At 46.1% G+C, this 57,671-nt stretch carries 46 protein-coding genes, 1 tRNA gene and 2 riboswitches (2 of these 49 running past the window's edge); of the genes, 14 read left to right on the plus strand and 33 right to left on the minus strand.

Features of this window, described 5'->3' with window-relative positions:
* From hemB to T3H97_RS19845, 16 genes are all read right to left on the minus strand, one after another.
* A protein-coding gene (gene hemB, locus T3H97_RS19770; RefSeq protein WP_028541574.1) for a porphobilinogen synthase crosses the window boundary here: on the minus strand, positions 1-860 show its 5' portion. It extends 139 nt beyond the left edge of the window; only the first 860 of its 999 coding nucleotides appear in the window; its start codon is at positions 858-860; the stop codon falls past the left edge of the window.
* A 47-nt stretch (positions 861-907) separates the two neighbouring features.
* On the minus strand, positions 908-2,464 hold the full coding sequence (gene cobA / locus T3H97_RS19775) for a uroporphyrinogen-III C-methyltransferase (protein ID WP_103050161.1): 1,557 nt from the start codon (positions 2,462-2,464) through the stop codon (positions 908-910).
* Between the two features lie 4 nt (positions 2,465-2,468).
* Positions 2,469-3,395 (minus strand): hydroxymethylbilane synthase, encoded by a 927-nt coding sequence (gene hemC, locus T3H97_RS19780; protein WP_328800639.1) that lies wholly within the window; start codon positions 3,393-3,395, stop codon positions 2,469-2,471.
* A gap of 1 nt (position 3,396) precedes the next feature.
* Entirely contained in the window at positions 3,397-4,044 is a 648-nt protein-coding gene (locus T3H97_RS19785) for a precorrin-2 dehydrogenase/sirohydrochlorin ferrochelatase family protein (protein WP_165179223.1), read from the minus strand.
* An 8-nt stretch (positions 4,045-4,052) separates the two neighbouring features.
* The gene (gene ccsA / locus T3H97_RS19790) at positions 4,053-4,880 is read right to left on the minus strand and encodes a cytochrome c biogenesis protein CcsA (protein ID WP_061828817.1); all 828 of its coding nucleotides are present in this window, start codon (positions 4,878-4,880) and stop codon (positions 4,053-4,055) included.
* A 16-nt stretch (positions 4,881-4,896) separates the two neighbouring features.
* Positions 4,897-6,291 carry a glutamyl-tRNA reductase gene (hemA, locus tag T3H97_RS19795; protein ID WP_013311616.1) on the minus strand — a complete coding sequence of 465 codons (1,395 nt, stop codon included), beginning with the start codon at positions 6,289-6,291 and terminating at the stop codon, positions 4,897-4,899.
* A gap of 249 nt (positions 6,292-6,540) precedes the next feature.
* Positions 6,541-6,939 carry an adenosylmethionine decarboxylase gene (speD, locus tag T3H97_RS19800; RefSeq protein WP_190299615.1) on the minus strand — a complete coding sequence of 133 codons (399 nt, stop codon included), beginning with the start codon at positions 6,937-6,939 and terminating at the stop codon, positions 6,541-6,543.
* Positions 6,940-7,206: 267 nt separating this feature from the next.
* On the minus strand, positions 7,207-7,794 hold the full coding sequence (locus T3H97_RS19805; protein ID WP_328800640.1) for a non-ribosomal peptide synthetase module: 588 nt from the start codon (positions 7,792-7,794) through the stop codon (positions 7,207-7,209).
* Positions 7,795-8,083: 289 nt separating this feature from the next.
* Entirely contained in the window at positions 8,084-8,698 is a 615-nt protein-coding gene (gene yihA, locus T3H97_RS19810; protein ID WP_328800641.1) for a ribosome biogenesis GTP-binding protein YihA/YsxC, read from the minus strand.
* Positions 8,699-8,716: 18 nt separating this feature from the next.
* Complete coding sequence (gene lon / locus T3H97_RS19815) at positions 8,717-11,053, minus strand: endopeptidase La (RefSeq protein ID WP_134903684.1); 2,337 nt, start codon at positions 11,051-11,053, stop codon at positions 8,717-8,719.
* A 110-nt stretch (positions 11,054-11,163) separates the two neighbouring features.
* Positions 11,164-12,891: an ATP-dependent protease LonB gene (lonB, locus tag T3H97_RS19820; protein ID WP_328800642.1), complete on the minus strand. Its 1,728-nt coding sequence runs from the start codon at positions 12,889-12,891 to the stop codon at positions 11,164-11,166.
* Positions 12,892-13,108: 217 nt separating this feature from the next.
* Positions 13,109-14,227 carry a flavodoxin-dependent (E)-4-hydroxy-3-methylbut-2-enyl-diphosphate synthase gene (ispG, locus tag T3H97_RS19825; RefSeq protein WP_025718670.1) on the minus strand — a complete coding sequence of 373 codons (1,119 nt, stop codon included), beginning with the start codon at positions 14,225-14,227 and terminating at the stop codon, positions 13,109-13,111.
* Positions 14,228-14,337: 110 nt separating this feature from the next.
* Positions 14,338-15,594 carry an ATP-dependent protease ATP-binding subunit ClpX gene (gene clpX, locus T3H97_RS19830; RefSeq protein ID WP_023989972.1) on the minus strand — a complete coding sequence of 419 codons (1,257 nt, stop codon included), beginning with the start codon at positions 15,592-15,594 and terminating at the stop codon, positions 14,338-14,340.
* Positions 15,595-15,606: 12 nt separating this feature from the next.
* Positions 15,607-16,197, minus strand: a complete 591-nt coding sequence (clpP, locus tag T3H97_RS19835) for an ATP-dependent Clp endopeptidase proteolytic subunit ClpP (RefSeq protein WP_016324659.1) — start codon at positions 16,195-16,197, stop codon at positions 15,607-15,609.
* Between the two features lie 411 nt (positions 16,198-16,608).
* The gene (gene tig, locus T3H97_RS19840) at positions 16,609-17,922 is read right to left on the minus strand and encodes a trigger factor (RefSeq protein WP_028541569.1); all 1,314 of its coding nucleotides are present in this window, start codon (positions 17,920-17,922) and stop codon (positions 16,609-16,611) included.
* A gap of 143 nt (positions 17,923-18,065) precedes the next feature.
* On the minus strand, positions 18,066-18,974 hold the full coding sequence (locus T3H97_RS19845; RefSeq protein ID WP_013311626.1) for a hypothetical protein: 909 nt from the start codon (positions 18,972-18,974) through the stop codon (positions 18,066-18,068).
* Between the two features lie 257 nt (positions 18,975-19,231).
* Between T3H97_RS19845 and T3H97_RS19850 the strand changes: the two genes are divergently transcribed.
* The 3 genes from T3H97_RS19850 (at position 19,232) to T3H97_RS19860 (ending at position 21,477) form a co-directional block, all read left to right on the plus strand.
* Positions 19,232-19,305 (plus strand) — tRNA-Arg (locus T3H97_RS19850).
* Positions 19,306-19,616: 311 nt separating this feature from the next.
* A complete protein-coding gene (locus tag T3H97_RS19855; RefSeq protein WP_328800643.1) occupies positions 19,617-20,696 on the plus strand; it encodes a hypothetical protein in 1,080 nt (359 codons plus the stop codon).
* 16 nt (positions 20,697-20,712) lie between these two features.
* Positions 20,713-21,477 (plus strand): exodeoxyribonuclease III, encoded by a 765-nt coding sequence (locus T3H97_RS19860; protein ID WP_328800644.1) that lies wholly within the window; start codon positions 20,713-20,715, stop codon positions 21,475-21,477.
* 88 nt (positions 21,478-21,565) lie between these two features.
* Here the strand turns inward: T3H97_RS19860 and T3H97_RS19865 are convergent, their stop codons facing one another.
* The 5 genes from T3H97_RS19865 to T3H97_RS19885 form a co-directional block, all read right to left on the minus strand.
* Complete coding sequence (locus T3H97_RS19865; protein WP_328800645.1) at positions 21,566-24,799, minus strand: cellobiose phosphorylase; 3,234 nt, start codon at positions 24,797-24,799, stop codon at positions 21,566-21,568.
* An 18-nt stretch (positions 24,800-24,817) separates the two neighbouring features.
* Positions 24,818-26,164 carry a GH1 family beta-glucosidase gene (locus tag T3H97_RS19870; RefSeq protein ID WP_328800646.1) on the minus strand — a complete coding sequence of 449 codons (1,347 nt, stop codon included), beginning with the start codon at positions 26,162-26,164 and terminating at the stop codon, positions 24,818-24,820.
* Between the two features lie 23 nt (positions 26,165-26,187).
* Positions 26,188-27,006 (minus strand): carbohydrate ABC transporter permease, encoded by an 819-nt coding sequence (locus tag T3H97_RS19875; protein ID WP_103050151.1) that lies wholly within the window; start codon positions 27,004-27,006, stop codon positions 26,188-26,190.
* A complete protein-coding gene (locus T3H97_RS19880) occupies positions 27,006-27,899 on the minus strand; it encodes a carbohydrate ABC transporter permease (RefSeq protein WP_103050150.1) in 894 nt (297 codons plus the stop codon). The genes T3H97_RS19875 and T3H97_RS19880 overlap by 1 nt, the downstream gene beginning before the upstream one ends.
* A 73-nt stretch (positions 27,900-27,972) precedes the next feature.
* Positions 27,973-29,301, minus strand: a complete 1,329-nt coding sequence (locus tag T3H97_RS19885) for an ABC transporter substrate-binding protein (RefSeq protein WP_103050149.1) — start codon at positions 29,299-29,301, stop codon at positions 27,973-27,975.
* A 284-nt stretch (positions 29,302-29,585) separates the two neighbouring features.
* Between T3H97_RS19885 and T3H97_RS19890 the strand changes: the two genes are divergently transcribed.
* The gene (locus tag T3H97_RS19890) at positions 29,586-30,626 is read left to right on the plus strand and encodes a LacI family DNA-binding transcriptional regulator (RefSeq protein WP_328800647.1); all 1,041 of its coding nucleotides are present in this window, start codon (positions 29,586-29,588) and stop codon (positions 30,624-30,626) included.
* Between the two features lie 84 nt (positions 30,627-30,710).
* Here the strand turns inward: T3H97_RS19890 and glpK are convergent, their stop codons facing one another.
* Entirely contained in the window at positions 30,711-32,204 is a 1,494-nt protein-coding gene (gene glpK, locus T3H97_RS19895; protein WP_328800648.1) for a glycerol kinase GlpK, read from the minus strand.
* A gap of 32 nt (positions 32,205-32,236) precedes the next feature.
* Positions 32,237-33,061 (minus strand): MIP/aquaporin family protein, encoded by an 825-nt coding sequence (locus tag T3H97_RS19900; RefSeq protein ID WP_328800649.1) that lies wholly within the window; start codon positions 33,059-33,061, stop codon positions 32,237-32,239.
* 317 nt (positions 33,062-33,378) lie between these two features.
* Here T3H97_RS19900 and T3H97_RS19905 point away from each other — a divergent pair, with 317 nt between their 5' ends.
* Positions 33,379-34,857 carry a PTS transporter subunit EIIC gene (locus T3H97_RS19905; RefSeq protein ID WP_328800650.1) on the plus strand — a complete coding sequence of 493 codons (1,479 nt, stop codon included), beginning with the start codon at positions 33,379-33,381 and terminating at the stop codon, positions 34,855-34,857.
* Positions 34,858-35,038: 181 nt separating this feature from the next.
* Here T3H97_RS19905 and T3H97_RS19910 read toward each other — a convergent pair whose 3' ends face one another.
* The 7 genes from T3H97_RS19910 to T3H97_RS19940 all read right to left on the minus strand — a co-directional run bounded on the left by T3H97_RS19910 (position 35,039) and on the right by T3H97_RS19940 (position 42,194).
* Positions 35,039-36,166, minus strand: a complete 1,128-nt coding sequence (locus T3H97_RS19910; protein WP_328800651.1) for an acyltransferase family protein — start codon at positions 36,164-36,166, stop codon at positions 35,039-35,041.
* Between the two features lie 87 nt (positions 36,167-36,253).
* Positions 36,254-36,874, minus strand: coding sequence for a malonate decarboxylase holo-ACP synthase (locus T3H97_RS19915; protein WP_328800652.1), 621 nt, complete (start codon positions 36,872-36,874; stop codon positions 36,254-36,256).
* Complete coding sequence (gene mdcD / locus T3H97_RS19920) at positions 36,868-38,541, minus strand: biotin-independent malonate decarboxylase subunit beta (protein ID WP_328800653.1); 1,674 nt, start codon at positions 38,539-38,541, stop codon at positions 36,868-36,870. Before mdcD ends, T3H97_RS19915 begins: the two co-directional genes overlap by 7 nt.
* Positions 38,531-38,830, minus strand: a complete 300-nt coding sequence (locus tag T3H97_RS19925; protein ID WP_250240129.1) for a malonate decarboxylase subunit delta — start codon at positions 38,828-38,830, stop codon at positions 38,531-38,533. Before T3H97_RS19925 ends, mdcD begins: the two co-directional genes overlap by 11 nt.
* Before the next feature lie 28 nt (positions 38,831-38,858).
* Positions 38,859-39,683, minus strand: a complete 825-nt coding sequence (locus T3H97_RS19930; RefSeq protein WP_328800654.1) for a triphosphoribosyl-dephospho-CoA synthase — start codon at positions 39,681-39,683, stop codon at positions 38,859-38,861.
* 4 nt (positions 39,684-39,687) lie between these two features.
* Complete coding sequence (gene mdcA / locus T3H97_RS19935) at positions 39,688-41,334, minus strand: malonate decarboxylase subunit alpha (RefSeq protein WP_025721461.1); 1,647 nt, start codon at positions 41,332-41,334, stop codon at positions 39,688-39,690.
* Positions 41,331-42,194 carry an ACP S-malonyltransferase gene (locus tag T3H97_RS19940; protein ID WP_328800655.1) on the minus strand — a complete coding sequence of 288 codons (864 nt, stop codon included), beginning with the start codon at positions 42,192-42,194 and terminating at the stop codon, positions 41,331-41,333. Before T3H97_RS19940 ends, mdcA begins: the two co-directional genes overlap by 4 nt.
* 175 nt (positions 42,195-42,369) lie before the next feature.
* On the opposite strand from T3H97_RS19940, the gene T3H97_RS19945 reads away from it, so the two are divergent.
* From T3H97_RS19945 to T3H97_RS19965, 5 genes are all read left to right on the plus strand, one after another.
* On the plus strand, positions 42,370-43,242 hold the full coding sequence (locus T3H97_RS19945; RefSeq protein WP_328800656.1) for a LysR family transcriptional regulator: 873 nt from the start codon (positions 42,370-42,372) through the stop codon (positions 43,240-43,242).
* A 155-nt stretch (positions 43,243-43,397) separates the two neighbouring features.
* A complete protein-coding gene (locus tag T3H97_RS19950; protein WP_328800657.1) occupies positions 43,398-44,681 on the plus strand; it encodes an ABC transporter substrate-binding protein in 1,284 nt (427 codons plus the stop codon).
* 32 nt (positions 44,682-44,713) lie between these two features.
* Positions 44,714-45,589, plus strand: coding sequence for a carbohydrate ABC transporter permease (locus tag T3H97_RS19955; protein WP_250270425.1), 876 nt, complete (start codon positions 44,714-44,716; stop codon positions 45,587-45,589).
* Between the two features lie 22 nt (positions 45,590-45,611).
* Positions 45,612-46,439: a carbohydrate ABC transporter permease gene (locus tag T3H97_RS19960; RefSeq protein WP_250240135.1), complete on the plus strand. Its 828-nt coding sequence runs from the start codon at positions 45,612-45,614 to the stop codon at positions 46,437-46,439.
* Positions 46,440-46,586: 147 nt separating this feature from the next.
* A complete protein-coding gene (locus T3H97_RS19965) occupies positions 46,587-47,759 on the plus strand; it encodes an iron-containing alcohol dehydrogenase (RefSeq protein ID WP_272638869.1) in 1,173 nt (390 codons plus the stop codon).
* Between the two features lie 57 nt (positions 47,760-47,816).
* Here the strand turns inward: T3H97_RS19965 and T3H97_RS19970 are convergent, their stop codons facing one another.
* Complete coding sequence (locus T3H97_RS19970; RefSeq protein ID WP_272638870.1) at positions 47,817-49,235, minus strand: alanine/glycine:cation symporter family protein; 1,419 nt, start codon at positions 49,233-49,235, stop codon at positions 47,817-47,819.
* 159 nt (positions 49,236-49,394) lie between these two features.
* A riboswitch (glycine riboswitch) is annotated at positions 49,395-49,489 on the minus strand.
* 18 nt (positions 49,490-49,507) lie between these two features.
* Positions 49,508-49,584, minus strand: a riboswitch (glycine riboswitch).
* Between the two features lie 167 nt (positions 49,585-49,751).
* On the minus strand, positions 49,752-51,209 hold the full coding sequence (locus T3H97_RS19975) for a glycoside hydrolase family 1 protein (protein WP_328800658.1): 1,458 nt from the start codon (positions 51,207-51,209) through the stop codon (positions 49,752-49,754).
* A 212-nt stretch (positions 51,210-51,421) separates the two neighbouring features.
* Between T3H97_RS19975 and T3H97_RS19980 the strand changes: the two genes are divergently transcribed.
* From T3H97_RS19980 to T3H97_RS19995, 4 genes are all read left to right on the plus strand, one after another.
* A complete protein-coding gene (locus T3H97_RS19980; protein ID WP_250240139.1) occupies positions 51,422-52,393 on the plus strand; it encodes a LacI family DNA-binding transcriptional regulator in 972 nt (323 codons plus the stop codon).
* 233 nt (positions 52,394-52,626) lie between these two features.
* A complete protein-coding gene (licT, locus tag T3H97_RS19985; protein WP_028541551.1) occupies positions 52,627-53,469 on the plus strand; it encodes a BglG family transcription antiterminator LicT in 843 nt (280 codons plus the stop codon).
* Positions 53,470-53,702: 233 nt separating this feature from the next.
* Complete coding sequence (locus tag T3H97_RS19990; protein ID WP_328800659.1) at positions 53,703-55,559, plus strand: beta-glucoside-specific PTS transporter subunit IIABC; 1,857 nt, start codon at positions 53,703-53,705, stop codon at positions 55,557-55,559.
* A 135-nt stretch (positions 55,560-55,694) separates the two neighbouring features.
* Positions 55,695-56,210, plus strand: coding sequence for a thioredoxin family protein (locus T3H97_RS19995; protein ID WP_250240141.1), 516 nt, complete (start codon positions 55,695-55,697; stop codon positions 56,208-56,210).
* Between the two features lie 196 nt (positions 56,211-56,406).
* On the opposite strand, the gene T3H97_RS20000 is transcribed toward T3H97_RS19995, so the two are convergent.
* Positions 56,407-57,671, minus strand: partial view of a sugar phosphate nucleotidyltransferase gene (locus T3H97_RS20000; protein ID WP_328802854.1) — the 3' portion only. 94 nt of this gene lie beyond the right edge of the window; only the last 1,265 of its 1,359 coding nucleotides appear in the window; its start codon lies beyond the right edge, outside the window; its stop codon occupies positions 56,407-56,409.

A 57,671-nucleotide genomic window follows, 5' to 3' on the forward strand; every position in this document is an offset into this window, starting at 1 on the left:
ATGGCATATTCACCACTAACGTTGTAAGCCACCATAGGCAGATCAAATTGATCCTTAATCGTGCGCATCACGTCCAGGTAAGAAAGAGAAGGCTTCACCATCAGCATATCCGCACCCTCCAGCACATCAGACTCCGCTTCTCGCAATGCTTCACGTGCATTGGCAGGGTCCATCTGATAGGATTTGCGGTCACCAAACTGCGGCGCAGAATCTGCGGCTTCCCGGAAAGGACCATAAAAAGCAGACGCATATTTGACGGAATACGACATAATCGGAATATGTGAAAAGCCTTCCAGATCCAGCCCCTGCCGAATCGCTTGTACAAAACCGTCCATCATATTAGATGGCGCGATAATATCCGCACCAGCTCTGGCCTGAGAAACGGCTGTACGTACCAGCACCTCCAGAGATTCATCATTCAATACTTCACCGCATACCTCACCATCATGCTCATGCATGTGTACCATACCGCAGTGTCCATGGTCCGTAAACTCACACAAACAAGTGTCAGCCACAACCAGCAGTTCGGGATAACGAGACTTGATCAAACGAGTAGCTTCCTGAACAATACCATCGTCCACAAAAGCCGAAGTCCCTACACTGTCTTTTGTTTCCGGTATGCCAAACAGGAGCACGGCGGGAATGCCAAGCTCACTAATCTCTTTCAGTTCTTCCTCCAGCCGATCCAGAGAAAAACGGTATACACCTGGCATAGAGCTAATTTCCTGTTTAACCCCAGTGCCAAATGTTACGTAGATCGGTTGGATAAAATCAGCGGGATTCAATACCGTCTCACGCACCATACTGCGAATTGCAGCCGACTGACGCAAACGACGATGTCTAGTAAAAGGAACACTCATGAATACAAACCTCCATTTTTTATACATTCATTAGCAAAAACAAAAAATTATAATGTCATAAGAGTACTTGATCGTTTCCAGTCACATAACGATTGGATCAGACTTTCAATGGTTGCCTTCTCTGACATAAAACTCACAGTCAAACCGGCTTGGGTAGCTGTCTCACCGGTCAAAGGACCTATTACAGCAATCGTAACTCCCTCCAGCAGCGACAACGGATCATGGATCCCCATTTGCCTGAGCGCTTCCAGAAAAAAGGTGACAGTTGAGGAACTCGTAAACGTAATCGCATGAATGGCACGTTCCTCAAGCAGCTTGAGGAGCTCGTCATCCTGTGTGTTGGCTGCCAGCACAGTTTGATACAAATCAGCCTCGGTCACATGAAGCCCCATCTCCCTCAGCTTTTCTGGCAGCCACGGCCGTGCTAGATCACCTCTAGGTAGAAATACGTTCTGCCCTGCCTGCAAATCCTGCTCAAACCCTTCGAGCAAGCCTTCTGCCTGAAAAGGGCCTTCGATCTGTTCTGCCACAATTCCGTGTGTCCGAAGCGCAGCTGCTGTAGCTGGTCCGACTGCGGCAATACGAGCTTTGAACAGCATGCGTACGTCCTTGCCCTGTTCCTTTAAGTGCGTGAAAAAGTATTCAACTCCATTAACACTGGTGAAAAACACCCAATCATATTCAGGTAGTCGCGCAAATGCCTCTTTAATTTCCTGTTTGGTTGACTCGTCCGAAGGGGCGACCGTCTGAATAACTGGAAATTCATAAGGCTCGCCGCCAAGCTCCTCAATCCGGTGAACCAGACTGCTGGCCTGCGCACGCGCGCGAGTAACCAAAATCCGCTTGCCAAACAAAGGCATGTCCTCAGCCCATTTTAACTGTTCACGTTGATTGACCACTTCTCCGACAACGATGACGGCGGGAGGTTGAAAATTCGCAGCCTTCACCTTAGCTTCAATATCCGCCAGCGTACCCACCAGCGTATCCTGCTCGGCGCGGGTCCCCCAACGGATCAAGGCAACCGGAGTATTTGACGGCTTACCGTGTTTTATCAGCTGTTCACTGATATAGCCGATCTTTGCTACACCCATCATAAAGATCAGTGTGCCCGTTGCGTTCGTCACTTTATCCCAATGAATACTTTTGTCGAGTTTATCGGGACTTTCATGACCTGTAATGATAGACAGCGATGAGGCCATATCCCGGTGTGTGACTGGAATGCCCGCATAGGCGGGCACACTGATTGCTGATGTGATGCCGGGTATAATTTCATAGGAAATACCATGTTTACGCAGTAGCCCGGCTTCCTCGCCGACTCGTCCAAATATAGTGGGATCTCCCCCTTTAAGACGAACAACTGTTTTTCCTTCCAAGGCCAAATCCACCAGCAGCTGATTAATTTCCTCTTGCTTCATGGTGTGACGATCTGGCAACTTGCCGACATAGATTTTTTGGGCACCTGGCTTCATCAATCCCAACAGGCGCGGGCTTGCCAGTCTGTCGTACACAATGACATCGCCCAATTGAATGCATTCCCAACCCTTGACCGTAATTAATCTTGCGTCTCCGGGTCCTGCACCTACCAAATATACTTTTCCTGCCATGCTATCATCCCCTCACCTGCGCCAGAATCTGTTCCGCTCCTTTGGCTATCAAACTGGCCGCCACCGCTTCTCCCAGCTTTTGCGGATCATTTCCCTGGAACGTTTCCTTCAAAATAACCTCGCCATCTGGCGAGCCTACCATGCCCGTGAGGCTGATTTCTTGACCAGCCCAGACCGCATGAGCCCCGATCGGCACTTGGCATCCCCCATTTAACACGCCCAGAAAGGTTCGTTCTGCCGCAACGGTAGCCGAGGTATCCCGGTCGTTGTAAAGGTGCAGCAAGGCCAATAGCTCTTCGTCGCTCGCACGACATTCAATACCCAGCGCTCCCTGCCCGACTGCCGGCAAACAGTCTTTCTCCGGTATATAGGACGTAATTCGCTCTTTCCAGCCCATCCGGTGCAAGCCTGCTGCCGCCAAAATGATAGCGTCAAAGCCTTCCGTCTCCAGCTTTTTCAGACGGGAATCAATATTACCACGCACAGGCTCCAATTGTAGATCAGGTCGCATGGACTTGATTTGACTGGCTCTGCGCAGGCTGCTCGTGCCCACCTTTGCCCCTTGAGGCAAATCCTCCAGGCTCTTGGCGCCCAATGTGATCAGGCAATCACGTGGGTCCTCACGGCGCGGCACAGCGCCGTTGACAAGCCCTTCCGGCAATTCGGAAGGCATATCCTTCATACTATGTACTGCCATATCAATCTCACCAGCCAGCATGGCCTGTTCAATTTCTTTGACAAAAAGCCCTTTGCCACCCACTTTGGACAAGGTTACATCCAATATTCGATCACCCTTGGTGAGGATTTTCTTCACAACAAATTGCAAATCCATTCCATGCTCCGCGCACAGCGCGTTCAAATCTTCAATGACATGCCCGGTCTGAGTTAACGCCAGCGCACTCTGTCTGCTGCCTACCACAATTGTTCGCATGTTATTCCTCCTGATTTTGCGCAATCCATAGGTCTATTTCTTTTTCGGTCCAAGCCATAAATTCATGACGCCGTATTTGATCCAAAATTCCGCTACTCGCTAAGCGCCTCAGTAGTTTGGTCCTTTGCTGTGGGGAACTTATTTTACGTTTGATGATCTGTCGCATATCGTGCATGAAATCCAGATATGGCTCGTATTCGCTACCAAACAACGTATTCAAAGCTGATGTAATATCAGTGGTCACAGCAGGGCCAGCTCCTTCTGTGGAAATACTAATCGTCAGTCTTCCTCGTCGAATGATACCCGGCGTTATAAAGTCTCCCTCTTCCGATCGATCCGCCACATTTACCAGTATACCCCTTTGTCTGGCCTCATGCGCAACCTCATAATTCACTTCTCTCTGGTTCGTCGCCGCATATACAAGAAAGGCTCCCTGGAGGTCACCCTCGCGATATACGCGATTTACCCAGTGGAGCTGCTTGTGATCCGCCAGAACCTGTAAATCCGGCGTTATATTCGGGCTAATGACGGTAATGAATGCCCCACTTTCCATCATCCCCTTTACCTTTCGTTCCGCAATCCTACCGCCACCTACAACACAACAGATCTTATTCTTACAATTCAACGAAATCGGGACAAAATGCTGCAAAAGGCTTTTCACTCTCCCGTCCACTGATGAAATACAGACCAGGAATTCAGCAAAAAATTAAGAATCAATAGCGTGTAGCCCACCAATGCCCACTTTGCCATGACAAGCCCTGAACGCTGATTCAATCTTTTGCTCACTAAAAATATAATATACACGCACAAGGCAATCGCTGTCATCAGCACCTTGGTATCTAGCAAGAGACGCCAGCGTTCCTCGGCAATAATAGAAATAACGGCAACTACAATAGAGACCCCTAACAAAGGAGTACCAATCAACAACGCCATATGCGTATACCGGTCCATCATTTCCAGACTCGGCAGGCGTCTGATCGTGTCATTCCATTTCTTTACTTTCAATTTACGATGCAAAAACAGATATAACCCCGAAAATACAGCTGCTACCGTCATTGCTACAAAACCAAGATTAGCCAGCGCAATATGAATCAGGAGCAGCCCATGCACTGTATGCCAATTTCCAAGCGGGTTGTCGAGAGGCTCCATCCATATATTGTTGAGCACTAGCACTGCAAAACTAATAATATTAAGCAACAATACCGCAAATTCGGATCGCTGATAACGTGTCAGAATCAAAGAAATCAGTACCAAAATAACTGAGAACAGAAATAGAAAATCATAGGTCACGAAAATAGGAAGATGCCCTTCATTCCAGGTTCTTATCCCCATATAAGCAAGCTGGAGCACCAGAACGACAACAAGAAGCCCTGTACCTGTCCGTTTAGCATTCGCATTGCGACGAATCCCATCCGAGAATACAAACAGAAGGCTCAGGGCAAAAACATAAATCATTGAATCATATATAAGCATGCCTGAAGCCACTTCTGTTCACCCACCTTTACAGGCTGGCCGGCGCAAACGACGCTGGCAAAGCCTGAGCCTGAACGGTTTTTTCATGAACACCGGCTTCCGGTTTCATTAACGCAGACGCATCGCTTTTATCTACTTTCTGAGCGGCGTCATCCAAACGATCCTCCAGAGCAAAAATATGGCTAAACATGTCTAGGGCCTCATTTCCCTGCTTTTGAACAGCCAGTTCCTTTACCCGATTGATCGGATCATGCATCATCTGATTCAGCATACTTTTCGTCAAGCGGCTAATCACTTTGCGTTGCCGTTCATCCAGCTCGGGAAGCTTATTGAACAAGCTTTCCAACGTATCCTGATGTACAGACTCCGCTTTTTCTTGTAATGCACGAATCACCGGACGCACTCCCATCGTTTTCAACCATTGATAAAACTCGCTAAGCTCATCTTCGATCATATGCTCGATTTTTGTAGCTTCGGTACGGCGCATTTCCAAATTGCTCTCCACGATCCCTTCCAGATCATCAATATCGTACAGGAAAACATTCTGTAATTCACCAATAGCCGGGTCGAGATCACGCGGAACCGCAATATCAATCATAAACAAAGGACGGGACTGTCGACGTTTCATACTTGCTTCAACCCGAGTCCGATCCAGAATATAACCCTGGGCACCTGTCGAGCTAATGACAATATCCACATCCGCCAACCGATTCATGCCTTCCTCCATCGTAACCGGCGTTCCATGGAACTTGGAGGCAAGGTCTTCCGCACGGGACAAGGTTCGGTTTGCTACAATAACCTCGGCTGCTCCGCCGCTGTACAAATGCTTAACGGTAAGCTCGCTCATTTTACCAGCACCGAGAATCAGTACCTTTTTATCGGTAAACATCCCGAAAATCCGTTTGCCCAGCTCAACTGCTGCATAGCTGACAGATACGGCACTTTCTCCAATAGACGTCTCCGAATGGGCACGCTTGCCCAATGTGACGGCCTGCTTAAACAACATATTAAACCACGTTGCCGTAATTTTCTGGGATTGAGCCTGAAGAAAAGCGTTCTTTACCTGTCCCAAAATTTGTGTTTCTCCGATTACCATAGAATCAAGACCACAAGTCACACGGAACAAATGCCGAATCGCCTGCTCGTCCTCATATATATATAAATGTTGTGTAAATTGATCACGCGGAATGCCAAACCATTGCTCCATAAAACTGCGTATAAAATAACCGCACATGTGAAGGCGGTCCACCACAACATATATTTCAGTCCGATTGCAGGTTGCGACAACTACGCCCTCCAACACACTTTTGGTAAGTTTGAGTTGTTCCAGCGCTTTTGGCAAATCTTGTTCTGCAAATGTAAAACGTTCTCTGACTTCCACAGGCGCCGTACGATAATTCAACCCAACAACGACGATGTGCATTGCAAATTCACCTGCCTAAACTGTAATAAGAATATCCTCTGTTATCATAAACTATGTTAATTATATCACAGAAGTCCGAATCTCCTCCGGCTGTTTTATGAATTGTTTATGAAAATTGGATGGCTTTCATGAACATCTAGCACGTTCTGTATGATTTGATTTAGTGTAGACCACTTTTAAAACAAATAACCATGGAAATGTTCCATGGTTATAATATAGGACGCACAAATGGCTCCATAAAAGAACGATTTACACCAACTCAGCCAGCTTGCACTCCGGTGATTCCACCTGAAGTTCTCCCAAGCCGCGAATCAGCTTCTTCGCATATGTTTTTTTCGGTTTTAGAACGGATACCAGGTGATCAATAGCCAGCTGCGGATCGACAGTCTCACCGCAAGTATAACAATCAATAGCGGCAAACCCTCTCTCAGGATACGTATGAATAGAGAGATGACTCTCCGACAACAGTACAAGCACGGTAGCTCCCTGTGGTTCGAATTGCTTGGATTGAACGGACATCACCGTTGCTCCGCAAGCTTCAGCTGCTTCAACTAATTGAGCCTCCAAAAACTGCGCATCATTCAGTAATTCAAACTCAACACCCCAAGTATCTACGGCAACGTGTCTTCCGAAAGTTGAGTACTCCAATTCCATCTTTCGGTTCCCCCTTCCTAGGAATAAAATGTTTGAAAAAATTTCATCCGCTAGGACCTACGTCATTCACTTCCCGAGGGAATAACCTCTCGCAACATTCAATGTCCTGAGTGAATCCTGGTTCCTATATTCATTTTCAACGAGATTAAAAATAACATCTATGTGCAGCAAATGCAATCATTATTTTGGAATAAAAAAGCCCCTTTCGGTAAAGAAAGGGACTACACTGCATAACGATTCATTCCATGTATTCATGCCTTACTAAGCTTCCAGTGCAAATAATTTCGAGCAACTCATTCGAAGCTTGTGGTCAATCTGTTCCAACTCGGAGAAAGTACGCGCCAAATTCCGCTGGTCAAGCAACGAATTAATGAGATGGTATACGTCTGATATTTCATTTTCGACGTTCTGATGCTGGAAAAGCTGTTGCAGTTCCTGCACCGTATTTTTATATTCAAATACCAGCCTGGAGCCTACGGCATTCTTCTCCATAATTTTACGAACCGTACCTTCATTATAAAAATACACCATAGTGAATCCTTGATACATTCGGTAAACGATGCCTTCGCCCTTAAAACGAACAAAAAGTTTGCGCATAAACAGGGTTAGTTGCGGATGAATTAAGCGGCAAGTCAATTCACACACAAATGCTCCCTCTTTGGCTTCAAAAAACAAATGAACTTCCTCACCCGCACTATGTTCCAGAACGATTTCCTGTCTTCCGTTATCTAGAACTTTAATATAGTAATGCACCTGGGAATCATCCACCGCCCGCAAAAATTCGTCCATTTGAGTTTCCGACAAAGTCAAAGTGGTTTTAACATACTCTGTGGCTAACCGCTGAGCCATACCAATCTCCTCAATTCTTTCCTGAACCTATAAGTTTAGCTTTATGCTTTATTATACATCAGACCTACAACGCTTTTCTTGTACATCAAATCATAAATTTCCGCCATACATCGGAAATAAACAGAAAATAATGGGGTTGAGACTGCATTATCCTCCATATACTCACTTTTCTGCTTAAATTCCATGAGTTCCTTTAGTTATTATATATTATTCCCACCAATTTAGTGAGTTTAATATTTTTTGAAGCCCGAATCATGAAAAAGAGACGCCCTCAAGGACGTCCCTAGCCTTACAATTCCCTCTGCTGCTCTTCGTCGTCATTCTCTATATAGCTGGAGATGACAGACCACAGCTCTTCCTTGCCCATACCTTCTTCGGATGAAAAGGGGATAAACAATCCCCCGGGAAGTATTCCGAGTTCCTGCTTGATTACCTTGTAATGCTTTTCTCGCCGCGTTTTAGGGATTTTATCTGCCTTCGTGCCTACAACACATACGGGAAGCCCGTTATGACGCAGCCAATCATACATCATGATATCGTCCTTGGACGGCGGATGGCGCAAATCTACCATTTGAAGCACCAGTTTGAGTGGCTCACGCTCCAGCAAATAAGACTCAATCATCTGCCCCCAAGCCTTACGGGACGTTTTGGATACCTTGGCGTAACCGTAACCGGGAAAATCGACAAAATAGAGATCATCATTAATCCGGTAATAATTGAGTTGCTGGGTTTTACCCGGCGTTGAGCTGGTACGCGCCAAATTTTTACGGTTAATCAACCGGTTAATCAGTGAAGACTTTCCTACATTGGAGCGCCCCGCCAGAGCAATCTCTGGCAAAGCGTCCACAGGAAACTGATCGGGGCCAACCGCACTTATTATAAATTCTGCTTTTGTTACTTTCATTGTGTCCTTAATTCCTCTCTAATGTACCCTTGCCTGCTCAACCAAAGCATGCTTTAGCACCTGATCCATATGGGCAACGGGGACAAATTCAACATCCTGCCGGATACTGTCGGGAATATCCTTCAAATCCCGTTCATTATCTTTGGGAAGCAGAATTTTTTTGTAGCCTGCCCGGTGGGCAGCCAGCGACTTCTCTTTCAAACCACCAATCGGCAATACTCGGCCGCGCAAAGTAATTTCGCCTGTCATAGCTACATCCTTGGATACATGACGGTTGGTCAAAGCTGAAATTAATGCGGTAGCAATAGTAATTCCCGCAGATGGGCCATCCTTCGGAATCGCACCCTCAGGAATATGAATGTGGATATCATTTTTCTCATAAAAGTCCAGTTCAATGCCCAGATCAACTGCTTTCGAACGAGTGTAGCTGAATGCCGCCTGGGCAGACTCCTTCATAACGTCTCCCAGTTTACCCGTAAGAATCAGTTTACCGCTACCAGGTACGACGGTCACTTCAATCATCAGTGTTTCACCACCGACCTCTGTCCATGCCAAGCCTGTAACCGTACCGATCTGATCCTCCAGTTCTGCAACACCGTAACGGAATTTAGCGATACCCAGATAATCCTTCAGATTATCCGGTGTGATTTGAATCGGTCCTTCGCCACCAGATACAACGGACTTCGCCGCCTTGCGGCACAGAGAAGCCATTTGCTGTTCAAGATTCCGCACACCGGATTCACGGGTATATTCACGGATGACACGCAGGAGCGTATCCTCCCCGATGACCAACTGTTCCTCGTTCAAGCCATGCTCTCTCTTCTGCTTGGGCAATAGGTACCGATTGGCGATTTCCAGCTTCTCCAGTTCGGTGTAGCCTGGAATATAGAGTGTCTCCATACGGTCCATTAGCGGACGCGGGATGTTGTGTGCAGCATTGGCTGTCGTTACAAACATCACATTGGACAGATCAAACGGCAACTCGACAAAATGGTCACTGAACGTATTGTTTTGTTCAGGATCAAGCACTTCGAGCAATGCCGCCGACGGATCCCCTCGAAAATCGGAAGCCATTTTATCAATCTCATCCAGCAAAAATACCGGATTAGACGTTCCTGCGGTCTTCATCCCTTGAATGATCCGCCCCGGCATCGCGCCAACATAAGTCCGGCGGTGACCACGGATTTCCGCTTCATCCCGCACACCTCCGAGAGAGATGCGGACAAATTCCCGACCCATGGATTTGGCAATCGAACGGGCCAACGAGGTCTTGCCGACCCCTGGCGGGCCTACGAGACACAGAATCGGTCCCTTAATGGTCTTCACCAGCTTGCGCACAGCCAAATACTCCAATACACGTTCCTTGGGTTTATCGAGTCCGTAGTGGTCGTTATTGAGTACCTCTTCAGCTTTGACGATATCCAGATCATCATCGGTAAACTTGTTCCACGGCAAGCTTAACAACCAATCAACATAATTACGGATGACGCCACCCTCGGCAGAGCTTGCCGGCATTTTTTCCAAACGGTCGATTTCCTTTTCGACCTTCTCCTTCACCGGAACAGGCAGCTCCAGTTCACTTAGCTGGTTGCGCAGTTCTTCAACTTCTCCTGCGCGGCCTTCCTTCTCGCCAAGTTCCTTTTGAATCGCCTTCATTTGTTCACGCAGATAATACTCCTTCTGCGTCTTCTCCATTTGCTTCTTCACACGCTGGTTGATTTTACGTTCCAGCTCCAGTACTTCACGCTCATTATTCAAAATATCCAGAAGCTTCTCCAGACGCTGAGTAACGTCGATCGTCTCCAGTATATCCTGCTTTTCCTTAATTTTGAGCGTAAGATGACTTGTGATCACGTCTGCAAGTCGTCCAGGCTCTTCAATATCGGATACCGCAGCGAGAGTCTCTGGTGTTACCTTTTTGGACAAGTTGATATAATGCTCGAACTGAGTTAATACAGTGCGCATAAGCGCATCCGTCTCAGGCTGTACGTTTTCTGCCTCGTGCAGCTCCTTCGCCATTACCTCGTAATATTCTTCATTGTCCGTATATTGAATAATCTCGGCGCGTTCCAGCCCTTCCACCAATACTCGAATAGTTCCATTAGGAAGCTTGAGCATCTGGCGTACCTTGGCTACCGTGCCGACTCGAAAGATGTCCTCTTGTGTGGGTTCTTCAATATTTACTTCTGATTGAGAACACAGGAGAATCAAATTGTCTTCAACCATCGCTTTTTCCAAAGCCTTGACCGATTTTTCCCGGCCCACATCGAGATGCAGAACCATGCTCGGGTAGACCAGAAGTCCTCTTAAAGGCAGCAAAGGAAAACGACGACCTTTTGTCTTGGTGGGTCCCATCGCTTTCGCACCTCCAGTGATTCTCAGGTTCCGGATTTTACAATCCTCACGTTGTTATCTTTCATATTTTATCAAATGTTTTATGAAAAAACCAATGAAAGGGTCGTTTATCAGCAAGATCCTGTATCTGATATCGTCCCGTTATGCGTTCCATCAGCCTGTAACAAGGAAGATTGGGATGGGCGAAAAGTCTCAATTGGCGCATGCACAGGCAAATCTGACGTCATCTCTTCCCCAAACACATGTCGGAACACTTCGGTAACCGACTGTACGGGGATGACTTTTAAACCCTCAATGCTGTCAAAAATAGCTTGCCAGTTATCCTGCGGAATGATCACTTTTTTGGCTCCCGCCTGAAAAGCGGCTTCAACCTTGGCTAATACACCACCAATCGGTTTGACACGACCATGGATGCTAACTTCGCCAGTCATAGCAATTTCATGATCCACCGGAATTCCCCGCATCGCGGAAGCAATGGCTGTTGCCATCGCAATTCCTGCGGACGGGCCATCTACCGGCGTACCCCCAGGGAAATTGATATGCAAATCGTAATTCGACGGAGATAATCCGAGCGTACGCAAAACGGTTAAAACATTTTCCACAGAACCTTTAGCCATGCTCTTACGGCGTAGCGTGCGGGACCCACCTCCAATTTCTTCCTCATCCACGACCCCCGTAATATTATAAATCCCCTTCCCCTCAGGAACCGGAACTGCTGTAACTTCAATTTCCAGCAGCATCCCCATGTTCGGGCCATATACAGCTAATCCGTTAACGAATCCGATTTGCGGCAAGCCCGGTATTTTTCGGTCAGGACGCGGTTGAATTTGACTGCTGCCCGCTACCCATTCCACGTCGGAAGCATTGAGACGTTCCCTTTTCTCGGTAAGTGCCAAACCAGCAGCCAGCTGGATCATATTGACCGCTTCCCGACCGTTCGTAGCGTAACGCTGTACAACTTCTACCGCCTCAGGACAAGGGCCAAAGCCTAGCTTGTGGACAGCATCCTCTGCAATACGAGCAATCTCCTGTGGCTGCAAGGCACGGAAATAAATCTCCATGCACCGGGAGCGAATCGCAGGTGGCAGTTCATGCGGCGAACGGGTCGTCGCACCTACCAAACGAAAATCGGCTGGCAAACCGTTTTGGAAAATATCGTGGATATAAGCAGGAGTGTTCGAATCTTCCGAGTTGTAATACGCACTTTCCAAAAATACCTTGCGATCCTCCAGTACTTTCAACAGTTTATTCATCTGCGTTGGATGCAGCTCACCAATCTCATCAATGAACAGCATACCCCCATGCGCCTTCGTCACAGCCCCGGGCTTAGGCTGCGGGATACCCGCCACCCCCATCGCTCCTGCCCCTTGATAGATTGGATCATGCACTGAACCTATCAGCGGGTCCGCAATACCGCGCTCGTCAAAGCGGGCCGTCGTAGCATCAATCTCCGTGAATTTGGCATCTCCCTTGAACGGGGAGGACAGATTCTTCTTAGCCTCTTCCAGCACCACGCGTGCAGCAGCCGTCTTCCCTACACCCGGTGGGCCATAAATAATGACATGCTGTGGATTCGCACTACATAACGCGGCCTTGAGCGCGCGCAGTCCGTCCTTCTGACCCACGATATCCTGTAATGTGGCAGGACGTGTGCGTTCAGCCAACGGTTTGGTAAGTGAAATAGAGCGCAATTTGCGCAGCTTATCCAATTCCTTGCGGGATTCCCGATCCACCGCACTACGGTTCGTTTTCTGGCTCCGCAGGAGGTTCCAGAAATACAGACCAATAACAATCCCGAAAAACATTTGCACCAATAACAAAATCATAGTCAAGTCCATCGTATTTCCTCCGTTTCTCATCTTAGCAATTTGAAAAATGCCGCTCTATGAAAAACAGTATTTCCTTTTCCGCGATAGCTAAACGGCGGTCTTTCAAAAGATCAGAGAGAAATACAAAAACACCGCGAAGAACAGTTCTGTAGCAGAGCTGCTCTCCACGGCGTTTAAATGATGACAATAGATTATGACAATGCCTCTTTATAATAACTGCTTTTGCCTACACCTTCTCGGCGGTATGACGTTCTTCACGTCCAGGTATTTTCCCTGTTTCCTCATATGCCTTGACGATGATATCAATTTCTTTTTTCAATTCGTCGACCATATCAGCCTCAGGTACTTTGCGAATCATTTTTCCATAACGGAACAATAGGCCTTCACCACGCGCTCCGGCAATTCCGATATCAGCTTCCTTCGCTTCACCCGGGCCATTTACTGCACAACCCAGTACTGATACTTTAATCGGTACCTTGAGTTTTGCAATGTAGTCCTCCACCTCGTTGGCAATAGAGAACAGATCTATATCCAGACGTCCGCAAGTCGGACAAGAAATCAGTGTAGCTGCGTTTGTGATCAATCCAAACGTCTTGAGCAACTCACGTGCTACCTTCACTTCTTCCACCGGATCAGCACTGAGCGAAATACGCATTGTAGAGCCGATGCCTGAGGCCAGCAAAGCACCCATACCTGCAGCGCTTTTAACTGTACCAGTAAAGAGCGTACCCGCTTCGGTAATACCCAGATGGAGCGGGTACTTAATAATTTCAGCGGCCTTCGTATAAGCGGCAATCGCCATAGGAACATCAGACGCCTTCAGTGACACGATAATGTCATGGAAATCAAGTTCTTCCAGTATCCCGATATGATACAGTGCGCTTTCTACCATCGCTTCTGGCGTAGGGTAGCCATACTTATCAAGTAAATGCTGTTCCAATGATCCGGCGTTCACACCAATCCGAATCGGAATCCCTTTTTCCTTGCACGCCTTCACGACAGCTTCCACTTTCTCACGCCGTCCAATGTTACCTGGATTAATGCGAACCTTATCAATTCCATTTTCAATGGCCAGTAGAGCCAGCTTGTGATTAAAGTGAATATCTGCGACCAGCGGAATATGAATCCGTTTTTTAATTTCCTTAATGGCTGCGGCAGCTTCCTCATTGTTGACGGTAACCCGCACCAGTTGGCATCCAGCTTCTTCCAAGCGAAGAATCTCGGCTACAGTTGCTTCCACATCTGCTGTTTTGGTTGTACACATACTTTGGATGATGACTTCATTGCTGCCGCCAATCGTCAGATTCCCGACTTTAACGGGACGTGTGTCTTGTCTTAAGAACATGTACTTTTCTCTCCCATTAACACCAAACCTCCACCCCTTAAAACCTCATACAGGTTTAGTGAAGTGGAGATCCGGCTTCTCATGTTGTAGAGATCGCGAAGTATCAATCCTTAGGCGCTCTCTTCTTGTTTTTTATCCTTATCTGTACCACCGAGTTCCGGTGCGATTTTGTCTTTTACAACCTGCTCATTGATGACGCAAGTAGTGATATCATCACGGGAAGGAACCTCATACATCACATCCAGCATAATGCCTTCAATGATCGCACGAAGACCACGGGCACCCGTGTTACGCTTGATGGCTTCACGGGCAATGGCTTCCAGAGCATCTTGCTTAAACTCCAAAGTAACATTATCCAGTTCAAGCATCTTCTGATACTGCTTGACTAACGCATTTTTCGGCTCAGACAAAATACGAACCAATGTGTTCTCATCAAGCGGCTCCAGCGTAGAAATAACCGGCAAACGTCCTACAAACTCCGGAATCAGACCGAATTTCAAGAGATCCTCAGGCAATACCATTGAAGTATATTCGCCTGGTTTCAGATCTTTTTGTTCGCTAGTAGCGTTGAAGCCGATAACCTTTTTACCAATACGGCGTTTGATCATTTGCTCCAGACCATCAAAGGCACCACCGCAAATGAACAGGATATTCGTGGTGTCAATTTGAATAAACTCTTGATGTGGATGCTTGCGACCGCCTTGCGGAGGTACAGAAGCAACCGTGCCTTCCAAAATCTTAAGCAACGCCTGCTGTACACCTTCACCCGATACGTCACGCGTAATGGACGGGTTTTCGGATTTGCGGGCTACTTTATCAATTTCGTCAATGTAGATAATGCCGCGTTCGGCTTTTTCCACATCATAATCAGCAGCTTGAATCAGTTTCAGCAAAATATTTTCAACGTCTTCACCCACATAACCTGCTTCCGTAAGGGAAGTGGCATCGGCGATAGCAAAAGGGACGTTCAAAATTTTAGCCATGGTTTGCGCAAGCAACGTTTTACCCGAACCTGTAGGTCCAAGCATCAAAATGTTACTTTTTTGCAGTTCCACATCATCAATTTTGTTTTGAGTATTAATACGTTTGTAGTGATTATATACCGCTACAGACAACGATTTTTTCGCTTGATCCTGACCAATGACATATTGGTCCAGAATGTCACGGATTTGCATTGGTTTCGGAATGTCTTTCAGATCTACTTCTTCTTCATGACCCAATTCCTCTTCTACAATCTCCGTGCACAACTCAATGCATTCGTCACATATATATACGCCCGGTCCAGCAACAAGCTTGCGAACCTGATCCTGAGATTTACCGCAGAAAGAACATTTCAATTGTCCTTTTTCATCATTAAATTTAAACATAGAGCCACCCCTTTACAGATTAATCGGTTTAGACAGCACCTGGTCTATGATACCGTATGCTTTTGCCTCTTCCGCTTCCATGAAGAAATCCCGGTCAGTATCACGTTCGATTTTTTCGAGGGGCTGACCCGTACGCTCTACATAGATTTGATTCAGCTTAGCACGTGTTTTGATAATCCAGTCCGCATGAATCAGCATATCGGAGGCTTGCCCTTGAATGCCACCGAGCGGCTGATGGATCATGACTTCACTGTTGGTAAGCGCGTATCTCTTGCCTGGCGCACCCGCTGTGAGCAGCAACGAACCCATACTTGCAGCCATGCCTACACAGATCGTCGATACGTCCGGCTTAATGAATTGCATTGTATCATATATACCCATGCCCGCAGTTACAGAACCGCCTGGCGAGTTAATGTACAAATTAATATCCTTCTCTGGATCTTCCGCAGAAAGGAACAATAGCTGTGCAATGACGAGATTGGCGACATCGTCATCAATCGGGCCACTTAGGAAAATAATACGATCCTTAAGCAACCGCGAGTAAATATCGTAAGATCGTTCTCCTCGATTCGTTTGTTCCACAACCATAGGGACGAGACTCATCACGACCAACCTCTTTTCTTTATTAAAATGAACACCTGTATTCATCAGCTTCCTTATGTCCCATTAAAACGGAAGCAGCAAGCATGAAACGTGAACACCTTACAAAATATTTTAACATGTTCAGAGTCTCGTGTCATATTTGCATGCGCTCATATATGCAGTGCGGGCTGTTTACAGTACACTCTGCCGAGACCTTCTCATATTTAACCATGTTTCGTATGTATGTGCAAATATACGGTAGTGACTTATGTAAAACAAAAAAACACGACTCACAGCACTTTCCATAAACGACTAAAATTTGGGTTACCAAAGGTAAAAATAAGGCACGTAACTTTCACTACGTGCCTTATCCCTATCTAATTGCTACGTTGCAGCTTGTTACAGCATACTCCGTATATTTTATCGTCTGAATTACTCAGCAGCTTCAACTGGCGCTTCTACTTCTTTGCTGTTTTCCACCAACAAAGCAATCGTTTTGCGCAGTGAAATTTCTTCTTTCAGGTTAGCGAACGAGCCGTTACCTTCCAGAATGCTGCGGATTTCTTCAACTGAACGTTTGTAAGCTTCAGCCATGTTTTTCAGTTCTTCATCAATTTCCGCTTCGGAAACTTCGATGTTTTCTGCTTTAGCCACTTGCTCCAGCACGAGGTTGTTACGTACGCGCTTCTCAGCATCAGCTTTCATTTGCTCTTCCAGGTCTTCCTTGCTTTGACCAGAGAATCCAAGGAACATTTCAAGGTTCATACCTTGGCTACGCAAACGGTTGTCGAAATCGCGAACCATGTTTTGCACTTCGCTCTTCACCATTGCTTCAGGAATGTCGATTGTTGCATTCTCAGCAACTTTCTCCACTACAGCACCCTCGCGAGCTGCTTTAGCTTCGTTTTCCTTACGATCCAACAATTGCTTTTTCAAGTCTTCCTTGAATTCAGCCAGTGTGTCAAATTCGCTTACATCTTTAGCAAATTCATCGTCCAGTTCAGGAAGAACTTTGCGTTTCAGTTCGTGAACTTTCACTTTGAATACCGCTTGTTTGCCAGCGAGGTCAGCAGAATGGTAGTTCTCAGGGAACGTTACTTCAACGTCCTTGGAATCGCCAGTGTGCAAACCAACCACTTGCTCTTCAAAACCAGGGATGAATGTGTTAGAGCCCAGTTCCAAAGAATACTTCTCGGCTTGTCCGCCTTCGAACGGTACACCGTCCACGGAACCGTCGAAGTCAATAATAGCTGTATCACCGGATTGAGCAGCATCTTCATCAACGACAACCAATTCAGCATGACGTTGTTGCAGGCGCTCCAGTTCTTGAGCCAGTTCTTCGTCGCTTACTTCGAGTTTGCTTACAGGCACTTCTACGCCTTTGTAATCGCCCAAAGTTACTTCAGGTTTAACAGTAACCTTCGCTTTGAACTTGAAAGATTCGCCTTTAGCAAATTGATCAATTTCAACGTCAGGGCTGTCAACCGGGAAGATGTCCGTTTGCTCTACAGCTTGGCTGTAAGCTTCTGGCAACAGGATGTCAATTGCATCCTGGTACAAACTTTCAATACCATAGCGTTTTTCAAAAATAGGACGTGGTACTTTACCTTTACGGAATCCTGGTACACTTACTTGTTTTGCCACTTTATTAAAAGCTTTGTCGAGTGCAGCGGCTACACGATCCGCGTCAACCTCAACTTCAAGAACCCCAAGGTTCTTCTCTATTTTCTCCCAAGTTGCTTTCATTTTATGCTTTCCCCTCCAACAAAATCTTCACTTAGTTTTCATTACAATCAACGCACACAAAATAACCACTATAGTATATCTAACATTACTGTCTTTTTCAAGAGCAGCCCTTTGAATGCTTCACAGGTAAACGTTTCCGGTCATTAAGGAGTGTTCATTCCCGCCGCTACGAATAGTCGCATCGACCGATACGCCTGCTCAAAACGGAAGCGCAACGCATCTGTAATACCATATATAGCACGGGTTTCTTCCTCATTATTATTTCCGTTCAAACTTTCCGAAACTGTCTGGTGGAGTGCTGCAGCCCAAATATCCGGCATTCCGTCCTCTTCCACCAACATTGATCTATAATCTTTCGTACCGTATACTGCCATCACAAACTGTGACCACAGCTCCTGTGCAAAATAGAATAGTGTAGGCTCGTGCACCTCAGTCTGATCAGCCACCCGTTCCAAAATACGCATAATCGACTCTGGAAAATCACCTGGCTGTAACGGAACCGTTTCAATGTCGATTTCCGCTTGTTCATCACCCCGTCTGATTTCTATCGTCCCTTCCATTCCGCGTCGTCGCATGGTCTGTAGAACACGGAATTGAAGTAACGGATGGATTTCCCGTTCCGTAATCCAGCGAAGCAAGGCATCGTCGATTTCTGGCAGTTCCAGATAGGACAACTGCTCCAACGCTAAAATCGTCTGTTCGGATAAGGGTTCATCCATAGCCATCCGCAACAGCTTGTTGCCGTAGCCTGCATCCTGCTCCTGCTTAAAGCGTGCATGACGGCGAGCTAACTCTACTTCACTGACTTCTTCTTCCACAGCGTCCGTTACCGCTCCGCTGTCAGCGTACTGTGGAAATGCAGCTTCCAGCCATTGTAATAGAGCGTTCCATTCATCGTATTGCTTCTGCTCCTGTCCCTGACACTGCATTAAAAAACGCAGCATCGCCATCGCCTCTCCGTAACGTTCGTTTTCAAGCATCACAGTAAGTTGAATTTGATAATAGTCCAGTGTCTTCGGAAACAATACAATATTATTTTCTTTTGTCGTCACCTTGGAGTCCTTTATTCAAGGCACCCCCTCTCCTTCGCAAGCTCAAGTATTTGTAGATTATATGAGAAACAGTAGCCGAAGTCCAACCACTCGTCTTACACATATTCACCTGTATTCTAACATACCCTTTTATAAGGCAAAAAAAACTACTTCTACTCAGAATTTATGCTGTATAAAGCTTAAATAAGCGATATATGCAAAATAAGACTTGAATTTCTTTTGTCCATATGTTATATTAATATTCGCTTGAATTTTATGTCCCAGTAGCTCAGCTGGATAGAGCAACGGCCTTCTAAGCCGTCGGTCGGGGGTTCGAATCCCTCCTGGGACGTCATAACAAGAAGCTTCCATAATGGAGGCTTTTTTTGTTCTCATGAGATAAACCACGGGGGAACGTCGGGCCATCGGCATCGTTAGCCTATAATTCGTAGTCGACCATAGGGGAGTTCTCTCCTGATATATTACACCAAAAAAAGCTTCCGCAAGGGAGCTTTTTTTCATTATAAATAATGTAGAAAGAGTAGTCTGCCCAACGCTACTTTAGGCACTGATTTCAAGTCTCTACTCTTTCAAAAAAACGCAGAAATTGCTATCATCTATCATGTTGCACCATTTTTAAGTAAAGGAGGTAAACTGACTCCCTTGACTACGAATAAACTCCAAAAATCGCGGGAAATTCATCGTTTTGTTGCCACTTTGCTTTCCATATTAGGTACTGGATTGGGTATGTTTTATCTCGTCATTCCTTCCTATATGATTGGAGGAGCGGCTCTTATCATCACACAGGGAATTCTGATCTATTTTACAATGTTTTCTCTCGGATACCTGCTTATTATCTCGGGACCGTTGGCCATTTTTTTTCACATTTTAGGCATTGTTTTTACAGTACGATCTTTTCAAATTCCACACCATGCGGAGAGAGCACCGACGGGTGTATCCTTGCCTTCCAAATGGCGCACTTTACTCAGTCTCGCTTTGGGAGCTACACTTCTACTTCTTGCAGTCACAATGAAATACGTAGATATTATCGAGCCTTTTACACAAACAGGTGAAAATAAACGCAACGTAGCCGCAGAATCAGAGCAATATCTTGAGCAGAAATACGGAGAGGACTTTCAAATTCAAAATATTAGCTATCATAGTATTCCCTCCACTGAATATACCATGGAGGCGATCTCTAATCGTCATCCTTCCGTCCTCTTTAACATGACTAAGCGTCCTTATGAGGATGTCCCATTTAGAGAAAATTATCTTAACACCCTTTGGGAGAGCCAACTGGACATGAAACTCAAACCCGTTATACAGAAGCTTTACGATGATTCAGCCGCTGTTCATTCTGGGGTGCAAGAAGGGACTACGGATAAAATGATCAAAGAATACGACGATTTTAAACTGAATCCCGAAGCGGTCGGCGATCAGTATATTCGTATAATTGTATTCGAGGATCTAACTGACTCAGGATTGCCATTGGAAAAAGAACGGGTATTACAAACCGCGAAAGTTCTCAAGACAGTGTTGGCCGGAAATAAAGCCTCATTAGATATCGAATACTTCCCTTCGACTATGAATACCAAACGAAACCTTAAGGCAATAGAAATAAACGATTATATGTTTGGTCAGGACCATTTTGATGAAAAGACCTATGAAGTCCAGATAGAAGACATTTATAAGCTTATGTCAACAAAGGATATACAAATCACATCGCTTGACCGCGTGAATTAGCAAGGAGATTAATCAAATGAAATTAATATCTTGGAATGTAAATGGCTTAAGAGCCTGTGTGACCAAAGGGTTTTATACTTATCTAAAAGAAACAAATGCCGATATTTTTTGCGTACAGGAAACGAAACTTCAAGAAGGTCAAATCCTCATGGAGAACATGGAGGAATACACACAATACTGGAATTATGCTGAGAAAAAAGGATATTCCGGTACAGCTATTTTCACCAAAATCAAGCCGCTCTCTGTGCATTATGGACTTGAAGAAAATGAAGAACCGGAGGGCCGAACCATTACTCTGGAATTCGAAAAATTTTATCTCGTCAATGTGTACACACCGAATACCAAACGGGACTTATCCCGACTGCCCTACAGACTGGAATGGGAAGACCGTTTTCGCAGCTACCTGCAACAATTGGATGCTTTGAAGCCTGTCATCGTTTGTGGAGACTTGAACGTAGCTCATCAGGAGATCGACCTCAAAAATGCCAAAGCTAACTACGGAAATGCTGGATTCACGCCTGAGGAGCGGGAACGCATGTCACAGCTGCTAGACGCCGGATTTATAGATACCTTCAGAACCTTTTATCCTGACCGGACGGATGTTTATTCCTGGTGGTCCTATATGCCGAAGGTGAGAGAAAGGAATATCGGCTGGCGGATTGATTACTTCCTCGTCTCGGAGAGACTTCGTCCGCTTTTGATGGATGCGAGCATTGATTGTCATATTACAGGCAGTGACCACTGCCCTGTGATATTGGATTTGCAAGATATTTCAGCATAGGTCCCCCCTGCCCTGACACAAGGATTTATGAAATCTTAAAAAGCCGTTATGCTCTGTTATGGCAGCATGACGGCTTTAATTCATGGAGCTATGTCCCCAAATATACCTCGATACGGGAAATCAAGCGATCTCTCACATCTTGCGCTTCTTTTTGATCTAATACAGCCTGGCTTATCGTCTTCTTTTCGCCACTGGCGTAATGCAGTACATACTGGGTCACTATGCATTTCGGTGCATAAGTATCCTTGCGATCCGTATTAAAATAAGTCACCTGGCAGCTTCCGAGAAAACAGAAAGATAACTCACCTGTAGCTGTAAACAGCCAGCCTGGCAGCCTGGGCTCCAGCTTCAAGGATAGGCCCTGATGATCATAGCCAAACGGTTGCCCGCCCGTCATCATCCATATCCACATATGGATAAATTCTGCCGTAGATCCGCTCAGCCTCGCGATATATCCCGTTCCATGCAAACTTGCATCAGGATTAGCACTGCTAGCAATAAATGAGCTGTTCTCCAACGTGCTTCTTCCGTAGACCTCTGGGTCCATAAAAGGCGGCAACGCTTTTTTGATGTCTGAAAAAAATTCAGTGTATAGACCCGCCCTTAAGCATTCAAGTAAATATTTATATTCCATATGCATAAATATAGATTCATTTTCCAGCCAACCCGGCGTAAAAGCTCTGGAACGACCGAGTTCAAACGGCTGCTCTTCCAGACTTTCATTCACCTTATACATGCCCAGATTTCTGTCGTAAAGCCCGCTCTGCCTGATTTGCCGATACAGCTTCTGCCCATTTACATTGTCGCCTACCACTTTCATAGCCCGGGTCGGTCCCTCTAGGAAATATGGTGTATCTTTACGTTCGAAGGAATGTATGTTTACGAATTTGCCCCCGCAGTCATCCTCCTGTACCTCGAATTCTCTGGCTTCATAATAAAAGAAGGTTGGGTATATCCCCTCACCGATAAGCAGAGCCTTATCCATCCCCTGTTGGAGTTTACGTTCAGCCTGGCGCAAAAACACCAGCACATCATCAAATGCTAGTGGTGTTTCTACCCCTTCAAATCCAAAACGAATTGATTCGCGGTACGCTTCTCTAGCATCCGAAATCCGTGACCAGAAGCTGTAATCCTTGCTTTCATCCCTGTAATCAGCCTCATCAGAATCGTGGTAGTATTCCTCTATTGTGAGCCTCAGCTGTTGGATCAAGTTAGCAACTTCTCGCGGCAACCGTAGCACAACATCGCCCGAAAGCTTCACCTGTGCATTTATTAAAAATCTTACAAGTCGGTGTAATTCACACAGTTCACTGAATCCAGAAGCAAACAGCCCCGGAAGTCCGTTCATGGAATCATTCCATCCCGGCTTGCCCGCCTCCATCTCAATTCCCAAGCCCTCTGGGTCCAGCGTGGACAGCTTGATGGCTGCCAATGACAGCAGCTTTTCATATAAATTGGACTTATAAATCTCTCCGCTTCCATGTTCGGTTCGAACCCAATGAACATCGCGATCCCGGGCGTGCAGCTGAGCTTCTTTCTCCTTGCTCTCCACGACCGCCCTGTACTGACGGATACGTCCGTCCTTCATCTGCACGTATTTGTTTTTACGTGGCTGTACCCATGCCGGACTGTCGTAATACATGTACTCTCGGGTCGCGAGCAAGAGTTCCTCTTGTTTGTCTGGATAGATACTTAGATAACTTTCGATTAAATCCATGTTATATGTCCAATGGTCGATCCAGAATCCTTCACCAAAATCAGCCTCATAGCATTGCTCGGAATGCTTGAGAGCTTCGGTTACAAACGTCTCAACCGTTTGCTTTAGCGCGATGTTATCATGAATGATATGTTGAATCAGCTCACCCGGGGTGAACGACGATCGGAAAAAAGCACGCAAAGACAAATGATCTGCCACCTCCACCTGTCCCAGCAACGGTTCCAGCTCTCGTATTTGAAAGCTACACCCCTTTACAACAAGCGGATTATAGCCGTCCGGCTGAATCAGGCTCATAAACAAACGGATATTGAAATCTCCTATGCCGGGGTTAAACCACACATCATTTCTCCGGTTCTGATTTGCATCGCGAAAATTACCATTTCCTTGAGAATAATATCCCGCCTGGAGCTTAAAGAAATTATAGTCCCGTTCCAGATCCCCATGCTTGCGTGAAAATACATGATATACAAATGGTTGCTCGGTGCCGTTGTCCAGCAACAATGGATAACCACCACGTAACAGGTTATCCAGATAGTTCTGACGGCAATATTCGTCAAATAACGGAATGGATGTCCGCGTTGCCATTTCATCCGTCAACTCTTCGATCAACGCTTTGGCTTCCTCCGCCTTCCGCTCGATATAAGGTATGGTCGCAATTTCCGTAATCCGTTCATTGATAGAGTGAATATCATTCACATGCCCGATGATCGTACAGTGATTGACGGCAGTACCTGCCGCTAGTCGTGCTGTGTAGCCACTAAATCCACAAGGCACTTTATTCGTCGTCACAGGCTGCTGTGAAACCAAGTCTTCGACGCGTGTTTGGATAAAGCGATCCGGGAAGGTCAGTGCCGTATTTTCACCAAATATTACGGACGGATCGACAATTGGACTCAATAGCCTGGTCTTGCCCTCCTCCTCCACAAAGCTGTACATAAAATGTCCCGCTTCAATTTGATGAATCTCACTTGTATCTGCTGTACTTCCACGCACCTTATAGTAAGGAATGCTATTGTTGAGATTATACACATCCATCCAGCTTTTCAGTGTATGTCCAAGCTCCTTGTATGCCGCATTATCAATACCGAAGGGCAGCACGGCAGGCATGCCGTCCAGCACCTCCAGTTCAAGCTCTTGAGCGGAATGATTGACAATCTCCACCTTGCGCGCCAAAGCAGCGTAACTTTCATGAGGAAGTGTGAAATATTGCACACGCACCTCAAGCCCTGTGTCTGGATTAGAGCTGTGTATTTCCAGCATATGGCGGGATATCAGCATTTTTTGCTGTTCACGCTCCACAGGATGCACAGCCGAAAATGGCTCCACATAGCTCCACTCCCCCTGCATCTTCACCTTTAAAAACGTTCGAAAGCCATGTATCGGCACGAGACTATAGCTGCGGTTGGCCGGAAAAAACTCCATGATTGCTCCATTCTTATCCTCCACACCAAAGCTCGCAATTCCTTGTCCACGATTAACATAATACGCCCACAGCGGAATTCCCTGAACACCAGCAATACCGGGTAGAAAACTGGAAAAGGGCTTGGCCTGCGCATAATTCTCAATCACAAAACGTCCTTGATCGTCAAAATAATACTGCTGCATCGTGCACCCCTTTTCTATTTAAAACCCGTTATTCGCCATCACTTGCTTGAACCACAGCGCACTTTGTTTGGGTGTCCGTTCCTGCGTGTCGTAATTGATGTGTATAATACCAAAACGTTTGCTGTATCCCCAGGCCCATTCAAAGTTATCGAGGAATGACCAGACAAAATAGCCCTTAAGCTGACCTCCCTCCCCAATAAAGCGATGGCATGCCTTTAAATGTTCCTCAATGTAATACTGACGTCCAATGTCCTCAATCTTTCCATTCACCAGTTCGTCCTTCATCGCTGCTCCGTTTTCCGTAATCAGGATGGGTAATCCCTTGGAAAAATCCTTCTCAATCCGCGTTAGCAGCTTATAAAAGGATTCAGGGTGAATCTCCCATCCCATATCCGTTACCGGTTCCTCTATGGAAACCTGCTCGACTTGAAGCAACGAAGCGTCTGAAGTCGCTCGAATGATACTGCGGGCGTAGTAGTTGATGCCCAAAAAATCCCCTGGCTGCTGAATCAGCTCCATATCACCAGGCTGTACAAAATCCAATCCATTCAAGTGCGCCCCGTACCATTCCACCATATCCTCAGGGTATTTCCCGTTAAACAATGGTTCGGCAAACCATCGATTAATAAAACCATCCCGCCGGACAGCAGCGGCTACATCTTCGGGGTGTTCAGAGGCTGCATCGACATGCTCCATGTTCAGCGTAATACCGATGTTGCCCGTCAGTCCCTTTTCCTTGTGTAAGTTCATGGCTATCCCGTGACACATCAGAATATGATGAGCGGCAGTAAAGGCTTCCCTCCAGTTCTCATGGCCGGGGGCATGCTCTCCTGTGCCATAGCCCAAAATAGAGGCGCAGTAGGGCTCATTTATCGTATTCCACCAGCTTATACGTTGTCCAAATCGATCCATGATTACAGAAGCATACGTTTTAAAATGTTGGATAATCTCTCGCTGCGTCCAACCGCCTTCGTCCTCAATCCACTGCGGTAGATCCCAATGATACAGCGTCAGCATTGGAATTAGCCCGGCCGACTCAATCTCATCCAGCAGACGCTCATAGAAGAGCAACCCCTGTTCGTTAACCACGCCGGGTGCGGGAATAATGCGCGGCCAGCCCACGGAAAAACGGTAATGTAAAAAGCCAAGTTGCTTCATTAATTGCACGTCTTCCTTAAAGCGGTGAAAATGGTCACAAGCCACATCTCCGCAGTCCCCTCCTATCACCTTCCCGGGTGCTCGACAGAAAGTATCCCAAATAGAAGGCGTTCTTCCTTCCTCATCCACGCCACCTTCAATTTGATAAGAAGAGGTCGAAGTTCCCCACATAAACGTGGTGGGGAATGTATAGGTATTCTCACTCATACTCGGTATCATCCTTTCAGGAATCAAGACTTCACAGCTCCGGCCATTGCACCGCCGACAATAAAGCGCTGGAGGAAAATATACAAAATAACGAGCGGTAGTGTAACAATCAGAATGCCGCAAGCGAGCAGCGGCCAGTTGTTCATGTATTGTCCGTAGAAGGAGAACAATCCCTTGGTCACTGGCTGATAAGCAGGATCAGACAAATAAATAGTAGGACCTATAATGTCATTCCACGCCCCAATCGCTGTCAAAATAATGCCTGTTGCCAACACCGGCTTCATCAGCGGGACAAGAATTGTAAACAAATATCGTGAATATCCGCACCCGTCCATGGCAGCCGCTTCATCCAGCTCTCGGGAGACAGACTTGATATACCCCACAAACATCAGAAAAGCGATGCCGGTACCTGTTGTTTTCAGCAAAATAAAACCAAGCTGGGTATTGTAAAGTCCCAGGCTATTAATGAGAGCAAATTGCGGAATCAGCGGATTCGGGAGATACATGGATATCAGGAAAAACACATAAAAGAAGGTGCTGTACTTAACGTATCCCCGCGCCAGCGGAAAAGCCGCAAACACGGATATAATCAGCGTTAATAACGTAGATACGCCTGTATACAAAATGCTGTTCCACATGTATTGAGAGAAGTTTCCTTTTTCCCAAGCATCCATGAAATTCTCCAAGCGTATACTCTTGGCTAGAGCTACAGGGTCCATCAGATACTCACTTTGAGTCTTCATCGATACATTAAAAAGGTAGAAAAGCGGGAACACATACAACGAAAGCATGAGCAGTACGATAATGTAGCTCAGTATTTTGGCTCCTTTGGTACTGCTCATTACATTTCCACCTCTCTTCTACGTAAGTAATACAGGGCAATCATAGATACCGTAAACACGAATACGAACTGGATCATAGCAACTGCGGAAGCAAGGCCGTAATCTGACGTCCCAGTACCAAAGGCAGTCGCATATACATCAAACGCAAGTGTCGTCGTGTTGAATTTACCACCTGTCAGCACATAAATAATGTCAAAGGTCTGCAATGCGCCGATAATGGACAGCAGCATATTGACGGTAAAGGAAGGAGCAATCATCGGAAAAGTAATATTTTTGAACGCTTTCCATCCAGAGGCACCGTCCATATACCCTGCTTCGTATAAGTCACTGGGGATAGATTGGAGTCCGGCTAAGAAAATAGTCATCGAGTAACCCATGTACATCCAAATTTGCACAAAAATAATTAACTCAAATGCAATATCGTAATCCCCGAAGAAGTTGGAGCTGGTTCCAAAAAAGTTCATCAAGGCTTGCGCAGGACCCCCAAGCGGATTGGCAAGCAGTTGCCAGATCAGGCCGGATACCGTTACCCCGAGCACAACCGGCAGGAAAAATACAGAGCGATACAACATATCCCCTTTGAGCTTTTTATTAATAAGGATGGCCATGAACAGCCCTACTGCATTTTGAATCACAACCACCGCTACGGCAAAATATAAGGAACGGCCAATGGAAGCGATGCGATCTCCAGAGTCGGAGGAGGTGAAAAAGGTCGTGTAATTCTCGAATCCGATAAAATGCCACGTCTGCCCCGGAACCCCGGTAGCATCTGTAAAGGAAAAAAGCACGGTTACCATAGAGGGTCCAAAACCAAGAAGCAAATAGAGCAGCACCGGAATACTCAGCAAAAGATAGGGCATTATCCGTGCCGCACCCTTTCCGAAGGGATACATGGGTCTCACACCTTTTTACATTATTATGGGAGCTTTGCAGTTGCCCATTTGTTTTCCTGTAAAATCTATAGATTTATTTAGGGGCTGCCGCATCCCAGTCTGCCTGAGATTTCTGGGCAAGCTCCAAAGGCGTCTTTAACGGACCGGCAGGTGCCAAAAATTCCGCATGTACGCTGGCTTCCTTAATGTACTGTCCAACATTCTTACGATTGATAAACAACTGATCCCAAGAGAGCTTGAAGTTTTCCAGTGAAGGCTGGATTTCATTAACAAAGTCGCTGCTTATCTTCACATCAGACTGTGTTGGCAAAAATCCAGCAGCGTTTACGAAATCGGTATAGTTCTGCTTCTCGGAGAGCATTTCAAGCCATTTGATCGCATAATCCTTGTTTGGCGATTTATCCAATACCAGCCAGGTCATATCGTACTTGCCTGCTAGATTTTTATTTTTGGCAGGATCATTACTACCTGGAATTGGGAAATATCCAAATTTCAGCTCTGGATTGGCTGTCTGAATCGTAGTTGCATCCCACGTACCATCCGCAATCATAGCTACACGCCCTGAAGCAAACAAGCTTGGCAAGGTTCCATAGTCAATCCCCATAAATCCACTAATGGCGTTGTTCATCAAAACTTGTGTTTTTTCCAGCACTTCAAGCTGGGCGGGGTCTGTCAGCTTCGTCTTACCTGTCCACAGCCCTTTGATATATTCCAGCTGATCATCATGGATAGAGGCTTGAAGCCCTTGGACAGCAAGGTTAATAGGCCATACATCCTTACCGCCAAAACCAAGCGGTTCTACCCCATTATCCTTGAGCACCTTCATCACATTCACCAGTTCGTCCCATGTCGTCGGCACAGCAAGATTATATTTTTCAAAAATCTCTTTGTTGTAAAACAGACCTGTCAGGGCCACCTTTCCCATGTTTACACCATATACTTTGTCGTTGTAGGTCATGGCATTTTTGACATCTGTAGGATTATAGTTTTTGATAAAAGCTTGATCCGACAGATCTGCAATGAGTCCTCCCTCAATCCACTGCTTCCACATCGGATCAGCTGCTCCCTTAGACCATTCCTGCGGTGCGCCTACGAAGCTGAATTTCAAAGGAATAATGTCTGCATCACCGGTTGAACCAGCATTCATACGCGTTTGCATCAGTTGATCATACGTTGAATCAGCAGGAACCGTCGTATACTCCACCTGAACATCGGGATACTTCTCTTCAAACTTTTTATTAAATTCCTTTATATAGTTATTAATATTTTCTTGCTGCCAATGAATAATCTTTAACGTGACCTTTTTATTCCCGTTCTGTCCAGCTTCACCACCTTTGCCGCAAGCAGCCAATACCACTATTAAAGCGGTTACAATAAGTAAAGAAAAACACTTTTTCAGCATTGCAAAAGTCCCCCCTGTAATCTTAGAATAAATGCATCCACTTTACGAAAGCGGTTTAGTTAATTACAGCTACTATTATGTATCGGATAGCCTGTATTTGTAAATAGAGATTTGTAAATTATCAAAAAAAACACAAATTATCGTTATTACTCTTTAAAATATTAGGAAACATCCTTTATTAGCACGGTTGACTCACTTCTATGAGGTAGCATAGAATACGAGTAATCATTAAGTTTGAAAAACAAAGTGAATTTAACTAAATCAGTTTAGTTGCGGAGGATTCCATGAATATAAAAACAATAGCTAGGATGGCAGGCGTTTCAGTAGCAACGGTTTCGAAAATCATTAACAATTACACAGACATCAGTGAGGAAACCCGGCAGCGGGTACTTAAAATCATGGAGGAAACAGGCTATAGACCCTCCTCCTCAGCTAAAACGCTTGCTACCAAAAAATCTAATCTGGTAGGCGTTATATTTGCTGGCAAGCTGAATGTTGATTTTAGTCATCCTTTTTTTGTAGATATCATTAATGTCTTCAAAAAACAGATTGGCTTGCTCGGTTACGATCTGCTGTTTTTTTCAAATGAGAAATTTCTGGATAATGGAGAGGACTATTTGGCACGCTCGAAATATTTTTCAGTGGACGGATGCATTATTATTGCTGGAGATGAAGTGGAGAAGAGTGTTTTTGATCTCGATGCCAGCCCTATCCCCTGTATCGGTGTCGATATTGAACTAACCGGAGCCAGTTCTTGCTACATTATGTCCGACAATCAGAAGATTTCAATGAAGGTTGTTGAGCACTTTTACATGAATGGATACCGCGACATGGGTTTTATAGGCATTGAACGCCCCTCCTTGGTTATTAAAGAGAGAGAGGAAGCCTTTATCGCCTCACTAAAACGGTTTAGTCTTGACGTTAGACCTGAATGGGTCGTGTATGGTAAGGACTACGCGGCAGAAGATGGATACCAGGTCGCGAAGGCGTGGATACAGCAAGGAAATTTACCAAAAGCTATTTTTGCGGCGACCGACCTGCTTGCTTTTGGTGCCATACGTGCTTTCAAGGAAAGCGGCTTGAGGGTACCCGAGGATATTGCTGTAGTGGGATGTGATGATATAGAAGCCTGTCGTTATACCGAACCTCCACTGACGACTGTAAAACAAGACAAGCAAAAAATAGGCCGTCTAGCCGCTATGGTGCTATTTGACCTGATGAATAAACAAATGGATACGAAATGTATTAAAGTAGAGCCGGAACTAGTCATTCGTAGCTCCTGCGGAGCCCGGCAACATTGGAACCATACGAAGGCCAAGAGTTAGCACATGCCTAAAAAAAGATGACTCCTGATAAATTCAGAAGTCATCTTTTTGCAGTTTAATATTCAGAGACCCATCGCTTATCTATTACTTGTAGGCCATCGTCGCATTCACAGCCTTTTTCCAGCCTTTATACAAGCTTTCACGTGTTGCTCCATCCATATTCGGGGCAAAAGAGGTTTCCACTCTCACCCGCTTGCGAAGTTCATCCGTACTCTTCCAATATCCAATAGCCAAACCTGCCAGACATGCAGCTCCCAGTGCCGTCGTCTCATGGATAACTGGCCGCTCCACTGTTGCATCCAGAATATCGCTCTGGAATTGCATCAGAAAATTGTTCAATACAGCTCCTCCATCCACCCGCAGCAATTTCACTGCAATACCTGAATCAATCTCCATGGCTGTAAGCACATCCTTGGTCTGATAAGCGAGTGACTCCAATGTGGCGCGGATAAAATGCTCCTTCGTGGTCCCGCGTGTCAAACCGAACATCGCTCCGCGCACCTCGCTATCCCAGTAGGGGCTGCCCAGTCCGACAAAAGCGGGTACAAGATACACTCCTTCCGTAGACGAAACACGGGCGGCATAAGGTTCACTGTCCTTCGCTTCACGGAACATACGTAGCCCGTCTCGCAGCCACTGGATCGCCGACCCCGCTACAAACACACTCCCCTCGAGTGCGTATTGCACTTTGCCTTCCTCCAGTCCCCAAGCGATGGTCGTAATCAGGCCGTGCTTGGATTCCACTGGTTGATCCCCCGTATTCATCAGCATGAAGCAGCCTGTGCCGTAAGTGTTTTTGATCATCCCTTTTTCGTAACATGCCTGACCGAACAAGGCTGCCTGCTGGTCACCTGCTGCACCGGCGATTGGTACATTCTGACCAAAGAAATGATAATCCACGGTGTGCGCATATACCTCGGAAGAAGGTCTTACCTCAGGTAGCATGATTTTCGGAACACCCAGAATGTCCAGCAGCTCTTCGTCCCACTTTAGTTCATAAATGTTGTACATCAGCGTCCTGGCTGCATTGGAGTAGTCCGTTACATGTGCCGTTCCGCCGGATAGTTTCCAGATCAGCCACGAGTCAATCGTACCGAATAACAGGTCACCTCGTTCTGCCTTTTCCCGAGCGCCCTCCACATGGTCCAGTATCCACTTTACTTTAGTGCCTGAAAAATATGGGTCGATCAACAGGCCTGTTTTGCTGTGAAACAGCTCCTCGTGCCCTTGCCGCTTCAATTCTTCACAGATGTCCGAAGTTTGGCGTGATTGCCATACGAGTACGTTATACACGGGCACTCCTGTATTTTTGTCCCATACAGCCACCGATTCTCGCTGATTGGTAATGCCGATGGCAGCCACTTGATTTGCTTTTACACCGGATTCGGAAAGACAGGAGGCAATGACTCCGAGAATAGAGCTCCAGATTTCATTCGCATTCTGCTCTACCCAGCCGGGATGAGGAAAATACTGCGGAAATTCTCGCTGAGCCGAGTACACTACATCTCCTTCGCTATTGAACAAAATTGCTCTTGAGCTTGTCGTTCCCTGATCTAGTGACAAAATATATTTTCCCATTGTTCATCTCTCCCCGTGTAAATCCATCGTTTTTACGCTGTAAGTTTGTGATCCATTTTATGATTTTTATAAGTTCGACTCATACGGAAGGTAATCAAGAGTACAACCACGATGACCCCTAATAAAATCCAGAACGCCGGAGTCACACTCCCCTTAAAAACGGCCTGATAAAATGGCCCTGCGAAAGATCCCCCCAATAGCGGTCCTATAATGGGCACCCATGCATATTTCCAGTTGGACGTCCCCTTACCGGGAATCGGTAGTAAATAATGCATCAGACGCGGCCCAAAATCCCTCGCTGGATTGATGGCATAGCCCGTTGTGCCTCCAAGGGATAAACCGATACTGACAACTAAAAAACCAACAATCAGCGGTTTCAGGCCGTCTGTAAATGAATTGGCGCCAAACGACAGTAAAGCAAGAATAAAGATGAAAGTACCTATCATTTCACTAAGCACGTTGCCAAACGGATGATCAATAGCTGGTCCTGTCGCGAATACACTGAGTTTGGCTGCTGTGTCCTCCGTCTCTTTCCAGTGGGGCCAATAATGCAAAACGACGATGATCGCACCCGCCATGGCCCCGAGAAGCTGAGCCACAATATAGCCGGGAACATCTTGCCATGGAAAACTACCCTGAAATGCCAACGCGAGTGTAACTGCCGGATTCAAATGTGCCCCACTGATTTGACCCACTGCATACACCGCAATAGCTACCGCAAGCCCCCAGCCCATTCCGACCACAATCCAGCCGGAAGCGTGGGCAAATGACTTTTTCAGGGACACCCCTGCGCACACTCCGCCACCTAGGGCAATAAGAATCATTGTCCCTATGAATTCGGCTGCGTATGGCGACATACAACCTACCTCCTCAATAGATCATCCGATTTTGATCGCTTTCATCGCACAAAAAAAGAAAAACCATCACAAATCAACCCTGTGCTGTACCATGGGATGTCTGCGTGGCTCTCTTGTCTCCGTCACGATTATTAACTTAAATTTGATACTATATAAGCATGTAAGCGATGTCAACTGCGGATTTACGTCTTTTCATAGCTTAAAATAATCGTTGACCATGTTAGATTCTCCGATCTATGATGTAAAAAAATGGTTTAATATAAGGATTTCAAGATGAATACGACACTCCCAAACTCGATGAAGAAGGGAAGAATGTTATGCTGAAATTTCTGCAAAAAATCGGCAAGTCGTTAATGCTTCCAGTAGCCACTCTACCCGCTGCAGGGATTTTGCAAGGATTAGCCCTGATTAATTATGAAACGGATATACCGCTTGGTCCTGGAGTTGGCGGATTTCTGAATCATTATGTCACACCTTTTCTGAACGAGGGGGCGGGGGCTATCTTCGGTAACCTTGCGCTCATTTTCTCCATTGGTGTTGCCATTGGTCTGGCAGGCGACGCAGTAGCCGCATTATCGGCAGTCATTGCCTATATGGTGCTGACCCATATTTTGGCGGCAGTGCCGGGTATATTTGCATATATTCCAGACGACGTCAAGCTGGATATGGGCGTATTGGGTGGTATTTTTATCGGTGGATGGTCTGCTTTTCTGTTTAAAAAATATCATAATATTCAGCTCCCGGATTGGCTTGGCTTCTTCTCAGGCAAACGTTTTGTCCCCATGATTACCGCCTTCACGACCATGATTCTGGCCATTCTGCTCGGAATGATCTGGAGTCCGGTACAAGATGGGATTGCAGCCTTCGGCAACTGGATTGTCGGGTTTGGCGGAATCGGATCAATGGTATTCATGATTGCCAATCGGCTGCTGATCCCGCTCGGTTTGCATCATGTACTAAACTCAATCGCGTGGTTTCAGATTGGTAACTATACGAATGCAGCTGGCGAAGTTGTTCATGGTGACCTGACCCGTTTCTTTGCAGGCGATAAATCAGCTGGTCTATTCATGTCCGGTTTCTTCCCTATTATGATGTTCGCTCTCCCGGCAGCCGCTCTCGCATTCATCCATACGGCTAAACCGGAAAAACGTAAAACCGTCGCTTCCATTTTCATCGGTTCTGCGCTGGCATCGTTCCTGACCGGAATTACCGAGCCCCTCGAATTTTCGTTTATGTTCATTGCACCATTACTTTACGGCGTTCATGCTCTGCTGACAGGCCTGAGTGGCCTGGTCGTATACCTACTGGATGTCAAACTCGGCTTTTCTTTTTCAGCAGGACTCATTGACTATTTGGTCAATATGAAACTCTCCACTCACCCTTTGCGAATGATCCCGGTCGGGCTTGTCTTCGCCCTCATCTATTACTTTCTGTTCCGATTCATCATTCTCAGATTCAACCTAAAAACTCCTGGGCGTGAAGACGATGTAGAAAACAGCCTCCTTTCGGATACAAACCAATCCATATCCATTGAAAAGCCAGAAGTCCTATCTGACGGCCAAGCAAGCTATGCTGGGAAAATACTGACTCAGCTTGGCGGTTCGGGCAATATCGAAAGCATCGATGCATGTATTACACGGCTGCGGCTGATTGTCAAAGACGACCATGCTATAAACGACCAAGCCCTCAAGAAGCTTGGGGCGTCGGGAATCATCAGGCTTGGTAACGGTGCGGTGCAGATCATTTTCGGTACCCGGTCCGAAACGCTGAAAGATGAAATACAGCGGTTGATGTAAGTAAGCTCATGTTCGATAAGCTCTTGAATTCCTCCGATGCTTCTTTACACAAAAAGGGTATCTCTTCAATCATCGAGATACCCTTTTTGATTGCCGTCAATCTGCCAATAACTTGGATACACCTAAATTAAAGTGTCATATACAGGATGTTACATGTAATGTTTTCTTTTAAGCACTTATCTTAGTGATTGATGCTGTGCGCTCTTTTTTGTTTTAAGAATAACCGTTCACGACATACCTTTACCTTAATCTGCGCAAAGGCATAGACGACGCCGAAGGAGCAGGCCACAGTCGTCAGATAAACCAAAAGCAGCGCCATAAAGAAAGGAAGCTGGCCTATCAAGTCACCGAACAAGCGCAGCACGATGACCAGAATGAATACGTTCGCTGTAAAGGCCCGGTACGCGTAAGTCGAGAACCATTTGTAATAGGGAAGTGAACAGGAATCCACGCTGATCAAATGCCTTGCTAGCATGTAAATCAGGAAAATCCCTACCAAACTGTACAAGGTCATGGACGGCTTCAGATAAATCAGATTACCAAATGACATATCCTCGAATCCAAAGCTGAAAAATTCGTGATTTGTCCAAATGAGAATAAGCAGCATTACCGGAATGAGTATGAACTGAATCCGGCGAAGCACTCCGTCGAATTGTTTCTTATATACCCAAGCGATTCCACCTAGTAAAGCATAAATAAAATAACTGACGAAAAAGCGGTCAAGGTAACGCAAACTAATCGCATATGCTCCTTGGAATACGAAGGTATCGTACATCCATAGCCACGCTCCAAAGATCACGAAGCTCACAATAAGCAGCGGAATGACCCTCGAAGGCTTAGCCAGATATTTGTAGCAGATGAAAATAAGGACAGGCATCAGCAATTGAAATTGCAACATCATCACCGTGTACCAAAACTGTGATGATGCATTACCGAGCACAAATGACTCGATGAACGTCCAGAATGATGTAACGTGCTGATTAACCTGAATTTCCGGGAAGAAAATTAAGCCAGCCGTTGCCCACAGAAAATAAGGAATCACGAGCTCACCGAATTTTTCCTTGTAAAAATGGGATACCTTGGTATGCTGATTATTTTTCACCATCCCATATACGATGGCAAAAATAAAGACTGGTGCAGTATACTTTACTATATTGAAAATAACACCTAATAAGGCTAGGTCATCATTAGTGTGTGCATACTTCAGAAACATTCCCAGAACGCTCTGCAAGATCGCTCCGCTGACGGCAAACACCTTTAAGATGTCGCTTTCATTAATATTAACTTTTGGGCCGGTAGTGTTTTCCATAATACGCACTTCCCCTTTGAGAGCTTATGTTTGCATACGTCAAATGGTCGTGCATTCCTCCCCTTTGCCGTTGGTATAGTGCATCCATCATTGCCAAGGATTGCGGACGAGCTTGGGGCCCGAAGAAGTTCGCAGTACCACAGTGCTGGCCCGTCTCTCAAGAATTTCGCGCAGGACGTAGGCACCGTCTCTTGTCTCCAATTGAATATCAATTCGAACATCCAGATGCTCCAACTTGTGCACAAGTCTTTCAGCTGCTGTATAATCAATAGCCTCAGAACCATCTATAACAAGGTCAAGATCACTCGTTTCCTTCACAGTGGGGTATTGCGTCACTATTTCGAACCCCGTACTTCCCACTGGTCCCCAGCGCCAATCCAGCATGATTTCTGCTAATAAATCTATCACCTGCAGGACAGGCTGTTGCCGTCTCGTTGCAGATAAAGAGTTCCACATCTGATGCTCCGCTATCGCATAAGGAGATACGAGCTGGCACACGCCCTCCGGGTCAAGCAAGGCCGCTTCCCGTTGATTTCGCTCCTGTCCACGTACTCCGACGGGAATACAACCATTCGCCGACGGCTCATCTCGGCGAACAACCACAAAGGGGGTCCGCCTCAGCGAGGCGGTAACCCACTCCTTGTCTTCATTTAAGGAGAGATATTTCAAATTGGACACTTCAATCAGATCATGTGGACTAATTACCATTGCTCCAAAAGCGCATGTCGAACGTTACGGGTTGCATTCCGCCCGCCCGCCATAGCTTCTTTGGTCTGCAATCGGAAGCTAAGGTCGCGAGGCGCTCCTTTCGTACTCTCGATAGCCTCGGAAATAGTCCTTTCCACGATGGCTACATCACTGCTCTGTGGATCGTCTGCATGGATACCGCTCAGCATCTGATATAATGCCCCCAGAGTACTGTAGCTACGAACGTCGTAGGCCATAGCTGGAACTTTCTTGGTAGCTTCATCAAGCTCGGCAATCGTCCGCTTGGTAATTCGAGCAGCAGAAGCCTTGGACATGGCCTGAATATTGACCTTGCTGTCATCCAGTGCAATCAAACGATTCGATTGCAGCCCATGCGCGAGGAAGCCTCCGGAAATCGCGTTACCGACGATCACACCGATGACCGGATGACCTTCTAATCTAGCGGTTGCGTAAGCATCTGCACTTGCAGCGAGGGCAAGGCTGATACCGACCATTTCTTCCTTATAGCCATAGGCTTGACTCGGTACATCGATGATGGCAATGATCGGACGTTTGGTTTCTTTTTTCTCATCTTGATGGATTGCATCCCTGATGATTTGAGCCACCGTCCAGCCTTCAAGCATACCGACCTCGCCGTTTCTGACACGCGGGAATCGGTTGGAGGCATCCGGAACGATGGCGACATATCTGCACAATTGCCCGTTCTTTTCCACGTCGGCCGCAAGTACTGAAGGAACATCGCTGACTGGGTGAGCAATGCCCGTCAAGCGAGAGAACCAGCGATAACCTCTACTGTCCGAAATGTCGGCCGCGCCCTCTTTTGCCAGCGGGACAGGCTGCTGCACAGGCTGTATCTGCTTGTAAAATTCGCGATAACGCTCAGGTGTCCAAGGTTCTGTAGGATCAAGATTGCTTAACAGGGTCAGATAGAAATCGATTTGCTCTGTTTTAGCAGGCTTCGCCGGTGCCTTGAGCGCAGTATCAATCGCTTCGATAACTGCATACGTCGTATCTTCCACCATTTCGTCAATCAATCCGGTTTGGAAGCGCTGGTTGGCTCCGATTGTGTTCCAAATCAAGGCTTTGTCGCTTGAGTCGAACTCCATAACCCCTGCTTCCTGCTCAATGACCTCCGGCCCGTTCAGACCGAGGCGCGCTTTCTTCGTAGCAATCAGAGTGGTAAACAATTCGGCAGTAATGGACATTCCCCCAAATGCCCCTACGCGGCCCGGGATCAGTCCGATAACAGGAACGTATTTACGCAGAGCAACGATCTGGGTGGCAATCTCCGAAATCGACAACAACCCGTAGTTCGCTTCCTGTAGCCGAACGCCCCCTGTATCGAAGATCATGATGGGATACAGTTTGTTTCCTCTCTCATTCGCTTCCAGTGCCAGTTCGAGTGCTCCGGAAATTTTGGCTCCGCTGACTTCTCCAATACCCCCTCCTTGAAAAGCGCCTTCCATCGAAATGATCAAGACCTTCTGTTTGCGTATTTCGCCAAGAGCCAGAATGATCCCGTCATCGCTCTGAGGAACAATGCCTTGCGGCTCTAGGTGGGGGGATTGGATTTTGTCCAACGGCCCAAGCATCTCACGGAAAGTCCCTTCGTCCAGCAACGCTTTGGCTCTCTCGCGTCCATTCAGCTCCACAAAACTATTCTGCATAGTCAAGCACCTCCAACACTTGCGTAAATCTAAGCATGACTACACCCGGAGTAGCTCCGAAGTCATGAACTGTAATATTGGCAGTAATCGGATAACGGTTAAAAAAACGAGTCAGAACATTCTCCCATACTTGTCCAAATCCTTCACTGCCTGTTAAAATGCTAACGTTGGCGGTCTGGCCTTCCACAGGCTCTACAATAATCTCCAAATCCCCCGAACCGACAACACCGATATGTGCCGGCTTGCGGATGGGCTTCGTAGTCTGGTATTGAAACTGTAATTTTTCCATCCTTCAGAAACACCTCCAATTAAAAGTATCAATCGATAAGAAATAATGTGGCAGCTAGCAGGTCGGCACTGCCTCCGGGTGAGAGTTGTCTAACATTGCAATACTCGGACAAGCGGTAGAACAGCTTTCTGCCCGACTGGGTTCTGAATCCGTCTGCTGCAAGGACCGCTGCGGACATTCTCTGAATCGCCATCAGATCCGTCAACTGACCGCGGTGCAGGATGCAGGTATCATCCACACTTGCCATCAAGGCCAGTAAAGCTTCTATGCGTGCTTCCACCTCTGTCTTCCCACAAGCCCTGGCGCGCAGCAAAGCAGGCAAAGCTTCGTCCCGGATGTGCGGAAAGCCTAACTTCGCTTCTTCCTCTGCCCCCACTACCGCGTATTTCTTCTTAACCGATTGTCCATTCGTCTGCTGCACCGGGCGATACCGGTCATGGAACGATGCAATTCTTCCTGCAATGCTCATAATCTGATGTGGGTCCCGTTCCCTTGGAAAGGCTGCCTGTGCACTCGTTAAAAGCCCCAGCGCCCAAATGGCGCCCTTATGTGTATTGACACCATTCGTCGCCCTGAGCATCACCTTTTCGCCTTCCCGCCCGATTAGAGCGATCTGCTCGCGCAAGGTCTGGTCCACAGGGTGAAGGTATGACACATTGGCTATCTCCCGAAACGTATCCTCCAATGCTCTTGCGGATGCAAGCATAAGATCGATGGACATATCTGTATGAGAGCCATTGTCTCTGGCATCGACAAGTCCAGGCTTGGGCGTAAGAAGAGCCTCTTCCACCAGTGCCTTTACAGCTTTGGCAGCCAGAGAAGCCGCGAAGGCAGAATGATTCAACGTGAGCATGACTTTAAGACCAGCTCCGGAATTTAGCCGGTGGATCATACAATCCGTCTGACCAATCTACGAGGTCGTTAATCGTCTGTGCTGCCAGCATCGAGCGCTTGGCTTGTCTGCGCATGATCCCAAGATCCTCCGGATAGGCCACGATCCCTCTGTCACGCAACAGGCTTACATCGCTCTCATTACTTTCCATTCCTAAAGGTGTTACGCCTCCGATTGCCGCGAGAGCCTGCTTTCTCTCCTCTATACTGTCTGTCTTGTAGAGGTATGCAATGCCTTCCTCGGTGAGGACGTGGGTGACATCATCCCCGTAAATCATGACCGGCGTAATGGCGAGGCCAGATTCATCCTTCACCTTGATGGCATCTAGCGAATCCACAAACACTGGCTTTTTGTTGGCACCGTAGGTTTCAATCATCTGCACGACCAATTTCCGGCCTTTGGAGAGTTCCGTCGGGCGCTCGATCATGTCAAGCCAGGCAGGCGTCGCATGTCGCCGTCCCCGAGGATCATGCCCCATATTCGGTGCTCCTCCAAAACCGGACAGTCTGCCGGAAGTAACGGTAGACGAATTGCCTGCACTGTCCATTTGTAGTGTTGATCCGATAAACATATCTACAGCGAATTGGCCTGCAACCTGACACATTGCGCGGTTGGAGCGCATAGATCCGTCCTTGCCGACGAAGAACACATCTGAACGAGCCGCAATGTATTTCTCCATACCGACCTCGCCTCCAAAGCTGTGAATGCTTTCGACCCAACCGGATTCAATCGCCGGAATCAAAGTCGGATGCGGATTCAGGGCCCAATGCTTGGCAATCTTCCCTTTCAGGCCAAGCTGTTCACCATAGGTCGGCAGCAGAAGCTCAATCGCTGCAGTATTAAAGCCAATGCCGTGATTAAGCGACTGCACCTGATGTTTTCCATAAATGCCCTTGATTGCCATCATCCCCATCAGAATTTGCAGTTCAGTAATATTCTGCGGATCACGGGTAAACAGTGCTTCCAGTGCGTACGGTTTTTCGGCCTGTACAATGACGTCGACCCAGGACGCTGGAATATCGGTTCGCGGCAGCTCGTCCACGATTTCGTTAACCTGCACGATCACGATCCCATCCTTGAAAGCGGCCGCTTCCACGATCGTCGGAGTTTCTTCCGTATTGTTTCCGGTGTACAGATTGCCCTCGCGATCTGATTTGTCTGCCGCTACCAGCACCACATCTGGAATAAGGTCAATGAAGAGACGTCCGAACAATTCCAAATACGTATGGATGTCACCGAGCTGAAGCGTCCCATCATCAATCATTTGCGCAACACGCAGGCTTTGGGAGCCACTGTAGGAGAAGTCCAGCTTCCCGGCGATGCCTTTCTCGAAAATATCCAAATGCTCGGGTCTTGAAATGCTGGACATTATCATATGCAGGTCATGCACCTTGCCAGGATCGACTTCCAGCAGCTTCTGGGAAAGGAAAGACGCTTGCTTCTGGTTATCTCCTTCCAGGACGACCTTCGCACCTGGATCAATTAGCGCCTCCATCAGATCGACAATTCGGGAGGAGTCGATATATTTTCCGTCCAGCCACTTTTCTACCTTTCCTAACTTTTCCTGCTTTTTATCACGTTTTTGTGACCAGGATCGTAGTACTTTATTCATTCTTCTTGCTCCTTCCATTTTCTAATCAGATACTGAGTCGCTTCCAGACCGATCTCGTCTACAGCCATTTGCCGGGTATCCTTGTGGGCTTGCTTGACAAGTCTGGAAAGCGTATGGCCCGGTGGCATCTCGATGAAACAGTCAGCTCCCGATTCGACGCAGACAGCCGCCATATCCATCCACCGGACGGGATATGCTACGTTTAGGGCAAGGTCCTCCGCGATTTTTTCCTTGGATGTCGTCTTTCTGCCTGTATGATTCACCAAATATGGTATTTGAGCGTCCCGCAAAGAAAAAGTTTGTATTTTCAGCAATAGCTTATTGGCTACCTCTGACATCAGCGGGGAGTGTGAAGGAATCGGAACCTTCAGAAGCACCGTTTTAGCAGTCCCAAGCTCTTTCACATGCATAAATGCTTTATTTAACCCTGCCAATGATCCAGATACAGCGATTTGCTGCTCTGCGTTTATATTCGAAAGGTAGACTGGCGTCGCCTCGCTATGGGAGAGAATCACGGCTTGTTGAACCTCTGCCTTCGTAAGCCCAATAATCACACCCATTCCATAGCCTTCAGGGAAGGCTTCTTCCATCAACCGGGCGCGGAGCCATACGATCCGAAACGCATCCTCGAACGAGAGAACTCCCGCGATGACCGCCGCAGGAAATGCACCAATGGAATGCCCTGCCACGAATTGGGGCCGGATACCCTGCTCGATCAACTGGTAGGCTATTGCAGTCTCCTTAACGAAGAGTGCCGTCTGAATCCAGACCGTTGAGCCCATAGCCACCTCATCGTCACGCAGTTCAGTTCCGATGATACTTGTTGCCTTTTTCACATACTCGGGCACATCTTGGAGCATTCCAGGAACCTGTGACCCCTGACCGGGAAATGTAAAAACAATGTTCAGAATCTCACCACCTCTTGCGGATTCATCTTCTTTACATAGTTATTGTAAGAAGTGAACAAATACCTGTAAAATATATATATTCACATATAATCGATAACCTAATGGTTATAAAGGGGATTACTTCACTATGGATTATTTGCAGCTTAAGTATTTTCAAGTGACCTCGAAGTATGAGCATGTCACACGTGCCGCGAACGAGTTGTTTATCTCACAGCCTGCCTTAAGTAAAATGATTAGAAACCTGGAGACGGAATTGGGTGTGCAGCTATTTGACCGCGAAGGAAAACATATCGTACTGAATGAATATGGAAAGAAGTTCCTGAAAAGAGTGAACCAGTCGTTCTCAGCGCTAGAGCAAGGCATCTCAGAAGTCAAAGAAATGAAGAACGAAAAGGTAGAGATCATCACGTTATACGTCGCCGTCGGTTCTATGCTATTGCCGAGCCTTGTCGGTAAGTTTCGCGATCTCTACCCGCAAATTAGATTCAACCTGACCCAGCACCCTGCGATGATGAAGAAAGGACTGGCGTACGATTTTGCGATTACATCCGAAAAGTTGGCAGACAACGAGCATGCGATCCTGCTGGAGGAGGAAATTTTGCTTGGCGTACCAAAATCTCACCCTCTGAGCGTTCAGGAGACCGTATTCCTGAAAGATCTGGAGCATGAGAAGTTTATCAGCCTTACACCTGGTAATTCGCTTAGGAAAACAACGGACCGCTTTTTTACTCACATCCCTTTTGAGCCGAACATCGTCTTTGAAAGTGATGATCCGGCTACGGTAAGAGGGTTGATTCAAACAGGACTTGGCATCTCCTTTATTCCTTCTATCCTGTGGAGGAACGTCGTAACCGAAGACATCAAGTTGCTTTCCATCGGGGAGCCTCGATGTATGCGAACAATCTATCTGTCCTATCCTACTGGGGAACTGCACACCGATAGAGAGAAATCGTTCTTCGAATTCATCTTTAGATTTTTCCAAGATATTGCTCAGCATTGACGATTTAGATACCTTTTGACATAATATCGATTCAATTTTTTTGTTTTTGGTTAAGGTAATGCACATAAATGGGTAATAGCTTCATATGATGGAGCTAAACCATTTATAACTAGCTCAGCAGGCAGATTATCTCAGACAGCAAGGAGGGAAATGATGTGAAGACAGTACAATGGCTGGTATTATGTCTTGCTTTTCTCACTATGTTCAGTGCTTGTAGTGAACCCTCGTCCTCTGAAAGTCAATCATCTGAAACTAATTTGTCAAACGGAAAAAAGATAACGCTTACATTGTGGTACTGGAACCGTTCTATTGATGATGAACTACTCGCCCAGGCGGAAAAACAGTTTCCCGACATTGAATTAAAAACTCAAAAAATAGGCGGTGACTTCAAGGCCAAACTGAAGACAACGCTCGCAGCTCGTTCCGGTGAACCAGACATCGTAGCTCTGAACGATTGGATGGTGGAGCTGTTCCCCAGTGCGGATCGTTTTTATGACTTAAGGGAACTCGGAGCAGACCGCTTGAAGGATCAATATTTGGAATGGAAATGGAATCAAGGAATCACTCCTGATGGTAAAATGATTGCATTTCCCATGGATACAGGACCTACCGCACTCTTCTACCGAAGTGATCTGTTTGAACAAGCAGGTTTGCCTAGTGATCCTGAAAAGGTTAGTGCCTCGATCCGCACATGGGATGATTACATGGCAGCCGGAGAACAACTTCAGCAGAAATTCGGAAGCCGTTCGTTTTTGGCTGATAATATTGTAAACGTTTACAATCAAGTGCTCGCTCAGCATACAAACCTTTACTTCAAGCCGGATGGCAGCTATATCGGCAATCAATCTCCTGACATCCGTCTGGGCTGGAAAACCGCTGTCGATTTCCACAAGAAGCATCTGCTCGCCAATGCGGATGGCTGGACTCCCGAATGGAACGCTTCGGTCAATAACGGCAAAATTGCATCTTTTGTAGGAGCTGTCTGGATGAAGCAAGTTCTCACAGAGGCCGCGCCGGATACAGCTGGCAATTGGAGAGTCGCCCGTGCTCCTGGAGGAGACGGCAACCTGGGTGGTTCTTTCATTTCTATCCTCAAATCCAGTAAACATCCCAAAGAAGCCTTTGAAGTCCTGACCTGGCTGCAAAACCCGGAACACCAGCTGGAAGCCTACCACAAAATCGGACTGTTCCCGTCCACTCCCGGCGTCTATAACGATCCTATCATGGGGACACCCGAGCCTTTCTTTGGTGGTCAGGCCACCGGACTCATCTTCGCCGCCTCCGCACAAAATGTGAAAAGCAGCTATTTCGGCGAGCGCTATCCTGTCATCCACGGCATTGTGACCCGTCGCCTTGCTAATGTCGCCAAGCAGGATGCCAATTCCGATGTATTATGGACGGAAACCATGGATCGAATCGAACGGGAATTACAGCGGTAAAAAACAAAATTCAAAAAAGGCGTGTGGACATTATGCTGAGAGAAATGTGGAAGCACCGTGCCGTTTATGCTGCGATCTCGCCGTTTTATCTGCTGTTTGGCATCTTTGGACTGTTTCCGATTGGTTTTTCATTATACCTGGCGTTTCACAAATGGGACGGGATCGGAGAGATGACCTACAACGGCTGGGGCAACTTTCGCTACCTTGTAACAGATCATGAATTTTGGCAGGCTGTAGGCAACACCTTTGTGATCTGGGTGTATGCAACAATTCCAATGCTATTCTTCGCACTGATTATTGCCTTTCTACTTTATGCCCCATTTGTGAAAATGCGCACCTTATGGCGAGTTGGATTCTTCCTCCCCAATGTGACGTCTATTGTGGCTGTCGCCATCATCTTTGGTGCCTTATTTGCCAACAATTTCGGATTTCTTAACTACCTTCTACAACTCTTGGGGCTGCCCATGGTTCAATGGCTGAATGTGCCATGGGGTATCCAAATTGCCATTTCTTCAATGGTCGTATGGAGATGGATGGGCTATAACGCAATCATCTATCTGGCCGGACTCCAGAGTATTCCGCATGTGCTGTATGAGGCCGCCAAAATAGACGGAGCAACCGGAGCGCAAGCTTTTTTCCGCATCACTATCCCCATGCTGCGCCCAGTCATTCTGTTTACGGTCATTACGTCCACCATCGGCGGTATGCAACTCTTCACTGAGCCACAGGTCCTGGTCGGTAATGACGGGGGTTCCGGGGCAAGTGGCATGACCATCGTTTTATACCTGTACCGCGAGTCGTTCATTAACAACTATTTTGGATATGGTGCAGCCGTCGGATGGGGTATGTTCCTCATCATTGCTCTATTCTCCATCATAAACTGGAAACTCGTTCAAGGTAAAAAATAACGATGGGAAGGAGCTTCACAACATGATGCAGACACGTGCAAAATCCTTTGTTTTATATGCCGGATTGTTGGTGGGAATCATCCTGTCGATGTTTCCATTTTACTGGCTAATCGTTATGGCAACCCGTACAACTTCAGACATCTATCGTTTTCCACCGCAATTGTGGTTTGGCAGCCACTTCTTGGATAACATAACGAGAGTATTGCAGCAGATTAATTTTGCCGGAGCCTTTTTTAATACCCTTTTTGTAGCCGGTTCTGTTACCTTATTGGTTCTGTTTTTCGATTCACTGGCAGGTTTTGCATTCGCCAAGTTTGATTTTCCGGGCAAAAAAGTGCTATTTATCGTTTTGCTAGCTACAATGATGGTCCCTTCACAACTTTCGCTTGTCCCCTCCTTTGTCATGATGGCCACCTTTGGATGGGTAGGTACGTTCAAAGCGCTTATTATCCCGGGGATGGTAAATGCCTTCGGCATTTTCTGGATTCGCCAATATGCGGAAGAATCCATTCCAAAGGAGCTGCTGGATGCGGGGCGGATGGACGGATGCAGCTTTTTTCGACTGTACTTGAATGTAGCACTGCCTATTCTACGCCCTGCGTTCGCTTTTCTCGGCGCGTTTACCTTTATAGGAGCCTGGAATGATTATTTATGGCCTTTAATCGTCTTAACGGATGAGCGTAAATTCACGCTCCAGATTGCACTGTCACAATTGAACGGGATTTACAATACGGATTATGCGATGGTCATTGCGGGCACCCTGCTTGCTGTACTGCCACTTATTATTTTGTTTCTTTTCATTAGCCGCCAGTTTATTTCCGATCTTGCCGCTGGTGCGGTCAAAGATTAGATTTACTTGAATTCCCTTATTCATTTCATGTATAATGGTTAATCGTCATTTCAAATAGCTTACATGATGAAGTTAGGTATCCAACAGCAATCAGGTTAAGCGATTTACGATTTGAACATGAACTATGAACTGAGGGGAACTTTCCAGATGAACAAATTCACATATTATAACCCCACCAAATTAATTTTTGGAGACAATCAAATTGAAGAACTGCAGCAGGAGCTGCTGAATTACGGCAAAAATATTTTGCTGATATATGGAGGCGGAAGTGTCAAACGAAATGGTCTGTATGACCAGGTATTAAACGCGTTAGAGCCGCTACATCTCAACATTCATGAATTATCCGGCGTAGAACCGAATCCGCGCTTGTCCACCGTTAAGAAGGGCATCGACATTTGCCGAAACGAAAAAATCGACTTCTTACTTGCAGTAGGCGGCGGAAGCGTTATTGATTGCACCAAAGCCATCGCAGCAGGGGCTGAATATGACGGCGATGTGTGGGATATTATCAACAAAAAGCACATGCCTACCCAGGCTCTGCCATTCGGTACCATCCTCACACTCGCCGCTACCGGTTCAGAAATGAATCCAGATTCTGTTATCACCAACTGGGAAACAAACGAAAAATACGTATGGGGCAGCGCGGTGACGCATCCGAAATTCTCGATTCTGGACCCAAAAAACACCTTCTCTGTGCCACGTGATCAGACGGTATATGGCATGGTGGATATGATGAGCCATGTATTTGAACAGTATTTTCACAATGTAAAAAATACACCGTTGCAAGATCGTATGTGCTTTTCCGTGCTGCAAACCGTAATCGAAACTGCACCTAAGCTGTTGGAGGATTTGCACAACTACGAGCATCGCGAAACGATTTTATATGCCGGAACGATTGCTCTTAACGGAACACTGCAAATGGGCTACTTCGGGGACTGGGCTTCGCATACGATTGAACATGCATTATCTGCTGTATATGATATTCCTCATGCTGGCGGTCTGGCGATCCTATTCCCCAACTGGATGAGACATACGGTGGATCAGGATGCTGCACGCATGAAACGGCTGATGCTCAGCATGTTTGACTTAGACACCGTAGGTAAAACAGATAGAGAAATCGCCCTGGAAGGTATTGATCGTCTAAGTGCATTCTGGACAAGTCTCGGTGCCCCTTCCACACTGGCCGATTACAATATTAATGATGAGCAATTGGAGAAAATCGCAACCATTGCATCCCGTGAAATGGAGCATGGAGGTTTCGGTAATTATCAAAAGCTGAATCAGGAAGATATTTTAGCTATTTTGCGTGCATCGTTATAACATTCAAAAGGGAGTGTCCTCAAGCCTGTGATGGCTGAAGACACTCCCTTTTAGTATTTATGAATTAACCGTTTGTCCTTTTTCTTCTACTTGGATAGCAGCCCCTACATTGGTACCTGTAAGAATGCCCTTTTTCTTATTAGGATACAGGGAGTCCATATAGGTTCTGGTTTCTGCAACTACAATGCCTGACAAGCCGAGCAGTGCAATCAGGTTCGGGAAAGCCATCATTGCGTTAAAGATATCTGCCAGTAGCCAAATCGCATCCAGTTTAATGAACGCGCCCCCAGCAACCAGTACGATGAACAGATAACGGTATGGCTTAATCCACTTAACCCCAAGCAAATATTCGACACAGCGTTCCCCGTAATAATTCCAGCCGAGCATAGTGGTGAACGCGAACATAATCAGAATGATTGTAAGCAGTTCTGCCCCCAGCGGGAATGCGCTGGAAAATGCTTGCTGAGTCATCAGGCCCGCATCGGTAGGCCCGCTCCACACACCGCTAACCAGTAGCGTCAACCCGGTCATCACACAAATAACCATTGTATCAATAAACACGCCTGTCATGGAAATTAGCCCTTGCTCCGCAGGCCATTTGGTTTTGGCAGCTGCGGCTGCAATCGGTGCGCTCCCCAATCCGGCCTCATTGGCAAAAATACCTCTGGCTACCCCACTTCGCATCGCCAGCATAATCGTAGCTCCGGCAAACCCGCCTGTTGCAGATGTAGTTGAAAATGCCGAATGGAGCACCAGCGCGATTGCGGCAGGAAGTTGGTCAGCAAACCGAATCAGTACGATGAGACAAATCAGTACGTACAAGCCTGTTTTAAAAGGAACGACCTTCGTCGATACCTTGGCAATACTTTTGAGTCCTCCAATAGTAACCAGTCCTGTGAGGATAGCAATAATCAGTGCCGTTACAATGGGCGGAACACCAAAACTGTTTTCAGTCGAAGATACAATCGCTTTGACCTGCGGAAACGTTCCAATCCCGAACAACGCTACCAGCATGCCCGAAAAAGCAAACAGCATCGCCAGCGGTTTAAAACGGCGTCCCAGACCTTTCTCAATATAATACATCGGGCCGCCGGAAAATTGTCCATTCCGATCCTTCACCCGGTATTTTACCGCAAGTACACCTTCCGCATATTTCGTCGCCATCCCAAAAAAGGCTGCAACGACCATCCAGAACAAGGCACCCGGCCCGCCCAGCTTAATGGCTGTCGCTACGCCGACAATACTTCCTGTGCCAACTGTAGCCGCCAACGCTGTACTCAAAGCCGCAAAACTACTTACATCCCCGCTGCCTTCATTCGGGGCCTTACCGATCAGCTTGATCGCCAGGGGCAGGCGGAATACCTGCAGCATCTTCAAACGTATGGTCAGCCACAACCCCGTTCCCATGACAAGAATGATGAGAGGCGCCCCCCATATCCAGCTACTAATCGCTTCTAACACATGTACCAAATTCATTTCAACCCGCTCCTCCAGCATATTAGAAAACAAAAAAGAGTCAAATCCGCTGATTCGACTCCTGGAGAGGTTAAAGGCACGAAAAAATACAACCATCTTGCGCAGGTTTCTGCCTCTAATAGCTTATAAAAAAGCCTAGGGCATTCCCTGTCACAGGTTATTCGCGTCTCTGTCCTTTTGCCTGAGAGTTTAAGCAGATGTTCTCTGCGGTGCACCTTCGGCGCCCAATTAAGGGTCTCTCCAGAGTTCTGTCCGTTTACGGTCCCCGCTTGTTGCTGTAATCAGCCTAAGCACCTGAGAGTTTTGCCCCTTCGGTCGGAACTTTCGTTCCATCTCCCGCAAACATCAACCAGACATATGAAATTTTTATTTATTATACAGAAAACTTTCAGCTTATTACAAGTGAAAAGTTTGTGAAGCCCTCTGAAATACTATTATTATTCTATCAAAAAAGCGGGTACAGCAGATTGCATCCTTAGGATGTCCTCTGCTATACCCGCCCGAGATGATATGGAATTACAATTCTTCACCATTGGTTGCTATCACATTTTTATACCAGTTAAAGGAGTCTTTTTTGGAGCGTTTGAGCGTTCCGTTACCGTCATCATCCAGATCGACGTAAATAAATCCGTAGCGCTTGGACATTTCGGAAGTAGACATGCTCACAAGGTCGATAGGGCCCCAGCTGGTGTAACCAATCAGATCAACACCGTCTGCAATCGCTTCCTTCATTTGGGCAATATGCTGACGCAAGTAATCAATGCGATACGTGTCATGCACAGAGCCGTCTTCTTCCACCTTATCATATGCACCCAAGCCATTTTCCACGATGAACAGCGGCTTTTGATAGCGGTCATAAAACGTATTCAGCGTAATACGCAGGCCGATCGGATCGATCTGCCATCCCCAGTCGGAGGACTGAAGATACGGATTTTTCACGCCGCCAATCAGGTTTCCTGCTGCTTTCTCGCCTTCTGGACCTGCAGATACGGTCAAGGTCATATAGTAGCTGAATGAGATAAAATCGACCGTGTTATTTTTCAATATTTCGGCATCGCCTGGTTCTGTCTGTATCACAACATTATTTTCTTCAAAATAACGATTCATGTAGTTGGAGTATTCCCCACGGGCATGCACATCCGTAAAGAACAGGTTCATCTGATTTTCATGCTGGGCTTTCAGTATATCCTCTGGGTTACACGTATGTGGATAGCTTTCTATACGTGCCAGCATACAGCCAATCTGAGCGCCTGGGATGATCTCATGTCCCCGTTTGGTCGCCAGTGCACTAGCTACAAATTGATGATGCAATGCTTGATATATCGCTTGTTGTTTGTTTTCTACACGGTCAATAACCACACCCCCACCGGTGAACGGACTCATGGTCATTACATTGATTTCATTAAAGGTCAGCCAGTATTTTACTTTATCCTTATAACGTGTAAATACCGTTTCGGCATAATTTACGTAATGCTGTATAACTTCGCGTCCCAGCCAGCCATTATACTTCTGGGTCAGACCTAGCGGTGTTTCATAATGTGACAATGTTACCAAGGGCTCAATATTATACTTGCGCAGCTCATCAAATACATTGTCGTAGAATTGCAAGCCGGCTTCATTCGGCTCGGCATCATAGCCATTCGGGAAAATCCGCGCCCAGTGAATGGACATACGAAATACCTTAAAGCCCATTTCAGCGAACAAGGCAATATCTTCTTTGTAGTGGTGGTAAAAGTCTACCCCTTCACGTTTTGGAAAACGGGCATTGACTTTGCCTGCCAAAATGTCTTCGAGTCGCTCGGACGAAATCTCTATAGCATGATCGTTCTTACGTTCCGCTTTGGGTACATAGGCAATCATGTCTGCGCTGGACAAACCTTTTCCATCTACGTCAAAAGCACCTTCCAATTGGTTGGCTGCCGTTGCCCCGCCCCACAAGAAGTTTTTCGGAAATCCTTTTAGCGTCTTAGTCATAGTATAAAGACCTCTTTCCGTATTTAAGATTTTTATTTTGGCCAAGTAATCCCATCAAGTGCTGCAAATATGAATCCATACCTAACGATAACCGTTCTCCTTTGAAAAGCATTGACAGTTGCTTTAAAATAGACGTAATGCCTTCATAAGCATCCTAATCGTTGTAACGCGTTTCATGTCAAGTATTTTTTTCTTATGTGAGGAGAAGCACCATGTCGAATCTTGATCAAATTGCAAAACTGGCGGGCTTTTCCAAAGCTACGGTATCCAGAGTATTAAATCAGTCCCCCCATGTCAGTCACGAAACAAGAGCTAAGATTTTGAAAATCATGCAGGAATTAGATTATGTTCCTAATCGGAATGCCATTTCTCTATCCAAGGGTCAGACGCTTCAGATCGGTATCATTACTTCAACTATTAATGAAATTGTTCTCGCTTTTCTGGACAGTTTTGTGGAAGTAGCGGGCCAGTATGAATTTCAAACCATTATTTATACTTCGGGAGAAGACAAAAAGAAAGAGCTTCAAGCCTTTGAGGATTTAAAAAGAAAAAGAGTCGATGCGCTGGTCATCATTTCCTGCGTAAATGACACTGATTTTTTGAGCACCTATTGCAAATATGGCCCGATCGTGTCGTGGCAACGAATGGAGCATACCGATATTCGGTCCGTCGCTATGGATCAGTATGAAGGATATATGTTAGCGCTCAAACATTTGATACAAAAAGGCTATACTCGTATAGCCAATGCTTTTGGCCGTCCGAGCAGCATCAATACCCATAGTAGACAACGAGCCTACGAACAGATCATGAGTGAGCACAATCTGCCAGTGTTGCAACACTGGAATCACTCTTCTATTTATAATATCCGTGATGGCGAACAGGTCGTACGGGATTTGTTACAGCGTCGGGATGAATTCCCTGAGGCTATTTTATGTGCTAATGATTATGTAGCCGTGGGCATTCTCTGCGAAGCACGCAGACAACAACTGAATGTACCGGAGGATCTGGCCATTGTTGGATTCGATAATACGGAGCTGGCGCATACGCTGGGAATTACAACGGTTCAAAATCCTATCATGGCTCAAGCACAAAATGCTTTTTTCATGCTTTCCCCTCAGCTGATTGGACGCCAAATGGAGCTTCATTCGCTAGAGTACAGCCTCATTGAACGTACGACCACATAAGGTAAAGATTTACTTGGAAATTAGGCAAAAGGGCCTTGATATGAAATATTTTTTGTCGAAACAGAATAAAATATGTTGAAATCGCTTTTTTTTGTGCTACAATAGCACTATATCGAAGGATTGTGACCGGTGATGCGGGCAATGCCTGAGTTCAATTGAGTGCTATTGCTAACAATAGTATTGAATTGTGCTTAGGCATTTTTTATTGGTAAAGGATGGGAGGGGGAACTTCAATGATTATTGAGAAGGTGCTCAATAACAACGTCCTATTGACTAAAAACGATAAAGGTAAAGAGGTCATCGTGATGGGAAGAGGTATTTCCTTCAAAAAGGTGGCTGGCGATCAAGTCGATGATGATAAAATAGATAAGATTTTCATGTTAAATGAAAACGAGTTCACGGCCAAACTAACCGAGCTGCTGAACGATATTCCTGTATCTCATCTGGAGGTCGTGAGTGAAATCGTAAAGCATGCAACGGAAGTGCTGGATACGGAGTTAAGCGATAATATCTATTTAACGTTGACCGACCATATTCATTTTGCCATACAACGGCAAGAAAAAGGACTGGCACTCCAAAACGCGATGCTGTATGAAATTAAACGCTTTTACAAAAAAGAATTTGCAGTTGGACTAGATGCTCTCCAAAAAATTGAAAATACACTCGGAGTAAAATTGGGCGAAGATGAAGCGGGATTTATTGCATTGCATATGGTGAATGCACGAATCGACGGTAACGAAATGAAATCTACGCTGAAAATGACCGAGATCGTCCAACATATCTTGAACATAATTACGTACCATTACGGGATTGTGCTGGATGAGTCTTCTTTTAGCTATTCGAGATTTTTGACACATTTGCAATATTTTGCGATGCGAGTGATTCGCAAAGAAGTTATTCATAGTGGCGAAGAATTTTTGTACAACCAGGTGAAGCAGACGTATACCGAAGCTTTTGCTTGTGCTCAAAAGATCAATGAGTATTTGGAAAAAACATACGACCAATATTTAAGCAAGGATGAATACGTATATCTAACTATCCATATTCATCGGGTAACTGAGCGTAATAACATATAAGACTAACAACTTCATACCCCTCATCGTTCATGGATTGTGACTGGTAAGGCAGGCAAAACCTAAACTGATGGTGAAATCGACGTTCCCTTATAGGAGAGAGTGCGTAGTTTTCACCACGAGTTTAGGTTTTTCTTGTTTACAAGTTTAAAAAGATGCACGCCGGCGCATCTTAGCAACAGCTGTAAACAGTAAACCCTATCAGTAGCAAGAATAACCCATAAGGAGTTCTGAATATGAGTGATAAAGAACTATCTAAAAAAATAGTGACCCTCGTTGGTGGCGAAGAGAATGTCAATTCGGTATTCCATTGCGCTACACGCTTGAGATTTAAATTAAATGATCGTACAAAAGCAGACAAAGCCGCACTAGAAGCAACCCCTGGTGTCATTACAGTAGTGGAAAGCAGCGGCCAGTTTCAGGTGGTCATCGGCAACAATGTAGGTCAAGTGTTTGAGCATATGATGGCAGAAACGAATTTGCAGGATGCAGACAATCCTAATGCCAAAAAGGAAGAATCTTCCGAAAAAACGAATTTTCTTGGAAAAGCGGTCGATATCATTTCCAGCATTTTCTCTCCTCTCTTGGGCGCTCTTGCCGGAGCAGGTTTGCTCAAAGGGATTCTGGCATTAATTTTGTCGCTTCATTGGATTAATGATAAAAGCGGTACGTATATGATCCTAAATGCAGCTTCGGACAGCGTATTTTATTTCCTTCCGGTATTTCTAGCTGTTACATCGTCTCGTAAATTTAAGACAAACACCTTTGTATCGGTGGCAATCGCCGGAGCTCTGGTCTATCCAGCAGTTATAGCGGCGGTAAGCAACCCAGAAAGGTTGGCGTTCCTAGGTATTCCAATTATTCTGATTAATTATAGTTCTAGTGTCATTCCCATTATTCTGGCGGTTTGGGTTCAGTCCTATGTAGAGCGCTGGTTCAATTCCTTTATCCATCAATCGGTTAAAAACATTATCGTACCGATGCTTTCACTACTGGTCGTTATTCCGTTAACATTCCTTGCCTTTGGTCCAGTAGGTAACCTGATCAGTCAAGGCTTGGCAAACGGTTTTACATGGGTATATAACTTAAGTCCATTGATCGCCGGGGCTGTTGCCGGAGCATTCTGGCAAGTATTTGTTATTTTCGGCGTGCATTGGGGTTTCGTTCCTATCATGCTATCCAATATTGCTACATTGGGTTATGACACGATGCTTCCGATGCTTACAGCAGCTGTACTTTCTCAAGCCGGTGCAACACTGGGGGTATTCCTGAAATCACGGAACACCCAGATGAAGGCTTTGGCTGGTTCATCTACACTGGCAGCTGTATTCGGGATTACTGAACCAACGATTTATGGTGTAACTTTGAAATTGAAAAAGCCTTTCATTTATGCTTGTATTTCCGGTGGTATTGGGGGCGCTATTATCGCTTCTGGCGGAGCGACTGCAAAATCCTTCTCCCTACCTAGTTTACTGGCGCTGCCAACTTATTTTGGAACTGGATTCTTGTGGGTAGTCATCGGTTTGCTCGTTGCCTTTGTACTCGCAGTTGTGTTGGTTATGATTTTGGGCTTTGATGATCCAAAAGAAGAAACTGCCAAAACAGAAGCTGCACCCGTAAAGAAAGAAGTGGCCATCGAGAAAGAAATTCTCGTAAGCCCACTGCAAGGTAAAGTGTTGCCTCTGGAACAATCTTCTGACGTTGCTTTTGCTTCAGGTGCTATGGGGAAAGGAATTCTCATTGATCCTACAGAGGGTGTGCTGACATCTCCTGTCAATGGAACGATTACGACCGTATTCCCGACCGGACATGCCATCGGTATTACTTCCAATGACGGAGCAGAAATTCTGATTCACGTTGGTGTTAATACAGTGAAGCTGAAAGGACAATTCTTTGACAAGCGCGTTAAGGAAGGCGATGTGGTTAAGCAAGGACAACTGTTGCTTGAATTTGATATCGAGCAAATTAAAGCGGCAGGCTATACAACGGCTACGCCGATTATCGTAACTAATTCCGCACAATACCTGGACGTATTGAACACAATGGAAACTGAAGTGAAGCGTGAGGATTACTTGTTGACTGTTGTGGTATAACGCTTAAACTTTCAGACTAAAGAAGCTTTCCCCATGGAAAGCTTCTTTTTTTATACATAATGAGACAAGTGTTACAGCCAGAAATGGAAATATCATTTACTGTAAGTGTAAGATTGTAAAAAAAGGAGGATTTCTGTGAAAAAAGGATATATCGCCGGGTTAAGTGTCATTGTATTGCTTCTCATTGGTATCGCTATTTCAGCTGTAGTTAAATTTCAAGATCTGGAGCAGGTTGTTCAGCAGAAAGACAAAGAGATCCAAGCAAGCAAAAGCAATTACCCCGAAATATATGACCACTTGAATGCGGTTACACTAGATGGTTTTAAGCGTTTGATTCAGCAGGATCAAAGTGTGTTTGTCTATGTCGGCAGACCCAGTTGTGGCGACTGCAATCGGTTTGAGCCTAACTTTAACAAGATGATCGAACAGTATAATCTAGGCTCTAAAATTACTTTTTTGAACGTTCACAAAATCCATAAGGACAAGCCTCAATGGAATAAATTCAAAGAGGATTACAATGTAAAATACACCCCCACCATTGCAGAATTCAGAAACGGCAAGCTGGTTGATAAAATAGAATGGACGCCTAAAAGAGACCTCAGTACGGATGCTGTAAAAGAGTGGCTGACTTCCAAGAAAATTATTTTATAAGTCTCTTTTCTATTCATTTCATTACAAACACAAAGAACTGTTTATGCAAAAAAGGTATTCATGTACATAACGCATGAATACCTTTTTTTAGGAATGCACAGGTCTTCCAAGCTCTAATAAAAAATAGTTCCTACTACTCTTCACTGCCTTGTGATAAACCTCGTTCGTATCTATCAGTCCCTATATTGTAGGCACTTCACAGTGTATGGGTATCCATCGAATCAGGAAATTCATATCGGATAATATCCGTTTCGGATACGATATGCCCGATTTGTGACTCAATGAATTCCAAATCTCCCTCTACCGCCCCTATAAAATGCTTTGTACCGGGTTCTATTACGATGACTTCACCTGGGCTGACTGTCTGTGTCACGCCATTGATAGAGACACTTCCGGCTCCTGAAACTATGGTCCAAACTTCTTTACGGAACTGATGTTCATGATAGCTGATAAATCTCCCGTTCGAAATAACCACGCGTTTGGTCACTGTCTGCAATCCACTTGCCGCCTGCTGATGGGATAATACAGTTTGCTTCCCCCAGAAACGCTCCTCAAAACGCGGGCCGATTTCAATTTCCGCCACCATATCCTTAATTCCTGTGGACGACTGTCGATCCGTAACCAAAACACCATCCGGCCCGGCAACGACGATAATGTCTGGAACATTCCAGATGCTAACCGGAATCTCCAGTTCATTGATGATATGCGAGTTATGTGAAGCTTCTGAAATATATCCTGGGCCACTTAGCTTCGAACTTACTTCCCGCACCAACGAATCCCATGTGCCCAAGTCTCTCCACTCTCCATGATATGGAAGCACGGAGAGCTTATGAGTATGCTCTACTACCGCAATATCGAAGCTAGTTTTAGGCAAGTCTGCATAATTTGTCGAAAGAGAATTGTAGTCGGCTGGTAAACCCATTTGCTCCAGAATATCCAACAAAAAGCCCAGTCTAAAAGCAAACACCCCGCAATTCCATAAGGCCCCTTCACGGATCAACGCTTCTGAACGGATCAGATCCGGCTTTTCTACAAATGAACTAACTCTATAATATGGCTGGTCAAGTGAAGAAGAGGATGAAGGCACAATGTATCCGTATTTATCAGATGGCTCCGTTGGAGCAGCCCCCATTAATGCGATATGGCTTCCTGATTGCTCTAATATTGAAGGAAGCCTGCTCAAATGCTCAAAAAATTCATCCCCCGCATACCCGTCCACAGGCATGACCCCTACGATCTCGTCGCGTGATGCGCCTGTAACGTCATGCAAGTAGGCCGTAGCTAGGGAAATGGCCGGGAAGGTATCCCGCTGAGTCGGCTCCTCAATGACTACAGCATCTCCGCCAATTTGCCCCCGGATCAGCTCGGCCTGAGTTCCACTCGTCGAAAAATAGGCCTCATCTGCCAAATTCGCCTCATCTAATTGCCTCCATATTCGTTGCAGCATACTTTCGGGCCGTT

The sequence above is a fragment of the Paenibacillus sp. LX16 genome, assembly GCF_036252815.1.
Taxonomy (GTDB): domain Bacteria; phylum Bacillota; class Bacilli; order Paenibacillales; family Paenibacillaceae; genus Paenibacillus; species Paenibacillus polymyxa_B.

What these genes read in the sequence shown, in the direction of transcription:
- cobA (WP_103050161.1), bottom strand. Translation starts at nt 2,464, where the DNA reads ATGGCAGGAAAAGTATATTTGGTAGGTGCAGGACCCGGAGACGCAAGA.
- hemC (WP_328800639.1), bottom strand. Translation starts at nt 3,395, where the DNA reads ATGCGAACAATTGTGGTAGGCAGCAGACAGAGTGCGCTGGCGTTAACT.
- hemA (WP_013311616.1), bottom strand. Translation starts at nt 6,291, where the DNA reads ATGCACATCGTCGTTGTTGGGTTGAATTATCGTACGGCGCCTGTGGAA.
- T3H97_RS19805 (WP_328800640.1), bottom strand. Translation starts at nt 7,794, where the DNA reads ATGGCTCAGCGGTTAGCCACAGAGTATGTTAAAACCACTTTGACTTTG.
- yihA (WP_328800641.1), bottom strand. Translation starts at nt 8,698, where the DNA reads ATGAAAGTAACAAAAGCAGAATTTATAATAAGTGCGGTTGGCCCCGAT.
- lon (WP_134903684.1), bottom strand. Translation starts at nt 11,053, where the DNA reads ATGGGACCCACCAAGACAAAAGGTCGTCGTTTTCCTTTGCTGCCTTTA.
- lonB (WP_328800642.1), bottom strand. Translation starts at nt 12,891, where the DNA reads ATGGACTTGACTATGATTTTGTTATTGGTGCAAATGTTTTTCGGGATT.
- ispG (WP_025718670.1), bottom strand. Translation starts at nt 14,227, where the DNA reads ATGTTCTTAAGACAAGACACACGTCCCGTTAAAGTCGGGAATCTGACG.
- clpX (WP_023989972.1), bottom strand. Translation starts at nt 15,594, where the DNA reads ATGTTTAAATTTAATGATGAAAAAGGACAATTGAAATGTTCTTTCTGC.
- clpP (WP_016324659.1), bottom strand. Translation starts at nt 16,197, where the DNA reads ATGAGTCTCGTCCCTATGGTTGTGGAACAAACGAATCGAGGAGAACGA.
- tig (WP_028541569.1), bottom strand. Translation starts at nt 17,922, where the DNA reads ATGAAAGCAACTTGGGAGAAAATAGAGAAGAACCTTGGGGTTCTTGAA.
- T3H97_RS19860 (WP_328800644.1), top strand. Translation starts at nt 20,713, where the DNA reads ATGAAATTAATATCTTGGAATGTAAATGGCTTAAGAGCCTGTGTGACC.
- T3H97_RS19865 (WP_328800645.1), bottom strand. Translation starts at nt 24,799, where the DNA reads ATGCAGCAGTATTATTTTGACGATCAAGGACGTTTTGTGATTGAGAAT.
- T3H97_RS19870 (WP_328800646.1), bottom strand. Translation starts at nt 26,164, where the DNA reads ATGAGTGAGAATACCTATACATTCCCCACCACGTTTATGTGGGGAACT.
- T3H97_RS19875 (WP_103050151.1), bottom strand. Translation starts at nt 27,006, where the DNA reads ATGAGCAGTACCAAAGGAGCCAAAATACTGAGCTACATTATCGTACTG.
- T3H97_RS19880 (WP_103050150.1), bottom strand. Translation starts at nt 27,899, where the DNA reads ATGTATCCCTTCGGAAAGGGTGCGGCACGGATAATGCCCTATCTTTTG.
- T3H97_RS19885 (WP_103050149.1), bottom strand. Translation starts at nt 29,301, where the DNA reads ATGCTGAAAAAGTGTTTTTCTTTACTTATTGTAACCGCTTTAATAGTG.
- T3H97_RS19890 (WP_328800647.1), top strand. Translation starts at nt 29,586, where the DNA reads ATGAATATAAAAACAATAGCTAGGATGGCAGGCGTTTCAGTAGCAACG.
- glpK (WP_328800648.1), bottom strand. Translation starts at nt 32,204, where the DNA reads ATGGGAAAATATATTTTGTCACTAGATCAGGGAACGACAAGCTCAAGA.
- T3H97_RS19900 (WP_328800649.1), bottom strand. Translation starts at nt 33,061, where the DNA reads ATGTCGCCATACGCAGCCGAATTCATAGGGACAATGATTCTTATTGCC.
- T3H97_RS19905 (WP_328800650.1), top strand. Translation starts at nt 33,379, where the DNA reads ATGCTGAAATTTCTGCAAAAAATCGGCAAGTCGTTAATGCTTCCAGTA.
- T3H97_RS19910 (WP_328800651.1), bottom strand. Translation starts at nt 36,166, where the DNA reads ATGGAAAACACTACCGGCCCAAAAGTTAATATTAATGAAAGCGACATC.
- T3H97_RS19915 (WP_328800652.1), bottom strand. Translation starts at nt 36,874, where the DNA reads ATGGTAATTAGTCCACATGATCTGATTGAAGTGTCCAATTTGAAATAT.
- mdcD (WP_328800653.1), bottom strand. Translation starts at nt 38,541, where the DNA reads ATGCAGAATAGTTTTGTGGAGCTGAATGGACGCGAGAGAGCCAAAGCG.
- T3H97_RS19925 (WP_250240129.1), bottom strand. Translation starts at nt 38,830, where the DNA reads ATGGAAAAATTACAGTTTCAATACCAGACTACGAAGCCCATCCGCAAG.
- T3H97_RS19930 (WP_328800654.1), bottom strand. Translation starts at nt 39,683, where the DNA reads ATGCTCACGTTGAATCATTCTGCCTTCGCGGCTTCTCTGGCTGCCAAA.
- mdcA (WP_025721461.1), bottom strand. Translation starts at nt 41,334, where the DNA reads ATGAATAAAGTACTACGATCCTGGTCACAAAAACGTGATAAAAAGCAG.
- T3H97_RS19940 (WP_328800655.1), bottom strand. Translation starts at nt 42,194, where the DNA reads ATGCTCCAAGATGTGCCCGAGTATGTGAAAAAGGCAACAAGTATCATC.
- T3H97_RS19945 (WP_328800656.1), top strand. Translation starts at nt 42,370, where the DNA reads ATGGATTATTTGCAGCTTAAGTATTTTCAAGTGACCTCGAAGTATGAG.
- T3H97_RS19955 (WP_250270425.1), top strand. Translation starts at nt 44,714, where the DNA reads ATGCTGAGAGAAATGTGGAAGCACCGTGCCGTTTATGCTGCGATCTCG.
- T3H97_RS19960 (WP_250240135.1), top strand. Translation starts at nt 45,612, where the DNA reads ATGATGCAGACACGTGCAAAATCCTTTGTTTTATATGCCGGATTGTTG.
- T3H97_RS19965 (WP_272638869.1), top strand. Translation starts at nt 46,587, where the DNA reads ATGAACAAATTCACATATTATAACCCCACCAAATTAATTTTTGGAGAC.
- T3H97_RS19970 (WP_272638870.1), bottom strand. Translation starts at nt 49,235, where the DNA reads ATGAATTTGGTACATGTGTTAGAAGCGATTAGTAGCTGGATATGGGGG.
- T3H97_RS19975 (WP_328800658.1), bottom strand. Translation starts at nt 51,209, where the DNA reads ATGACTAAGACGCTAAAAGGATTTCCGAAAAACTTCTTGTGGGGCGGG.
- T3H97_RS19980 (WP_250240139.1), top strand. Translation starts at nt 51,422, where the DNA reads ATGTCGAATCTTGATCAAATTGCAAAACTGGCGGGCTTTTCCAAAGCT.
- licT (WP_028541551.1), top strand. Translation starts at nt 52,627, where the DNA reads ATGATTATTGAGAAGGTGCTCAATAACAACGTCCTATTGACTAAAAAC.
- T3H97_RS19990 (WP_328800659.1), top strand. Translation starts at nt 53,703, where the DNA reads ATGAGTGATAAAGAACTATCTAAAAAAATAGTGACCCTCGTTGGTGGC.